Consider the following 57,671-nt stretch of genomic DNA (forward strand, 5'->3'; position numbering starts at 1 on the left):
CATCAATACCGGAAAGCATCCCCGTCATAAAGGCGGTGCTTGGGTTGATGGCATCGTAATCATCCGCAATTTTCTCGCACATACGAGCGCGAACAAGTATCTCTTGAATCAGTGCATTTGATGTGTGGGGGGCTTGGGTTGTGCTAATCAATAACACCCACTTTTTCAGTTCATCTACCCCTAATGCGATGATGGCCTCTGATATGCTGCTTATATTACGGGAGAGTGAAAAGCGAGCAGAATTTACAATTTTCAATAAGCGTAAGACGAGTTCCGGGTCTTTGCAGACTATCGCTTCAAGGGATTGAGCGGTTGCGTCCTCACTTTCTAACTCAGTAATGAGCTGGAGTGTTGTCAGGTCATTACAGGACAGTGTACGCCCTTCAATCAGCTGAGGACGACAGAAAAAATATCCCTGGAACAGCTTAAAGCCAAGCTTCTTACAGTACTCGAACTCATCATGGGTCTCGACCTTTTCAGCAAGCAGTGTAACTTGATGTTTTTTCAGCTCTGTGACGTGTGCAATGAGCTGTACGGGTGAGAGTTGTTGAATATCGATTTTGACTATTTTGGCAAGCGCCAGCGCAGGTTCCCAGCTTTTATCATAGAAAAAGTCATCCAGTGCGATTCGATAGCCTTTATCGGACAGTATGTGAAGTCGCTGGACGATTTTCTCTGTAATAGCCACATCTTCGAGCACCTCTAGAACTAGAGCGTCGGGTTTTAGGGCGGGTAGGTTGCCATTGTAGAGCCATTCTGCGTTGAAATTAATAAAGGCTGGAAGTGTGCGAATACGACTGTCTTGAAAGATGCTGCTATAGGCATTTAATAGCACCTCTGCTGTGGCTTGGGTTCCATCAAAAGGAAGTTGAGGTCCCATACCTTCCGCATCTCTATACAATAACTCATACGCAATGGTATTGAGTTCCTTATCAAGAATAGGCTGTCTTGCAAGTAGAATAGAGAAGGTCAAGGTGTTCACTCTTTCAGTTAATCATTATTATTATTATAGTATCCGTAAAAAATAATAACGATTGTCTGATAATAAAACGACCGTTCATTTATTCTGAATAGGGTATTTATATAAGGAATTGCTTGTTTAACACGTTATTCTTAATTGTTTAAAATTAAGATCCAGGTTGCTTTGTTGTCCATCTTTTTATTAGTATGACTATTTTAGTTATTTGAATTTAAAGGTTTTTTTGTTTTTTTTGTGAGGTGTTAATGGCTGCTATAAGGATGGTTATAGAGAGTCATCGGCTAGGGTTGTTTGAATTATAATTATTTTTTAAATAATTACGGTTACCGCTAAATAATATTTTTCTTATCTTTAACCTGCTATCTCGTATCTGTTTATGATGTGAAAACGGCGTGACGGGGATGCTTTTTGAGGGCGACAATGTTAACGAGAAGACAGTTTTTGATGGGTTCCTTACCGCTAAGTTTGGTTGGCTGTACCACGCATGATGCGTTTCGTATTGCTCAGAGTGTAGCGCGTGGCAGCTCAATCGAAGATGTTGTTGTCTCCCGTGCACAAAGTAAAGCGACGGGGTGGGTAGCGAACCCTGCGTCATTGGTTAATGATGTAAAGCGGGTTGAACGCTTTTTAACTAGCGTCTCCTCTGCCTGGGGAGGAGACGAGTCTATTAAGCCGTCGCCAAAGGCGTATGTGAAATATACCGATGGATATGCCAGTCGCGCGGTGGTCGACTTTGAAACGGGTGTGGTTAGGGTAGAAAGCCAGCATAAGCAGCATTTGAGACAGTCCATTATTAACACGCTTTTAACACCCTCCAACCCAGAGGGGGTTGACTTGTTCTCGGACCAAGAGGTTCCGCTTGGGGACGAGCCCTTTTTATTCAATCAAATAGTAGACCAAGACAGCAAACCGATTCGTTGGGCGTGGCGGGCCGGACGCTATGCCTCTTATTTGCTGAGTAAAGGGACTAAGACACGCCAGATTAGTATGCCTGATGGACAAAAAAAGAGGGTGTCTTATGTGGAATTCCCGTTGGTTCAGCAGCATAGCCTGACACGTAAACATAAATATGCCGTTTATGTAGAGCGTTATGCTGCGGCATACAAGCTATCGCCTGCACTGGTTTACGCCATTATTGAAACCGAAAGTAATTTCAATCCTTATGCGGTCAGTTGGGTGCCCGCTTATGGGCTTATGCAAATTGTACCGACAACCGCGGGGCGGGATGCATTTGAGTTGATTCATGGCTATGCAGGTACACCATCGGCGTCCTATTTATTTAATATTGAGAATAATATCCGTATGGGGTGTGCTTACCTACATATTTTACAGACCCGCTATCTAGCAAAGGTTAGAAATGCCGTGAGTAAAGAATATTGTATTATAGCGGCCTATAACGGCGGTGCGGGTAACGTATTAAGAAGCTTCTCCTCGCAACGGGATAAGGCATTTAATATCATTAATCGATCGTCGAGTGACGAGGTATGGTCTACCTTACGTACCAAAATGCCGGTAGAAAGTCAGGGGTACTTAGTGAAAGTGACCTCAGCTAAAAAACGATATTGATCTGTTATTTACACAGGGAGTGATTATGGACATTAGACGAAGGCTTAATGCTGCTATCTTACTGACTGCGTTTGTGTCTACTGCATCTTATGCTGGAGATGAAGCGTTGATACAGCGTTGTCAGTCAATACAGGACTCGATTAAGCAACTTACTTACCTTAAGCGCAAAGGGGGAGATAGTAAGCAGATGAACCGGCTGCATAAAAAACGAAATGAGTATAAAAAACAGTATAGTGAACATGACTGTAAGCGCATTCGACAGCATTTAAAATAAGCGTTCATCGTGGCCTAGCGGCCTAACTAACTCTGTGTGCTATTGGTATATATAAATCTCTAGAGATAAAAATGTACCTTCTTTTTTTAGATCGTTAAAATGCACACCTGATAACATCCTCACTTATTTGGAGTCTTTTTTGACACAATTTCGTCCATGTATCGACTTGCATCAGGGGCAGGTTAAACAGATTGTTGGTGGTAGCTTAAATGATAGCGGTGCGGAGACTAATTTTGTTAGTACGCATGATGCTGCATATTATGCAGAGCTGTATAAGACCCATCAACTTTTAGGTGGCCACGTGATTGCGTTGGGCCCAGGTAATCAAGAACAGGCATTGAAAGCGTTGGCCGCTTGGCCTGGTGGGTTACAGTTTGGTGGAGGGGTTAATAATCGCAATGCTGAGATGTTTTTACAGGCGGGTGCTTCTCATGTGATTGTAACCTCATATTTATTTGCGGATGGTCAGTTCAGCTGGGAAAAGTTAGAGGCGATTAAACAGGTCACCGGTGTTGATCGATTGATTTTAGACCTGAGCTGTCGCCGGACTGAATCAGGTTGGCAGATTGCGACAGATCGTTGGCAGACTATTACTGATACAGTCGTTAATGCAGAGACGTTGACTGAGTTGGCGTCACATTGTGCTGAGTTTTTGATTCATGCGGCTGATGTGGAAGGGCTACAAGGGGGGATTGATGAGGCGCTTGTTAAGCTGCTTGGAGACGCTTGTCCTATACCTGTGACGTATGCAGGCGGGGCCCGTTCTCTCGATGACCTTAAATTGGTTGATCAGCTCTCGGGGGGTAAAGTCGATCTGACCATCGGTAGCGCGTTAGATATTTTCGGTGGCTCTGGGGTGACACTGGATCAATGTATTCAGTGGAATAAACGATAAACAAAAGGGGTAGACCTATCATCTAACCCCTTTAATGGTATTGGCCTTAGTCTTATTTATTTAAATAAAGCGGTAAACTCCCCATAACCTTCGCTGACGAGTGATTCTTTGGGGATAAAGCGTAGTGATGCTGAATTAATACAGTATCGTAGTCCGGTAGGCGCGGGGCCATCGTTAAATATATGACCAAGGTGGGAGTTCGCTTGAGCGCTCCTTACTTCGACACGTTTCATGAAAAAGGAGTTATCCTCTTTTTCGACAATAGGTACATTCTTAATCGGTTGGGTAAAGCTTGGCCAGCCAGTGCCCGATTTGAACTTATCTTTGGATGAGAATAGAGGTTCTCCGCTCACAATATCTACATAGATTCCTTCGCGTTTCTCGTTCCAATACGCATTATCAAATGGGCGCTCCGTGCCGTCTTCTTGGGTTACGTTGAACTGCAATGGCGTGAGTACCGAACGTAAATAATGTTCTGACGGTGCGGCAAATTGAGTTGCTGCTACATCAGCGTCGGATGCTTGATTGCTGTATTTTGCATAATCAATTTTTAGTTCGTCTCCCCATCGGCTGGTGAGGTATTGATCTCGCCCTGACCCATTTCGGTAGTAACTATAGCGAATTGGATTTTTTAGGTAATAATCTTGGTGGTAGTCTTCAGCCTTATAAAACTGAGTATAAGGGCTAATTTCTGTTGCCATCGGTTTATCAAATACACCGGACTGTTCCAGTTTTGCAATTGATGCTTCGGCGGCCTGTTTTTGAGCATCGTTGTGATAGAACACGGCAGGGCGGTACTGTTGTCCGCGATCGACAAATTGGCCGCTGCCATCTGTAGGGTTCATTCCGCGCCACAAACGCTCTAGCAGGCCCTCATACGAGATGACATTAGGGTCATAGAAGACTTGAATGGCTTCAGTGTGTTTTGTTTGTCCTGATGATACTTCTTTATAGGTGGGGTCTTTTTTAACACCACCACTGTACCCCGAAATAACCTGTACAACGCCCTCTAACTTCTCAAAATCAGATTCCGTACACCAGAAACAACCGCCGGCGAATGTTGCAACCGCCAGACGAGTCGATGTTTTGACGGGATGGGCGCTCTCTGTAGCATCATTTTCCGTGCCGGTCACAAGGGTGCTAAGGCCGAATCCACTTAGGGCGATAATCGAGGCCACTATCATTTTATTCATAGCTGTTCCTAATCTTTACAAGGATGTCTTGCATGATTAGATGCACTAAGGCTCACTAGGTTCCTTAGTATTGAAAAAATGATCTGTTTTAAGAGATATCTGATTTCTTTGCTATGCTTAAGGCGTCGTTATAAGCGTGAGTTAAAACATTGCAGGATAAAATGTCAAAGACACCCTCAGGCGTTACCCATCAGCGATCACGTTCCCCTTGTGTCCGAAATTGTTGCTTGGATGACAATGATATCTGTATGGGGTGCTATCGGTCGATTCAAGAGATTATGCAATGGACGGCTATGTCGGATGATGAGCGATCAGTCATAATACTGCGGACGCAAACACGTAAGGGCTTGGCTGAGAAAAAGCTGGCTGATGTGATGAATAGTAGACGATCTTGATCTATAGGCTTAACGTGCTGGTAGTAAGCGGAACGGATACCTAGTGTCAGCGGTGGATGTTTTTCGACCTAGACACTTACGGGGTGGATTTTTTTGCTATTAATAAAAATTCTGTATTGCCATCACCGCCTTTAATTGGACTCTCAAAATAATCGCATAGGGTGAGGCCTAAATCGGCACAGCAGTCACTCATGTTGCTTTTTACTTGCGGGTATAAACGCTCGTCGCGAACGATTCCACCTCGGCCTACACCGGCTTTTCCAACTTCGAATTGGGGTTTCACTAAGCTAATTAAGTAGCCATTTTCTTTAATGAGTGGGGCCAGTGATGGCAATATTTTTAGCTGTGATATAAATGAAACATCCATTACCGCGATATCAAAGCCTTTTCCCTCTAGGGTGTGCTTTAACAGCATCTCCGAAGGCAGTTCTCTCGCGTTGATTCCCTCGTAGCATATCACGCGGCTATCATCGGCTAGCTTTTTGGCGAGTTGGCTATGGCCTACCTCAATTCCGACGACACAGCGTACACCGGCTTGGATAAGGCAGTCGCTAAAGCCTCCGGTTGATTGCCCAATATCAATGGCGATGGCATCCTTTACCGATACATGTTGTTTTTCTAACGCAGCCAAAAGCTTAAAGGCTCCGCGCGATACGAAACGGTCGGCCTCATCCGCTTCTATTTTAAATTCTGTATCATCTTCAAGTTTAAGGCCCGGTTTTGTAATAAGGTGCCAGCCACCTTTGTAAAAAGCGGTGACTTTACTATTCTTGATTAAACGCTGGGCATGGGTACGTGTGCTTGCTAAGGCGTTATTAACAAGAAGAAGGTCTACTCGTTGCATGCTTATTCCGGGTAAGATAAAACGCGTTATTATACGCATTCTACGATAGGTCAGTTAGAATTTTTGTAAACTAGGAAGCAACTTCGTGGCGGTGTAAACTGCTCAGTTAAAAGGGGTTGGAGTATGGAAGGGACTATGCGCAAGATTATTGGGATTTTATTTTTTTTACTGGCCTTACCCGTTTATGCGGTGAATGATGCTGAGCTTGAAAAGTGCCGTGAATACACTGATCCGAGTGTTAGAGGAAAATGTGTTCAGATGTATAAAAGAACAGATACACGGGCGGCCTCAGCTAGCTGTAAAAAGAATCTCGAATGCTGGAGCCAGCGTTATAGAGAGCAAGCGGAAAAGTATTGCGGTATCGCTTTTGAGCGACGGGCGGCAAGCTCCCGTTTATGGGCCCAGCATTGGGACGGGCAGGACTTTGATCAAGTACGCTGGTTGGACCGAGGTAAAGGTGTAATGGTGTATTTTGAGAGAGAATCGAACGTTGTTTTGCAGTGTATTTTCTTCCCTCATGCGCCCGCTAGAGTGCGGGTAAGTTTAGCGGCACCTTGATCGTTGGTTAAATAGGAGTGCATTACGTGTGATGGGGGGTTAAAAACCGTTGACGAGCATGACGCACTGATTCTTGATGATATAAAATAGATCGAATACATTATTTTGATAGGAATGATTATGAATAAAAGCATCATCAGCACTGAAAATGCACCTTCCGCCATAGGCACTTATTCTCAGGCGGTACGTGTGGGCAGTACCGTCTATTTATCAGGCCAAATTCCACTTGTCCCTGAAACTATGGCGTTGATTACGGAGTCTTTTTCAGCACAAGCTGAGCAGGTGTTTAAAAATTTACAAGCGGTTGCTGAAGCGGCGGGTGGTTCCCTGTCGGACATTGTGAAGGTCACTATCTTGTTATCCGATATGAAATACTTTGCTGAGGTAAATGAAATGATGGCTAAGTATTTCTCCGAGCCTTACCCTGCACGGGCTGCCTTTGCGGTTAAACAGATACCTAAAGATGCGGATATTGAGGTTGAAGCTATTATGGTGGTAGGCGAGTAGTAGAGTACGTTTGCCGAGCGATGTTCAAGGTTGATCTGAAAAAGTAAGCATCTTGCTTGCTTTTTTTATATGCGGGCTTTGTAATACCGAGGCAAAAATAAAAACACCAGATATTTTGCGAAGGGGATGCAAAATATCTGGTGTGTAAGGGCATTTCCTTATTGGTAAAGTCCTTGTTCAGCGAAAAGCTTTAAGCTAATGAGGTATTAGCGGAAAGAGGGGGTTAGCCCTCTTAGCTTTCTTTGCTTTTTCTTGTATCTTTCTTCGCACGACGAGGCGGACGGTTACGGCTATTGCTATTAGCGCCACCACCACTTCGCTTACCACGGCCACCACTTGGTGCGCCTGCAGAGTCGCTTGATAAGTCTTTAATGTTTAGACGTTGTCCGCACACAATCGCTTTACGAAGTTGCTGTACAACGGCTTTAGGCATACCTGCAGGTAGATCTACCGTAGAACAATCATCATAAATTTCGATTGAACCAATAAGGTTGGCATCTAAGTCAGCTTCGTTGGCGATAGCGCCGACGATGTTTTTAGGTGCAACCCCATGCTCATGACCCACAGCGAGCATATAACGCTGCATTTCAACGTTTGGGTTGTCTTTAAGCGGCTTCGCTTGAGTCGACATGCCTTGAGGCTGACGACGCGGTTTTCTGTCGTTACGTTCGTTGCGATCACCACGCTCTTCTCTTTCACGACGAGGTGCACGAACCTGGTCTTTCATTAGAAGTGGTGTTTCACCTTGTAATAGCTGGGCCAGTGCTGATGCAATAATAAGTGGATCAGCATCATGCTCTTGCTGGTATTCTGTAAGTAGGTTCTTATAGAATTCAAGGTCTTGGCTTTCAATCGTCTCTGTAATGCGCTCAACAAAACGTTTTACACGTTTTTCGTTGATGTCATTAGTCGATGGAAGCTGCATCTGCTCAATCTGCTGACGTGTAGCACGTTCAATTGATTTAAGCATACGTTGTTCGCGTGGAGAAACGAATAGGATCGCTTCACCTGAACGTCCCGCACGGCCTGTACGACCAATACGGTGAATATAGGATTCAGTATCGTATGGGATATCATAGTTTAATACATGGCTAATACGTTCAACGTCTAGCCCACGTGCTACAACATCGGTTGCGACAAGAATATCAATTTGACCGCGTTTTAGCTTTTCAACGGTACGTTCACGTAAGTTCTGTGAGATATCACCATTAAGCGCTTCAGAGGCATAACCGCGCGCGGCTAGTTTTTCTGATAACTCAACGGTAGCTGATTTTGTGCGAACAAATACAAGCATCGCATCAAAGGTTTGCATCTCTAAAATACGTGTCAAACCATCTAGCTTTTGATTGCCTGAAACACGTAAGTATTTCTGTGTAATCGTTGTCGCCGTTGCTGTTTTCGATTGAATACGAATCTCAGCAGGGTTGTTTAGATGTGTTTGAGCGACTTTTTTGATTTGAGCCGGCATTGTTGCAGAGAACAATGCGATCTGTCGGTCATTCGGTGTATGTTCAAGTACCCATTCAACATCATCGATAAAGCCCATACGAAGCATTTCATCGGCTTCGTCAAGTACAAGCGCTTGAAGGTTGTTGAGCTTAAGTGAACCGCGACGCATATGGTCCATAACTCGACCGGGTGTACCAACAACAACTTGTGCGCCGCGTTTTAGCTGACGTAGCTGGCTGTCATATGCCTGACCGCCGTATATCGGTAATACGTGGAAGTCGGGTAGGCTGCGCGCATAAGTTTGACATGCTTCGGCCACTTGGATAGCTAATTCACGAGTCGGCGCCAGAATCAGAAGCTGCGTATTACGGCTTTTTAAGTCAAGGCGAGATAGCAATGGCAATGCGAACGCGGCTGTTTTACCGGTACCTGTCTGAGCGACACCTAAAAGGTCACGACCTTCTAGCAAGTGTGGGATAGTGGCTGCCTGGATTGGGGACGGCGTTTCATAGCCAATTTCGTCTAGCGTTTTAAGCACGGGAGCCGCAAGGCCAAGCTCAGCAAAAGATAGCTGATCTTCTGAATTCATCTGTTTGTGTTACCTGTTTGGAATTAGGGCAGGACTGCATCATCAGTAGTTGATAACAGTATAAGCTGCTCTGGTGGGAAAGGGCGCATTATACACTGTAAGCAGTTTAGAGCAAGTTTGGAAGGGTTTTTATCATATTTATACCGTTATCTTATGGCGTTTACGATAAATAAAGGTTGTTTAATTAGTAAACAGTTGTTGGGGTGGGGAGCGGGCGTTTACTCATGCTCCCTTTTGTCGCTGACTATTGATGATGACCATATCTATCGAGGAGGCGACAGAGGTTATCTAGAGGAGCCATGTTTATCGCTACTCTTCTAAAATACGCGCTAATAGCTGTTTAATCATCGCGGGCTCAAAGGGCTTGTCCGCCATTGCATTAACGCCCGATTTAGCTACGTTACTCAAATGGGTATGGGTAGATTCACTGGTCACCATCAGAATAGGGAGGTGAGAATATTCTGAGCTGTTCCTTACATGCTCTGTTAACTCTAACCCATTGACGATCGGCATATTATAATCGGTAACAATAAGGTCAAAGCCTTGAGGTAGTAATGTAATGGCTTCTGATCCATCGATGGCTTGGGTGATTTGTGATATGCCTAGATTAGCCAAAACGTTGACGATAATTTTGCGCGCCATTTTGCTGTCATCTACAACCAGTACTCGCAACTCAGCGGGATCGTAATATTCGAGTTCTAACTCATCGTTTGAAAGTAGATCTAACGTAGAGTTAATCGCTGTGGTGAGATGGGCATGGGTAAAAGGCTTAGGTAAAATTGCGATAACGCCTGATTGTTTGAACTGATCTAATTCGTGGTGACGGGTTTCACTTGATATCAACATGAAGGGCAGGTCAGTTGTCTGGCTGTTTTGGCGTATATTCTGCAAGAGATCCATTGCGGAGCCATCCGGAAGGTGGAGGGCGCTGATGACTAAGTCGGGTTTAACCGTACCAATGCGCGTGATGGCCGCTTCTATGGTTTGAACTTCATCTATCGATTCAATAAGTGCTTTATTGAGCTCGTTTTTAATGATTTTTCGCTGTGTTGTTGAGGGTTCAACGAGCAGTATATTTAAGTCAGATGATGTAAGTTCTGTCATTTATATTCCATTATTATTGTATGAACATAGGGCATATATTATGCGGCTTAAACGTCTAAATCTTTAGTACTTGGGTCGTATGTTTGATGATAGTCTATTAATGTAGTTTAGTCTGTTGTTCGTTATAGACGGGTCTCATCTTTTTGTTTTATCTGTTATCACCGCATCGCCGCGGTTGTCTGCACAGAGGTCTCATGATGAAAACGCTTATTTTTATAATAACGTGCTTGTTTAGCTACAGTACATTCGCTGAAACATCGCTATGGCGTGTAAGTAAAGAGGGTAAGCAGCTGTTCTTAGGAGGGACGGTGCACCTCTTGGCGAAGGAGGACCTCCCTTTCCCCGTCGCATTTGATCAGGCTTATGAGCGGGCCGATACCGTTGTGTTTGAGACCGATATGGCGGCGCTCTCAGATCCCCAGATACAGATGCGGCTCATCTCTCTATTGTCGTATCAGGATGGGCGGCTGTTAAATCAATTAATATCACCCGGTCTTTATGCCGCGTTAAATAGCTATTTAACCGAGCGCAATATGATGCCTAATATGTTTATTGCGATGAAGCCTGCGGGTGTTATGTTGACGATGCTCGCGATTGAATTTAAGCGGTTAGGGATTTCGCAAGCTGGGGCTGATTCTTTTTATTATCAGCAAGCGATAGCTGATGGAAAGGCGGTATTAGCGCTTGAATCTATAGATACACACCTTCGTTTTATTAGTCATATGGGGGAGGGTAATGAGGAGCAGTTTTTACGCCAAACACTGGATGATATGAAAGAAACAGAAATGATGATGAAGGCGATTGTTCAGCATTGGAAGCGTGGGGATGTACATGGTTTGGAACTGGATGTGATTCAGGATATGAAGCTTAACTACCCACACATGTATCAGTCCTTGTTAGTGGAGAGAAATCAGCAATGGCTCCCTCAGATCAAACGTATGCTTGATGATGATGACGTTGAGCTGGTTTTGGTGGGCGCGGGCCATCTTATCGGCGCCGATGGCATTTTAAAAACCCTTGTTGATCAAGGCTATCGCATAGAACAACAGTAAGGGACACTTCATGTTAGGCACACGTATTATTTTACTCGGTATGGCGGGGGTTCCTAGTGGAGCAGGGGCGCAACCTAACGCAGAGATGATCTGTGCGGCCAACCACGCGATTCCACTTTTTTGGTTACTTCTCTTTTCCACTGATGAACTGGAACGCTTTGTGGTAGGGGAGAGTGATGAGGTATTCTTAACTCATGTTAAAGGGTCAACTTATCCTATATTGGTTGCTGAACGCTCATGCATTCAGGTCCGCTTGGAACTGCGTTATCAGCAGCTTAAAGGGCTTATTAGCCAAGAAGATGATGCGCTTTTACAGCGCTGGATCGCTTTTATTACGGCGCTTAACTATCCGGTTTTGGCGATTGATACGTATGAATTGTGGAGCAGCATGGCTGAGCCTGACTCATTGTATGATGAGATTGCAGCGGTGCTTCGTGGTTTTGAGGCTTTGACGATGGAGGATGCCGACGTTCAGCTGCAGCATTGGATCGATGATAAACGTTGGCCGGTTAATAATAGTATCGCGCTGGCGGGTTTTGGTTGGTAGAGCCCGCGCACGATGGCGTCCCCCAATCAGATTTAATCTGTATTACTTGGGGGGGTAAAGGCCCCCTTAGGCGGTAACCCAAATGACTTCAGCGTCTTCTTTACTGGTCGAAATTAATGCATGGCCCATTTCGCAGTCATAATACGCGGAGTCGCCAGTAAAGAGCTCTAATGGTTCATAGAGTTCGGTATACAGTAAAAGCGAGCCGCTCAGCACAAATAGAAATTCTTCACCGTCATGCCTAACCCAATCATTAAACTCGTCAAATGTGCGTGCCCTTACCGTTGTACGATAAGGAATCATTTTCTTTGTGCTTAGTTGAGTGGCGAGCAGTTCATGTTCGTAAGTCGGGGTCGGGTGTGGTTGGCCTTCGCCCCCTCGTGTAATATCCCGTCGCCCCCCTGTTCCCGCACCGCGTTTCGGTTGAGAAAAAAGTTGCGGAATATCGATGCCGAGTCCCTTAACGAGCTTGTTAACGGCGGTAAAGGTCGGGGAGATTTGTTCATTCTCTATTTTTGATAACGTAGATCGAGCTAACCCTGTGCGTTTGCTTGCTTCTTCTAATGTCAGGTTTTGGCTTAGGCGGATCTCTTTAACCCGTTTGCCTAACATCAGAGGCTCCAGTGTCGCTTCGGTCTGAGCATTCGCGCGTTGCAGTCCTAATTTTTCTTTCTCTTCTTTTAGGAAAAATGGCTCATCAGACATTAAGCTAGCTCCAATTTACGGTATATCATGTTGAGTGTGAGTCATCGTCACTTGACCCTGTGGGTGACGATGCTTATTCACCAATCATTGCGGACTTAGGTTAAAAATTCGGCCCGTGTTCGAGGGTTTGACTTGAAAATGCCACCCAGTGCCGTGGTTTCTGTTTCAGAATTGACATCCATGACCCCGCGCGACTTAACGCAGTAATGGGTTGCGTTAATCGATACCGCAACATTATCGGTATCGAGCAGGGTTTGTAAGGCGATCAATATCTGTTTAGTCAGGCGCTCTTGGACTTGTGGGCGCTGGCTAAAGAAACGTACAAGTCGGTTTATTTTAGATAAACCGATAATCTTTTCATTGGGTATGTAGGCCACTTTTGCGGTGCCATCAATCGTAACAAAATGATGTTCGCATGAGCTCAAGACGCTGATATTGCGAACCTTGACCATCTCTTCAAGGTCCATTTTATTTTCGATCATCGTGATCTTAGGGAAGTTCTCGTAATCTAAACCTGAGAAGATCTCATAAACATACATTTTGGCAATACGATGGGGGGTTTCGAGTAAGCTATCGTCTTCTAAGTTCATACCTAATGTGCTGACAACGTCTGACATTAACCCTTTGATTTTCTCATAGCGCTGTTCTTGGTTCATACCATTATCGATGGTGGGTGTTTCCAATCCCTTTTCTATAAGCTGGTCACGTACTGCAGATGCTTCTGCTGAAATCATAGTGTTACCTTTAAATCGGTTAATACAGTAAATGCCTTACATTATAACCAGAGAGTTGGATCACTTGGTTTGAACATAACGCCTTTTTATAAACTTTGCCCTAGAGCGCAAGTCCGTTAAAGTAGGCCAGGGAACGGGAAGTCGTCGCACATCATCCGTGGATGTTGTGTAACGTTAATCGCATGCTCTAAGTCGGAGCCTTCTCTCATGGCGTTAATAATAAGTGTTAGCACGAAAGTGATCGAGTAGTACTCAACGTGAGAGGTTAAAAATGGCAAGCTGATATCGTCATGTGCTTGCTTGCTTAAACGGGCGGCCAGTTGTGCGGCCTCACTATCATCAAACCCTTCGTCAATATTATGAATAAGCTCATAGATCTCATTCGGAAGGTGTTCATATAGATAGTTATCAATCTTAATAATGATCTTGACTAAAACTGCGTGCTCTTTTTGCTCACTTAAAAAAGGTAAGCTGACTTTTTCGTTCAACCGCTCGGCAATTTGTATCGATTCTGTTTTGTTTAAAAGCTTTCGCTGGGAACGCTTTGCAAAATAGGCTTTTGTTAACGCGTTATATTGATCATCTTTAAGCGATATTTTAGCCATGATAAATCCTTTAAATTACCGAGAGTCATAAAGCATAACAATTTTAAGTCAGTTTTATGGCTGGGGATAGGGGCGATAAGGATTGACGCTAAAAATAGGTATAGATATACGTGTATAAAGGGTCAGATCAAGAAATAATTACAATTTAAAACTAATCGATGAAACAGTGCATTAATCGATATATGATGCTAAATAAAAGTTGTCAGAGGGATTGTTGATGTTTTTCTCGGGAAAATTGAACCTTCAATTAAAGGATTTACAGGCAGAGGTCGAGCAGCTCCGCAAAGAAAATCAAAATTTGATGAATGAAAATCAATTATTGACGCGCCGCTGTTACGATCAAGAAAATACGCACGCCAACCAGGATGATGGTAAACAAGATATTTGTGCCGCTTGGGTTGAAGGGGGCGATTTAATTACTCATGTCAGAGGTACTATTTCTGAATCGGGTGAACGTTTAGAAAGTGAGAAAAACAACCTTAACAGTTCGTTTCATATATTTGATGAAACCCGTACCGCTGTAGAAACGATTTTGGAGCGTGTTCACGTTATCCAAAAGTGTGCTCAAGACGGTAATGAGCATGTACGGGGGTTAAAAACTGCGTCAGAAGAGATCGAAGTCTTTGTCGGTGTAACTCGCGACATCTCAGACCAAACAAATTTACTCGCGTTAAACGCAGCCATCGAGGCGGCGCGCGCAGGTGAGACCGGTCGAGGTTTTGCGGTTGTTGCAGATGAAGTTCGAAATCTCGCCCGCAAGGCCAGTGAAGCCAGCGATAAAATTGCAAACTTGGTGGGGCAGATTAGTGATCAAACCCTAACGGCATCAGAGTATATAGGCCAAGTCGATATGCTCAGTAGCGAGGTTGTTGCATCGGCGGAGCAGATTAAAGGAGGCGTGCGTGACGTCGTTGGCCTTTCAGAGCGTATGGGGCAAGTGATTGACCATAGTGCCGCAGATTCGTTTATTGAAAGTGTGAAGTTAGATCACGTGATTTGGAAAAATGATGTCTATCGTGGCATTGTGACCAATAAATTAGATAAGTTATCTGCGTTGGCTGATCATACATCGTGCCGATTGGGTAACTGGTACTTTAATGGGGTTGGTCGCGATAAATATAGCCACTTACCGAGTTTTAATAGCCTAGATGGGTCCCATGAACGAGTTCACTCTTCAGGGCTTGCCGCGGTTGAGGCTGCGCGTTCCGGTAATATTAAGTCGGCAGCATCTCATTTGGCGCAGATGGAAAAGGCAAGTTTAGAGGTTGCGACAACCTTAGACCGCTTGAATACGGAATTTAAAAACGCTTAGTTGTCGGTTGTTGCTAGCCTTGATCGTTTATTAACAATGCTCCGTTGATAAAGGCTAGCAATGGCTATACCTCCCTAGCCCCAAACCCTTTACTGTGATGGACGGATAGGCTTACATGAGTGCTCCACTTAATCGTATTGCTGTGTTTTGTGGGTCTAAAGGGGGTACTTCCCCTATTTATGTTGAGCAAGCGAAGGCGCTCGGCGTGTATTTGGCGCTTAATAATATTGAGTTGGTTTATGGTGGTGCCTGTTCGGGGTTGATGGGGGCGGTTGCCTCTGGGTGTTTATCTGAGGGAGGAACAGTGATCGGCGTCATGCCTGTTGCTTTAGAGTCTCAAGACGCTATACAGCCAGGCTTAACGCAGTTTTTTGACGTTGATTCAGTCCAAGAACGTAAAGCTAAAATGTTATCGCTGAGTGATGGGTTTATTGCGTTGCCTGGCGGCAGTGGCACCTTAGACGAGTTATTTGAGGTCATTACACTCTCCCAAATGGGAGCGCACAACAAACCCGTTGCCCTGCTTAATGTTAATCACTTCTATACACCGCTTATGCAATTTATGGCAGGAGCAAAAGACCAAGGCTTTATTCATCCTGACTATTTCGACATGTTGATTGTTGCATCTGATATTGCGGCGATTGTTCAACAGATGAAAGCCTTTATACATCCCCACGCACCTACTCAAACGCCTTAATGGCACAGGTTTACGTTACCTCCGCGCTATAATCAAAAAGTTGATTCGTTTAATTGAATTTAATGGTTTGCCCGTTCACACTGGTAAGTGACATTTTTGTCAGGCTGTTCTAACGCTGATAATTTAACCGAGATTGCCAATCTATATGAATGATTCTACGTTGTCCGATACCGAGTTAGCTGCAGTGCTTGATGCGTTTTCTGAGCCTGCCGCTGTGCTGTCGGCTGATTACTTAGTCATCGCCGCAAATCAGGCGTACCGAGATCATTATCTGCAATCGGACAGCGTTATTGGACAACACTGTTATCAAGTGTCTCATGGTTATCAACGCCCTTGTGACCAAGAGGGTGAATCCTGTCCTTTGCAGCGCTGCAGGCAAACCGGATTACGGCAAAGGGACCTTCACTTACACAACACCCGTCATGGGCAAGAACATGTGGATGTTGAGTTGGTACCTATTCCTGTCGGTGTTAAAGAGCCCTTGTACTTTCTTGAGGTGATGCACTTCGTTAAAGTTGCTAATGCGAAGCCCGAAGGGGAGGGGCTCGTGGGGAGCTCTAAAGTATTTAATCACATGGTTTCCCTGATTCAGCGCGCGGCACCTAGCATGATTTCTGTTTTGTTACTGGGAGAATCGGGTACAGGTAAAGAGCTGGTGGCTAAAGCGCTTCACTCCGCAAGTAAGCGATCGAAGCAACCTTTTGTCACCGTCGAATGCTCAGGTTTAAGTGAAAGCCTGTTTGAAAGTGAGATGTTTGGGCATGAAAAAGGTGCATTTACAGGAGCGATCAATCGTAAAGAGGGGTTAGTAACTGCCGCGCGAGGGGGAACGCTTTTTCTCGATGAGGTGGGCGATATTCCGCTTAGCTTGCAAGTGAAACTCTTACGGCTTATTGAAACCGGTACTTACCGTTCAGTGGGAGGCGTCGAATTAAAACATGCTGATTTTAGGTTGATCTGTGCAACCCATCGCGATTTAACTGAAAGTGTTAAAGAGGGGCGTTTTCGGCAAGATCTGTATTATCGAATCAGTCCCTTTCCGATAACCTTACCCTCATTAAGCGAGCGCGCTGAAGATATCCCGTTATTAGTGGAGATCTTACTTAAACGGCTTACTGACGAGGCCGATATACCTCATACTGAAGCGGTTAAGGTGAGCGCCGATGCGATGGCTTATCTTAAAGCTTACTCTTTCCCTGGTAATATCCGTGAGTTGAGAAATATTTTAGAGCGAGCGCTCCTTCTCGCTGATTATCAAATTATTACACCTGAGCATCTGCCTGAAAATATACGACTACCCCAGCAGGTGAGCACGTTCCTTAGTATAAACGCAGACAGTATTGATGGCCTGATTCCTTTAGCTGAGCTGGAATCTGTCTATTTAACACAGGTTAAACAAAACACCTCGCTTAAAAATAATGAGCTGGCGAGTAAGTTGGGTGTCAGTGAACGAACACTTTACCGAAAGCTACAAGGGTTGCCATAAGCGAGGTGTTTGCGTTGTGTTAAGGCATAGTTCTATTTCTTAATATAAGTTAATTCTATATAAGTAATTATTATATTAGCTATATACGATGGTCGAATTCTTATATATGCGCTACTGGCATATGGTTATACCTAAAAACAATATAAGAATAAAAAGTGTTTTAGGTACGCCAGTTGGAGGCATCAATGTCGAAGATCATCAAAGGGCCCAACACGCGTGAATTGATGGAGCAGATGGTTCAAGAATCAGAACATCTGTCGATTAATGATCGTCGTGACTTTCTACGGAAGGGGGTGGTCGCTGCAGCGGGTATAGCGGCAACTACATTTGCAGGGCGCTCAATTTCCGCAGAAATCAATCCCGCCAACCTACCTCCCAATGAACCTGCATGGGGTAAACAGTTAGGTCATGGTGTTGTCGAACAGCCTTATGGTTTACCGTCTACGTTTGAAAAGCAGGTCGTACGCCGAACCGTTCCATGGTTGACGGCGGACTCTATTGCATCTATCTCAATGACCCCCCTACAAGACCTGAAGGGAATCATCACCCCGAATGGGCTGGTTTTTGAGCGTTACCATGGTGGTGTGCCCCAGATTAATCCAGATGAACATCGTTTGATTCTTCATGGCTTAGTCGAGCGTCCTCTTATTTTTACCATGGAAGACCTTATGCGTTTTCCATCGGTATCAGAAATTAAATTCATCGAATGTCCTGCGAATGGTGGGATGGAGTGGAAAGGGGCGCAAATGGAAGCCCTGCAGTTTACCCACGGTATGCTGAGCTGTTGTGAATGGACCGGTGTTCCGCTTCGCGTTTTACTTGAGGAAGCGGGGGTTAAGCCTGAAGGTAAATGGATCTTAGCGGAAGGGGCTGATGGCGCACATATGAGTCGCTCTATCCCGTTAGAAAAAGCGTTAGAAGATACCCTTGTTGTTTATGCCCAAAATGGTGAAATGCTCCGTCCAGAACAGGGGTACCCTTTGCGCTTATTAAACCCAGGGTGGGAAGGTAATACATCCATTAAATGGCTGCGTCGTTTAGAGGTGGGAGATCAGCCTTGGTACCATCGGGAAGAGACCTCTAAATATACCGATTTAATGCCTGATGGCCGCGCCCGTAAATTTACCTTTGTGCAAGAAACGAATTCCGTTATCACCAGCCCGTGCCCTGAAAAACCACTGGTTAAGCCCGGTTTCGTTGAGATCGAAGGGTTAGCATGGTCTGGGCGAGGAAAGATTAAGCATGTGGATATATCGTTTGATGGTGGTGTGAGTTGGGTACCTGCTAAGTTAAAGGGGCTTGTACTGGATAAAGCGTTAACGCGTTTTAGCCTAGTAACTAAATGGACCGGACAGCCTTGGTTACTGCAATCGCGTTCAGTGGATGAAACCGGTTATGTGCAACCGACCTTAAGTCAGTTGCGTGAAGTACGTGGGGGCAACTCTATCTACCATAAAAACTCTATACACACGTGGAAAGTTGCACCAACAGGGGAGGTTACCAATGTTCAAATTACGTGATACGAGAACCTCCTTGATAGCACTTGGCGTTGGTGTAAGTGTTGCTATAATGGGCGCTTTTTCCCATGCGGAGCCATTAGGTCTGGGTGAAACAGCCACCGAAGAACAGATCGCAGGTTGGGATATTGATATTCGCCCTGATGGCAAAGGTCTTCCTGATGGCCGTGGAACGATTGAGGCCGGTGAAGCGCTGTATGAAGAGCGCTGTGCAACGTGTCATGGTCTGTTTGGTGAAGGTGAGGGCCGTTGGCCTGTGCTCGCGGGTGGACAGGGTACGCTAAAAGATGAGCGCCCGACTAAGACTGTAGGGTCATATTGGCCATATGCGTCTACACTGTATGACTATATTCGTCGGGCAATGCCATTTACGGCACCACGTTCGTTGTCTGATCAGCAAGTATATGATGTTACTGCTTATGTGCTCTATCTAAATGAGATCGTTGAAGAGGATTTTGTACTAACAAAAGAGTCTTTAGCCAGCATTGAGATGCCTAATAAGGATAACTTCTTCGTTGATCCTCGTCCTGATGTTAAAAATACACGCTGTATGGATAAATGTGCAGACCCTAAAAAACTGATGATCGCGGGAACACTCAAGGGGATTACCCCGGTGGGCCACTTTGTTGAAGGTGCTGATGCACCCGCTGCGTCCCACGATGCACAGATGGAGAAAGAGCGAGAGGAAGAGAAACTGCGAAAAGCACATATCACAGGTGAAGCACTCTCAACGCAACATAAGGTAAAGGCTGCGTCGTTATCTGAATTAGCGTTGGCAGGTAAAGCCACGTATGAAGGTGCTTGTAAGGTTTGTCACGGCTCTGGGTTAACCGGATCACCTAAAGTGGGTGATTCAGACGCGTGGTCTGCGCGTATTAAAAAAGGGATGCCCCAGTTGCTGGATCACGCCATACATGGCTTTTCGGGTGACACCGGCGTGATGCCGCCAAAAGGCGGAAGAGTAGACCTTAGTGATAAGCAGGTTGAACAGGCTGTCGCTTACATGGTTGAATCTAGCCAGTAATACTTAATTAGTAAATAAAGTGTGGTTCTAAACTAAGCTTTATCGCCCAACAGGGCATTTTATAACAATAAAAATACTGTCGTTAGACAGAACTCCGGAGGAGAAATAATGCGTAAGCTGAGCACCTCTCTTTGTGCTGCTGGGTTATTGGCGATGGTTACGGCGGGCTCCGCTATAGCTGATAACCATGATGACCAGATAGCATTGGGGAAAGCCGTTTATATGGATAAGTCACGGGGTAACTGTATCTCCTGTCATACCATCGCCGATCCCGATGCGAAATTGGCAGGAAATCAAGGACCACCGACCCTTTCAATGAAAACCCGTTTTCCAGATAAACATAAATTACGTGCCCAAATTTGGGATGCAACCAAAAATAATCCTCTGACAATTATGCCGCCGTTAGGTAAACACTGGATGTTGTCAGAAGAAGAAATTGATGCTGTCGTAGAGTATATCTACCAGTTCTGATCTCCCTAAATGGGTGAAAGAAAGAGGAAATTTAGAATGAGCATAAATCGTCGTTCAGTAATAAAAGCGATTGCTGCAAGCGGTGCTTTGGTAGGTGCTAGCGTACTAATGCCACGTATCGCTATGGCTGCATGGACAAAAAGTGCCTTTAAAGCGGAAGATCAAGCCACTGCAATGCAAGAGTTACTCGGTGGTACCGCAGAAGAAAGTGCAGATGTAACGTTAAAAGCGCCCGATATTGCAGAGAACGGTGCGGTTGTGCCGGTCACGGTACGTTCAAGCTTAGCGGGTGTTGAATCCATCAGTATTTTTGTGGAACACAACCCTAACCCGCTGGTTGTTGAGTTTATTATTCCTGCAGGAACAGATGCTGATGTATCTACGCGTTTACGTATGGGTAAAACCTCTAAGGTAACTGCAGTAGTTAAGGCTGAAGGTAAACTTTATAGCGCTTCAAAAGAAGTGAAAGTTACCATCGGTGGTTGTGGCGGTTAATCCAGTTAAGCGAATACAGAGGTATAGATCATGGCTAAGGGAATTTTAAAAGTTAAAGCGAAAGTTTCTGGTGAAAAAACCAAAGTTAAGTTGATGGCTAAACACATTATGGAAAGTGGCCTGCGTAAAGATAAAAAAACAGGCGAACTGATTCCAGCTAAGTTTTTACAAGAACTTAAAATAATGCATGCAGGTAAAGAGGTGTTTGTCGCGAACCTCGGCACTGCGGTCTCTAAAAACCCTTATTTTGCTTTTAACTTTGCGGGTGGCGCGTCAGGTGACGAGTTAACCATGACATGGGTTGAAAACACAGGTGAGACGGCTACAGAAACTGCCAAAGTAAAATAATTAGCAACTACCCGTTACTGGGTGGCGCTTTGGGGTGAATAATGAAAATAATAAGAAAATTAGCGTTGGGCTTTGCTGTTGCGGCAGCAACACACATAACCTACGCAGCAGATACTGGATTTGATATGCAAACTGTCGATCCAGAGGCGGACAGAATAGCACTGCAAAACTATTACAAATCGCGCTTTCCTAACACGGAATTTGCAGATTATGTTAATGGTATCTATTCAGTGGATGCGGATTCACGAGAGCAATGGGTCGAGCTAGAAGAGTTTCCTCCCTATGAGTTTGATGTGGAAAAGGGAGAGGAACTGTTCAATACAGCTTTTGCAAATGGCAAAGGTTATGCGGACTGTTTTGAAAATGGTGGCATAGGCATTCGCCATAAATACCCGTACTGGAACAAAGAAGAGGGGACCGTTAAAACCCTTGAGCAAGAGATTAATGAGTGTCGAGTAAAAAATGGTGAAGAAGCTTTTAAATGGGGTAAAGGACCGATTGCTCAGGTATCCGCTTACATGGCATGGACCTCGCGTGACAAGGTTTTTGATATTCAAATTCCAGCGGATGACCCGCGAGCAAAAGCGGCCTATTTAGAAGGTAAAAAGTTTTTCTACTCTAAGCGTGGTCAGTTGAATTTGTCGTGTGCAAACTGTCACCTTCAAGGCTCGAATATTCGTATTCGTGCTGACTTGCCTAGCCCGCAGTTAGGGCATGTGACGCATTTTCCTGTTTTTCGCTCGAAGTGGGGTGAGTTAGGAACCTTGCACCGTCGTTACAGTGGTTGTCATAAAGACTCCCGTTCTAATCCATTAAAACCACAAGCTGAAGAGTTTCGTAACTTGGAGTATTTCCAAAGTTATATGTCTAATGGCTTAGTGGCCAATGGTCCCGGTGCACGCAAGTAATTGGAGGGTGGCAACATGAATAAAGGTTTAATTATTGCTGCTGTTCTGGCGCTTGCGCCAACATTTGCGGCGGCTGAAAGCTTTAAGGATGCGTTTGAGATGAACCGTGCGATGTATGGTAAAAATCATACATTTACATGGCAGGGTAAGCAGTACACAACGATGCACGAAGAGGAAGCCGAGGCGGCTGTCAAAGCGACTAAGGCTAATGCTGAGGCGTTGTTGGCGAAAGCTAAGGCCAAAAATGCTGAGGTCGCTAAATTAGGTTACGAGTGGAAGCTGACCCGAGGTATTTTAACCAATGCTCAAACTGCGATTGATAAGGGTGAGTACCGTAAAGCGCTTAATCTAGCGGCACAAGCTAAATATCACGCGCGTATGGGTATCCAACAGTATCATTATGCGCAGGCCAATTGGTACCTTGCCGTTCCTCAATAGGGGAAAACCGGACTAGGTTTGAGAGTACATACAACCTGTATGCTCTTTCATAATGTGCTTTTAAAAATACCTGCTGACGTTTAACGCAGCGGGTTTTTTTTCCTCAAAAAGAGGTGATTATCTATGTCGATGACACGCCGTGAATTTGCTCGTTTGTTAGGTATGGCTGGGGCTGCAGGAGTGCTACCCGCCGCAGGCTTTGCCGCACAAAAGCAGCCTTCTGACCTTTATGAAATTCCTAAAAGTGGCAATGTTCGCCTTCTACATATGACTGACTGTCATGCCCAGTTACTGCCTGTCTATTTTCGTGAGCCGAATGTTAATTTAGGTATTGGTAAAGCATATGGCCAAGCCCCGCACCTTGTTGGTGATAAATTACTACGTCATTTTGGTATTCGATCAGACTCCCTTGAAGCACATGCGTTCACCTATTTAAATTTTGGTGATGCGGCGAGTCGTTACGGTAAAGTGGGTGGTTTTGCCCACCTTAAAACCTTAGTTGACCGCTTACGCCAAGATTACGGCTCAGAAAGTACACTGCTGTTAGATGGGGGAGATACTTGGCAGGGCTCAGGTACCGCTTTTAAAACGCGGGGTATGGATATGGTGAACGCAACTAATGAGCTGGGTGTTGATTTTATGACCGGTCATTGGGAATTTACCTATCACCAAGAGGAGATTCTGAATAACATCAAAGCGTTTAACGGTGAGTTTCTAGCGAACAATGTGTTTGTGACGGAAGATGCACTTTTTGACGGCGCCGATGAGTATATTTTTGATGAAGATAGTGGGCATGTATTTAAACCTTACTCAATAAAAGAGATGGGGGGCGCACGTGTTGCTATTATCGGCCAGGCCTTCCCTAGAACGAAGATTGCGAACCCCGCACGTTTTATTCCTGACTGGACGTTCGATATTTATGATAACGAGATGCAGGCCCTCGTAGATAAGATTCGGACGGAAGAGCGTGTCGATGCGGTTATTGTGCTGTCACATAACGGTATGGATGTGGACGTGGCGATGGCAAGTCGGGTGTCGGGTATCGATGTCATTCTAGGTGGGCATACCCATGATGGTATGCCGCAGCCGACAACCGTAAAAAATGCTACGGGACAAACGCTGGTATGCAATGTGGGCTCAAATGGTAAGTTCCTCGGCGTTATGGACCTCGATCTTCGCAACGGCAAAGTACATAGCTATAACTACCGATTGATGCCGATCTTCTCTGAAGTTTTACCCGCAGACCCGAGCATGGCTAAATTAATCGAGGATATTCGGGCGCCTCACCTAGGCTGGTTGACTGAGGAATTAGCTTTAGCGGATGAAGTGATGTTCCGTCGAGGTAATTTTAACGGGACATTTGATCAATTGATCTGTAATGCTTTAATGGATGTGAATAACGCACAAATCTCATTATCTCCAGGCTTCCGATGGGGAACCTCTGTGCTCGAAGGGCAGAAGATTACTATGGAGCATGTATTGGACCAGACCTGTCTGACCTACCCAGAGACCTATGTAAGGCCGATGAAAGGGTCTGAACTTAAGTTAATTCTGGAAGATGTTGCAGATAATATCTTTAACCCCGAGCCATACCTACAGTCAGGTGGTGATATGGTACGTGTTGGTGGATTTGACTATATCTGTGATCCTATGCAGCCTATAGGTAAACGTATTAGTGAAATGACGTTGGATAATGGTGAGCGGATTGATGCCAATAAAACCTACACGGTGTCTGGCTGGGCAACCGTAGGGGCCCAATCTGAAGGCCCGATAATTTGGGATGTGGTGGCTGATCATTTACGTGATAAGCAAGTTGCACGGATTGATAAATTAAACACGCCTATCTTGAAAAATGTTGGTGGTAACCCGGGCATTGCGGATTACGCTAAAATAGAATCTTAAGCTCTGACCGGTAAGGTAAGATGAAGCCCCTTTTTAAATGTTAAAAAGGGGCTTTTTTATGTTGGGCGTTGTCATTGAAAAATAGCAGAATCTCTCCATTTTTGTTTAAATAGCCGCCAAGTGAAATAATTCAGATCTGCTTCAGGGGATAGTCCGTGAAACCATTTAAGAGCATGCTTAGAACATCTGTATTATCTCTAGTTGTCATGGGGCTTACCGCGTGTAATGCCGCGGGCGTAAAAACGGATCCCGCTAATGAGACAGCCGTGGATAGTACACAGTCTTCCGATACGGCCAAGCCCAATAGTAAAAAACCAGCCGAGTCGTCCGTGTTAGGTGCTAATGCGAGCGAGAAGATTGATGTTGTCGGTAATCGTTTAACTGCAGTGCAAGATCATTTACTGCAAATTAAGTCTCAAGCGGCTCAGCTACAACAGCAGAACCAAGCGTTGTCGTTGCAATTACAAAGCTTGAAAACCGACCTTCAAGGCGCTTTTACTGCGCAGCCTGAACAGGCGGCGGTACAACAAGCGACCCCCGATTCATTTAATGGGGTGTTAGATCAGATTACGATGATGGCCAATGAGCTGAGTAGTCAGGTACAAGACGGTTCATTTCGGATTACCTCAGCCTATACGGGTAAGGAAGAGTGGATTCTCATTCGTTACCATCGCTATACAGGCGAAGCGTGGTTGGCAGATCAAGGTAAATGGAATTTATTAGAAGAGAGTAGTGCCACGGGAACCGCTGAGTACGAGGTTGTTTTACTGCGGGCCGATGGTGATGCTAAGGGCTATGTTGCTGCTCGAATTAACCGTATTACCGGTGAGGCATGGTGGTTAAAAGAGAATATGTGGCAGCCCTATGTGGTTGAGTATTAAGGTAAAGTGTTAGTGCAAGCATATTGCGAACAAGAACCGAGTATAGACGCGTTAATTGGCCTATTTAATCAATTGTTTCAAGGGCCCTTCAATACGGTTTTAATTAAAGGGGACGATGAACCTATCTATCTCCCTGCAGATCAAGAACATCCCCATCACCGTGTTATTTTTGCCCATGGTTTTTATGCCAGTGCGCTGCATGAAATTTCACACTGGTGTGTGGCAGGTGAAAAGCGTCGACAGTTGGTGGATTTTGGTTACTGGTATAAACCTGATGGGCGTAGTGCAGAAGAGCAGGCCGAGTTTGAAAAGGTTGAAGTACGTCCCCAGGCGTTTGAATGGATTCTTTCTGTTGCTGCGGGGCACCGCTTTCATTTTAGTGCAGATAATATCGCCTCTAATATGAGCGCCAGTGATCTTTTTCAAAACAATGTATTGATGACCGTGCATGAACTGCTGGATCAGGGGTTGCCTGAGCGTATGGCTATGTTAGTAGATGCGCTGCTCAAGCAGACGGGGCGAGGGGCCTTATCTAAAGCAGAGTTTAAGCTTACGCCTTAGCCGTGTTAATGGTTAGATGAAGAGATATGGCAGCTATTGGACGTGCCGTTTTCTCTACCATTATTTTTTTGTAATACCCGTTTATCAAGCACACCTTTCTCTATTAATTGCTTTAATAACGCAGCACACTTCTCTCTCATCTTATCCCGTAGTAGACGTACTGCAGGGGTTATTGACTGGCGGGTTGGACACACTAACCATAACTCAGTCTCTCTAGGTTTAAAGCTAGGCATGACATTAACAACACGGTCATTGAGTAAATCATCTGATATATCTAGGCACGATTTAACGGCGATCCCTTTCCCAGCTAAACACCAGCGGCGGACAAGTTCACCATCATTGGACGCTCGGTTTCCACTCATCTTAATTTTGTAATTATTTTTGTGGTCATGGAATGTCCAAACGTTATGAATGACATCGTTTAATTGGTAAAAAAGTCCATTATGAGACACTAAGTCATGGGGATGGGTAGGCTCGCCATACTCCTTTAAATAAGCTGTAGTGGCACATAATAATCCGGGTACATTACAAATTTTGAACCCATAGAGGTTACTATCTTCCGGTGATCCGTAGCGCAGCGCCATATCAACCGAGTCGCGGTAAAAATCAACATTACTGTCACTGATATTGGTACGGATGCTTAGGTCGGGATAAGTATCCATAAACTCATCCAGCCATGGGGTTATGAGGTTGCGGCCTAGATCTGATGGAATCGCGATGCGTAGCTCCCCATCAATAATATCAAGATCACCTTTTACATTTTGTCGTGCGAGTTCAAGTAGTCCCATCGCCTGTTCGCACTGAGGTAGATATTTCTCCCCCGCGTTGGATAGACGCAAACTGCGGGTGGTGCGTACAAAAAGCTCTACGCCCAGTGATGCTTCTACCCGCTTTAACGCTGCGCTGGCTGTTGCTATGCGCATATCGAGGTGTGTGGCAGCGGCAGTAATACTGCCAAACTCAGCGACTTTAAGGACAACATTCAGATCTTGTAAAAGCATATTCTCAAATACTATTTGATAATGATTAAATTATTATGCTGTTTAATGGTGATTAATCAAGGCCTACACTTGTTTCCAGTGATTTCAATCTAACGGCGTCTTTTGATGTGCCGGTAGATTTAACCGAATGATATCCCCTAAGGGGTGACGTGGAGAAACAACAGATGAAAGCTATTGGCTATATTAAAAACTTACCGATTACTGATGCGGCATCCTTAACCGATATTGAGTTGGCGCAACCGATTGCAACGGGTAAAGACCTTCTTGTTAAAATCAAAGCGATCGCGGTCAATCCTGTTGATTGTAAAATTCGTGCTAATGTCCCTTCCGCGGATGATAGCTACAAAGTGATTGGCTGGGATGCGGTCGGTGAAGTTGTTGCCACAGGTGAGTTAGTAACTGAGTTTAAAGCGGGTGACGTTGTATATTATGCTGGTGATTTAAACTGCCAAGGCAGTAATGCTGAATATCAATTAGTGGATGAGCGTTTAGTGGGTCATAAGCCTAAAAGCTTATCCGATGCTGAAGCAGCCGCATTACCTCTTACCACCATTACCGCATGGGAATTGTTATTTGAGCACCTTAATATCGTTCAACTACCTGTGGGCTCTACAGATACGTCTAACGATGTGATTCTGGTGATTGGTGCAGCGGGTGGTGTTGGCTCTATCCTCATTCAGTTAGCAAAAACATTAACGGGTGCGACAGTAATAGGTACAGCATCCCGTGAAAGCTCTCAAGCATGGGTTAAAACCTTAGGTGCGGATTATGTTATTGATCATACGCAGCCGTTAGGCCCGCAGATTGAAGCGCTGGGCGTGGGTCAGGTGTCCCATGTGGCGAGCTTGAATAGCACGGGATCTTATTTTGAGACTTATATCGAGCTACTTAAACCGTTTGGTAAAATAGCGATGATAGATGATCCAGCCACACCGCTTGATGTGATGAAAATGAAACCTAAAAGCTTATCTTTGCACATTGAGTTTATGTACGCTCGCTCGATGTTCCAAGCAGATGATATGTTTGAGCAGGGCCGTTTATTGACGGCGGTTGCCAATCTGGTTGATCAAGGAAACATTAAAACGACCATAGGTAAGCACTTAGGTAAGATTAATGCGACTAACTTAAAGCTTGCACATGAAACCTTAGAGTCGGGCCGCTCAATCGGTAAGATTGTATTAGAAGGCTTTTAAACAACAACGACTGTGGGGTGGCTACTGCGAGTCAAGCTCATCCCTAGTACTCGCTTCTTTACTGGAAGGCTCTTATTATGCAAAAAACGATTCTTATCACGGGTTCTACTGACGGGATTGGCCTTGAAACGGCGCGGATGTTGTTGGCTCAAGGGCACCATGTCTTACTGCATGGCCGTAATTCGGCGAAATTAGATGCGACAAAACAGAGCCTTTTAGCAGAGGTCGGACCTGACTGTCATCTCGGTAGTTATGTTGCCGACCTGTCGAGTATTGAGTGTGTTGATGCTTTGGCTGATGCCGTACAAGCGGACCATCAAGCCTTGGATGTATTGATCAATAATGCAGGTGTCTTTCGGGCGCCGAACGCCATGACCGATGATGGGCTAGATATACGCTTTGCGGTGAATACTATAGCACCCTATCGACTGACCCAACGCTTGCTACCTTTACTGGGGCCTAATAGCAGGGTTATTAACCTCTCATCGGCCGCTCAATCGCCGGTAGACTTAGATGCATTGGCCGGTAACACCAAGCTAGCAGAAGACTTTGCTGCCTACGCACAAAGCAAACTAGGTATTACCATGTGGTCGCGTGCGTTGGCTAAAGATCTAGGAATGCCCGTTATTATCGCCGTTAATCCGGGGTCAATGTTGGGCAGTAAAATGGTTAAAGATAATTTTGGTGTGCCAGGCCATGATATTGGAATAGGCGCTAAAATTCTTACCGATTTAGCCTTGAATGCAGGGTTTGAAGCGCATTCCGGTGATTATTATGATAACGATATAGGTCAATTCTCGTCGCCACACCCTGATGGGCTCGATGAGGCTAAAAATAATGTACTGGTCCAAGCGATAGAGCAGGTGCTCACTCAACATGTAAGTTGAGCGGCAACCTTTAAGCCCTGTGCACAAAAAAAGCCCTGTATTTTCAGGGCTTTTTTACATGTGTCAGTATTGGATAGCTGATTAATTGTGGTGCATATGCTCATGTTCGTTTTTAGGCATGTTTTCAGACGCGTGGTGCATCATACCGCTCATGACTTTTTTCACGGGGAGTGTCAACACGTGTGAGCTGCCATCGGAAAAGTCCAAGGTTAGGTCAACCTCTTGCCCTTCGATTAGGTCTTTATTTAAACCAATCAGCATTATATGAAAACCACCGGGCTGAAGCGTTGCGGTGCCGTTAGCGGGGATATCCACTTTATCCACTTGGCGCATCTGCATCACACCGTCATTATTTGTATGGGTGTGCAGCTCCACGCTTTTTGCTATCGATGAACGACCCGCAATAAGCGAAACCGATTCTGGTGCATCGTTTTTAAGGATCATAAATGAAGCGCTCATCATCTGGCCGGGCGGGATAGCACGGACATAAGCATTTTCAACCGTCACCTCTGCAGCGGCACTCATTGCCGTTAGGCCTAATAGGGCGGTTAAGCCTAGTTGTTTAATTCGCGTATTCATTATGAATGGGTTCCTTTACAGTAAATTACGAATTTCGGACGTGAGCTTATTAGGATTGGTTGCATGGGCGAGGACTTTTGCAAGCTTGCCATCAGGGCCAATGAGATACAGTTTTGATGAATGATCTACAGCATAACCCATGACTGAGTTTTCTAAATCAACCATGCGGTAAAAGGCACCATACTGTTTTACCACGTGGTCTATTGTGGCTCTATCTGCCGTCGCGCCGTAGAAATTATCATGGAAATAATGGGTATATTTGGCAAGTTTTTCCGTTGAATCCCGGTCGGGATCAACGCTCATAAAAATACCCACCACCTGTTTTTGTTCATCTTCAGACAGGTTATTTAAACCTTGGGCAGCGACGGACAGAGCGGTAGGGCATATATCGGGGCAGGAGGCGTAACCGATAAAAAACAGAACCACTTTGCCTTTGAAGTCTTCAAGTTTTATTTCGCCTTTAGCCGATTGCAGTGTGAAGTTACCACCAAGCTGCTCGCCTAGGGCGACTCTATCTTCAATGGGTTGAGGACGGAAATAAAACGCTATTACAACACCCGCTAGCATAACGGCGGTGAGTAAAAGAAGGTTACGGAGGGTTTTCACTATGGGTTACCTATACTTAACATCATTTAAACGCGTATTTTATTGGGCGTCGAAGAAAAAATCGGCTTGGGTTAATCTACCTTGATGCTCGGTAATAACCGATGTTACCCACGTCATTTTACCGGTAGTACACACGCCTAGGACCACTTCACCTTGCCATAGGTCATCCTGTCCCGCGACTTTACTCAGCATAACTTGATTGAGCCCCATGAACATGTCTCGCCCTTTTAAATCTAACATCACTTGATCCGCCGCAATATTTTCAAGCTTCACCTCAAAGGTTAAAGGGGTGGCTGCGCTAATCGCCTGATTGTTAATTTTAAGACTAATTGCGCTCAGGTTATCACGGGCTTCACAGAATGATTGGGTTAGTTCGCATTCGGGTGTTGACTGTAAAATACGCGTTTGTGGGGGTGTATTTTGCAGTAACTTGGGTACATATATGATGGAACCTAAGCCGAGGATGATTGCGAGTATAATCACCACTTGAAGGAGATGAGGGCGCTTACCCTTGGTTTGATTCATTATATAACCTGTCCCGAGTGCTGCTATATTTTACTGAGTGAATGGAGTGTAAGAGAAGTGACAAATTGTCGCATAAAGGGTTCAACTTTACTGCGTAGAAATATGCAGGCAGTTAATTAGCTTTTGTTGGATCTCATCTTTTTCAAATGCACGGGTTGTGATTATCTCTACACGGGAGTCGCGACGGTAAGTGATAGGGGATACCGTGGTCTCATGGATCGCCTGATTATATAGCACCCATCCCTCTTGAGTATGAAAAACCCCTTTAATTCGCTGAATGTTAGGTAGGCTTTGTAAGTAGGGGATGAGTTTGTCGGCGATGAAAATATCGCTTTTATTAAACACCCAGCCGCAACTATAAAGGCCGTGGTTACTCCCTTCTTTAGATAAAGGGAGACCCGCTTTAGGTTGAAGCTGGAACAGCGGTTGAGCTTGGGGCGCGGTTGGGTGTTCGGCTTGATCAGGGATTGTATGCGCGTCTGGAAACAGGGCCTGACACTCATCTTTTCGAATAAGATCAAGCAGACTAAGTGATATCTGCCCAGCGATGCTTTTGACCACCGCTTGTTTCGGTGGGAATAAGCTGTTCGATCGTTCCTCCGCGAATGAGGTTTGTGCCTCGCTGGCTAAATCAATTTTATTGAGCACGATAACATCGGCTAAATTAATCTGGTCTTGGAAGGTTGGGTTACTGATCACTTCAGGGTTATCTAAGGCCCTAGGGTCAAGTAAGCAAATAACCGAACGCAGATCTAAAACCTCTTTGAAATTGTCATTTTGCAACGTATCAATAATGCCCGCTGGATGACCAATTCCTGTAGGTTCAATCAGTAAACGGTCCGGTTTTGATCGGCGCAGTAAGAGCGCAAGAGTGGATGTTAACGCTGGGCCTAACGCGCAGCAGATACATCCGCCCGCCAGCTCTTTAATAGCGACCCCTTCAGTCTGGTTCTCCATGACCGCTTGATCAATACCAATCTGCCCAAACTCGTTCACTAAGATCGCCCATGTTTCATCGGCAGGTTTTTGGGCTAACAGTGAGTTGATTGCTGTTGTTTTTCCTACACCAAGGAAGCCGGTAATGATATTCGTAGGGATATTGGCTAATTTAGACATGGTGTTTATCTCTTTTATATAACGAGGGTAGTTGTGATAACAGCATACCCAACAGCATTAAACTGCAGCCTAACAGGCCAAACAGGGTAAAGCCTTCATTGAGGATTAGCCAACCGCCAAAGGCGGCGGCGACCGCTTCTAAACTCATAATAATTGCGGCGTGCGCCGGTGGCGAATGCTTCTGCGCTACAATTTGTAGGGTATAAGCAATCCCAACAGAAATGAGGCCAGCATAAGCGATTGGTGCCCATGAGTTAAGAGCATTGTGTAGCGTTAATTGTTCAGTTTCTAAAATAAGTGCAACAAGAGCGCTCAGTGCAGCACAGACTAAAAACTGGGTAATGGCTAAGCGTAGGTTATCAACCTTGGGAGCGAGTTTAGCAATTAATAGTACATGGGCAGCCCAGCAAAGTGCTCCACAGATTTCCAACACATCCCCTTGGTTGACCTGAGTGAGTTGGTGAAAACTTAATAGATAGAGTCCAATCACCGCTAGGCTACCACCGATCCACGTATTTATATTGGTTTGCTGGCCGAACCACAACCCAAGCAATGGGACAAAAATAATATAAAGGCCTGTAATAAAACCCGCATTGCCTGCGGTGGTATAAACGAGCCCCGCTTGTTGAAACGAGGCACCGGCAAAAAGTACGCCCCCCGCCATTAATCCACTGACGAATAAACGTTTATGGCAATGATCTGCTGGGGCTTTAAAGAAAAAAAGTAAAGGTAGGAGGGAGAGTGCGCCGAGCAAAAAACGTAAGGTATTAAAACCAAAAGGCCCAAGCAGTTCGAGGCCTAAACGCTGCGCAACAAAAGCAAACCCCCAAATAATGGCGACAAGTAATAAAAGAACGTCAGCTTGTAGTTTTTTAGCGTGCATAAGGTCTGCTGTGCTCGTTAAAGCCTTTAAGGTTATGTGGGGTTGTACCGTATTGGAGTAGCGAGTGTACAGATTGTATGGATAAGGTTGAATGCTTAATAGGTAAGGGAATAAATTTATTGTAAATAGTGTTGCAAATCATTCTCAATTGCAATAATATCGAACTCGCTCATAAGTGATAAGCAGTGGACGACCTCACCTCACAACACTGCTTTAGCTTGCTGAATTAACTATCGCTCACATGGTTAATTTAGCGAACATTGATACTCCCCCTCGATTATCAATGTCTTAAACTGAAAAGTGCTCACCAATTCAGTTTAAACCGATAAGCCGGACCTTTAGGTCCGGCTTTTTTTATGGGCGGGGTTTAAGGTAAGGGATATTCATGGATAGAGACGCTTATAAATAATTATTGCAAATAGTGTTGCAAATCATTCTCATTCGTATATTATCTATCTTAACACGTCAGACGGCAGGCTCCCCTCACAAGTTGTGCCGTCGTGCTTTAGTAATATTGCATACGCGTGTGTGCATTCCACGTTAGCGTTGTGTTCAGGCCTCAACGCTATACGTTGGAAGCGGAGAATCGATTTGGATGCTCCAAGCACAAGGCTCTTGTCATTAAAGCAAATTGCTTAACCGGACCCCTAAGGGGCTCCGGTTTTTTTTTGCTAAAAATTGTTAATAGGCTACGTTTTGCGCGTTAATAGGGTGGGGCCATTTCAGCATCTTTGTGGCAGTTTCTTATAACATTTAAAAAGAGTTCCCGTGCCCGATTGGGTTGTGTCGAAATTTTACTGATGACAGCCATGCCTAAACGGAAATGTCGGCAGGATGTGGCAACGGGTTTGAGTTCCCCTTTTTTTACATAGGGCAGTGCAACCGCTTCAGGCAGAAAACCGATGTAGCATCCTGATAATAGAAGCGAAACCCTAGCCTCGTAATGATAGGAGCTTGCACTGAGGTTCATCTGCGCTAACTGGTGGTAAACCTCATCATGGGGGGTTAAACCCGCATGGATCAATTTGTATTGGTTGATCACCTGTTCAGTGATCTCTTTCTCTTCCATTGTAAATAATGGGTGTTGGTTGCCACAGTAAATGTAATGTTGATCACTAAATAGGTGGATATAGTTGAGGCTGGCAAACTTTCGGTGGTAGGGGATAATCGCTATATCAATTTGGTTGTTCATCACCATCTGTTCCATTACTTTCATGTGTTGTACTTCTACATGAAGTTGCACTTCCGGCGCTTGCATATGAAATTCACGATAAATTTCAGGCAGCTTACAACGATCATCCGTACTTAATGTGTCACTTAGTGCAATCTTTAAGTTGCCCGCAGGATGTTCCCCTAAATTATTGAGGGTATTTCTGAATAGCTCCATACGTTCTAATAATTGAACGGTTTGGTCGTAAACAACATGTCCCTCTTCGGTCAGAGAAAAGCCTGCGCGTCCACGTTTACATAAACTAATATTAAGGCGGTTTTCTAAGGCGGCAATATGGTTGCTGATGGTGGGGCGGCTTATATTCAGCTCGGCTTCGGCAGCGGAAAACCCGCCACATTCAACAACGGCTTTGAATATTTTAAGCTGCTTAATTTCAATGTCGCCAAGTTGGCCTAACGCGAATTTAACCATAATGATGTACCTAAGCGTGCTATTACCGAGCTAGATAGCGTTGTTTTGTGTACTAATGATAGGCGGTAGAGCCTATTTGGACTATGTAATCTAACCATAGGGTTTGTTTATTTGCTATTAATTGTCAGTGTTACGTAAAGTTTTCCAAACCTTTAAGTGGACTTTTGTCGATTTAACATACAGTTCACATCTGTAAATATAAAAGTTCAGAGCTTGTAACTAATAAATATGATTAATAATACAAGGACGAGTTATGTTTAAAAATATTAAGAAAAAGTTCACCACTTCCGCGCTTGCGGTAACGTTGGGGTTATCCGCTGTAGCAACTGATTTATCAGCTGCTGAGCACAATTGGCGTTTTAGTAATCTTTATGCTCGAGGCACCGCTTTTGGTGCAGTTTATGAGGGCTTAGCTAAAGATATTGAAACGAGTTCTGAAGGACGTATCAAAGTACAGGTTCTATATTCGGGTGAGGGTGTTGGCGCTGCGGGTCTACTGGGTGCCGTTAAGTCGGGTCTGGTTACTATGGGCGCGCCTTTTCAGTCGATGCATGCAGGTGAGCTACCCGCCGGTATTGTAGAGATTGGTTTGCCTGGTGGTACAGATGATCCCGCTGAGCTTCAAGCACTGTTCCATGATAAAGGGTGGGATAAGGTACTGACTAAAGCGTATGGGTCCCAGGGTTTAGTATGGTTAGAACCTTATATTCAGCCGCCTGTCTATGTTTTGACTAAAAAGCCGATCAACTCGATTGCTGACTTTGAAGGTCTAAAAATTAGAGCACCCGGTGCATACGGTAAATTTCTTCGCCACTTAGGGGCGTCTCCGGTTTCTTTAGCTTGGAGTGAGATCTATACCAGCTTGGCAACAGGCGTTATCGACGGTTCGATCGGTAGTAATATGATTGACCACCGTGATGGTAACCATGTGGAAGTGGCCAAGTACATGTATAAATTACCGCTGGCGGGTGCACAAGTATTACCGATTATTGTTAATCGCAGTGCTTGGAAAAAGCTACCTGAAGATCTTCAAGTCGTGGTGCGAAAAGCGACCGAACGTCATGCTGCAGAGCAATTACGCTTATCGCGTCAATGGGAATCTGAAGCGGTCGCTGAAATGGAAGCGAAAGGTCTTTTATGGAGCCCAGAGCCAAGTGAGGCCGATCGTGCCGCATGGAAAGAAGCCGGTGCCGGTTTATGGGAAGAGTATGCTTCTCAGGACAAATTCAGCAAACAGCTAATCGATATTCTTCGTGATAGCCAAGCCAGTAAATAGCACGGATTAAACAAAGGGGTCTTTCATCAAGTAAACGATGGGAGCCCCTTGTTTGTTGAAGGTATCCTTATGTTTGAGATAATCCTCATAAAACTCTGCTCGTTCATCGATGTTATTGTGATGATAGCGGGCCGACTGGCTTCGTTACTTATGCCTTTGTTGGCGTTTGTTGTTGCATACGAAGTTTTTTCACGTTACGCGCTGGGTAGCCCAACTGTTTGGGCGTTCGATCTATCTTTATTTATGTTTGGTTATATGGCTGCGTTAGGTGGTGCTTATGCACAGCAAAAACGCGCTCATATCAATGTAGATATTTTGTACCTTAAGGTTTCACACAAAACCCGTTCAGTGTTCAATCTGATCTCCTTTTCGCTCGGTATTTTCTTTCTTGTCATTATTATCATGGTCAGTGTTGGAAAGTATGAAGAGGCTATCGAGTTTGACTATCGTCGTCAGACAGAGTGGGCACCCCCAATGTTCCATTTTTGGGTCATGATGATCATTGCTGCTGGCCTTTTTATTGCTCAACTGTCTCGTGATTTACTCAATGAACTTTTCTATATCGTGACAAGCCGAGTGTTAATTGAAGAGGAGAACCGTGATGGGAATTGAACTCTTAACACTGGTGTTGCTGTTTTGTATTTTAGTATTTTTCGCCTTAGGTGCGCCGGTTGGTTTAGCCCTAGGTGGTATCGCGATGATGATCGGTTATATGACGTGGGGGGATGGCATTTATAATGTGATACCTACGACGTTAGAGGCGACCTATTTCAGTTTTATTCTGCTGGCTATACCGTTGTATATCTATATGGGGCAGTTACTGACCAAGTCAGGGATTGGCGACGCCATGTTCAATTTCAGCCAAATGTTGATTGGTCGTGTTCGCGGCTCGCTAGCGGTTAGTGTCATCGGCGTCTGCTCTATGATTGGTGCTATGGTGGGTATTATTGGCGCGGGTATTATGACCTCCGGCAGTATTGCTTTAAGGCCAATGCTTGAGCGTGGCTATAATCAGCGGTTGGCGCTAGGCGTTATTATGGCCGGCGGTGGTTTAGGTATCCTTATTCCGCCCAGTATCCCTATGATTATGTTCGCTGCATCGACTCAGAACTCGGTCGGTCGCATGTTTTTAGGGGCGATGATGCCGGCATTACTGACGGTGGTAATGATGGTTCTATACGTTGTCATTAGTTGCCGTATCTACCCAGACCGTGCACCAAGGGATATGGATAACGCTGATTTTCCTACACTAAAAGGCGCTGAAAAATTCAGGGTTGCCCGTGATGGTTTATTTTCGATGCTACTTATTGTGGTGGTATTGGGCAGTATTGTTACAGGGATCGCAACGCCGACAGAGTCAGGTGCTATCGGCGTGGTCGGTGCTATTGTGTTGGCGATATTGTTTAAACGTTTCAAAGTTGAGATGTTTATGACCGCCGGCTTCCAGACAGCTACCTTAGTCAGTGTTGCGATGTGGATTATTTTTGGTGCATCGGTATTCAGTAATTTCCATCTCTTGATGGGGGTTCAGAGTATGGTGGCAGGCTTTACCGCTGAGTTAGACCTCCCTCCGATTATGATTATCATCATGTTTCAGCTCATTATGCTGTTACTGGGATTTATCATTGATGAGTTCATTATCGTACTGATGTGCGCACCTTTATTTACACCGATCGCGGTTTCACTGGGTTATGACCCGATCTGGTTTGGTGTCTTAATGATACTTAATATTTTGATTGCTGTTCAAACACCTCCTTATGGTTTTGCGCTCTTTTACCTGAAAGGCATTGCGCCGCCAGGCATCGGTATGTCTGAGATCTATAAATCGGTGACACCGTTTATTGTACTCAACCTTACCGTTTTGATTCTGTGCATGGTTTTTCCAGAAATTGTGTTGTGGCTACCTAATAAAGTGATGAGCTAAGGAGGGATACATGTACCAAAATATTCTGATACCCCTGGATTTATCCCATAAAAGTCAGGCTGTTGAACTCGCTAATGTGGCAATAGCCTTGACGGCAGGGCAGCCTGCGACGGTTCATCTACTTTATGTTGATCAAAGCTTTGTTCATCGCGCGGCCTATCCTAACTTTGAACAGAGCAATTTAGCGCTGCACAAAGAGGAAGCCTTGAGTGAAATGTCACAACTACTGGTGGATGTGCCTGACAACGTGGTGGTTAAAACGCACTGCCGAAGAGGGACCGCCCATGATCAGATTCTTGAGGTGGCATTAGAACTAAAAAACGACGCCATCGTGATGATGGCAAAGAAGCCGGGGATTAGTAGCTACTTTATTGGCTCTAATGCGGAGCGGGTGGTACGCCATGCCGCGTGTTCTGTTTTTGTCGTACGTGACAACGAATCACATCAGTGATTCGTTAAGGCACTGCCGGAAGAGCTTAATAATAATCTGCTTACTTTGGCTGCTTCGCCATAAGGCTTTAAAGGTGTTGCTATAACCATAACGATCAGCCAACAACGGTTTGAGTTGTTTATCTAAGTTCCAGCTTGTTACTAAATGGCTGGGGAGAAAGCCAAGATAATGACCGCTGAGAATCAGGGACGCACGGGCTTCCTGATGGTGAGCTTTTGCTTGAGTATTCCATTGTTGACTATCAGGGTGCACTTCACGGCCAGGTAGTAGGCGAGGTGATTCGACAAAGCGGTAGTGACGTAGTTGGTCATAACTTACGGTTTCGGCCTGTTCATACAAGGGGTGGCTTTCTGCGCAATAGAGAAGCATCTCCTCGTCGAAGAGTTTCAGGCTAGATAGCTCAGAGTAGGTCTGACTCATTACGGTGATACCAATATCAACCTTATGGTCAAGTAAGGATGAGATAACCTCATCTGCACCCATCGTGCTGATGCGGATATTAACCTCAGGCGCCTGTGTTGAAAACAGCGCGAGTGCTTTAACGATGCACGATTTATGGGCGCCCAGCATATGCTCGGCAAAACCCAGATGTAGATCACCCATAATCCGGTTATGAGAGCGGTTAATACTGTTCTTAAATTGCTCGACAGCATTAAGCAGTTCCAAGGTTGCACGGTAAACCGACTGTCCATGTTCTGTTAATGAAAAGCCCGCGCGGCCCCGCTCGCAAAGGCGCATATCAAGGCGCTTTTCAAGATCGGAGATGTAATTGGATATGGTTGAGTTAGCAAGATTGAGTTGGATCTCAGCAGGGGTAAACCCACCCGCTTCAACGACGGCTTTAAAAACCCTCAGAAGCTTTAGATCCATATCAGCGAGTTGCCCAGAGAGCGCTGCTTTTTTACGTCCCATAATAACCTTTTATACATTTATAAATACAAATATAAGCTTTTATAAATAATTATATAAGCAAAAGTATATGCAATCTATAAATAGCTATGTACGACGACATAACGCATAGAGCGTATGCAGGAGAATAAGAAATGACACTGAATTTAAAGGATCCATCCCTGTTAAAAAACAAAGCCTATATCGATGGCGCTTGGGTTGATGCTGATCAAGGGCAGACGTTTTCCGTTATTAACCCAGCGACAGGTGACGTGATCTCCGACGTGGCGAGTGTTGGTGTTCACGAAACAAAAAGAGCCATTGCCGCGGCAGACAAAGCGATGCAGACATGGAAGCAAGTACCCGCTAAAACGCGTTCAGAGGTGTTAGAGCGTTGGTATCAGTTGATTCTGGATCATCAAGAAGACCTCGCTGTGATTATGACTGCGGAGCAGGGAAAACCGCTTTTTGAATCGCGTGGAGAGGTGCTTTATGGCGCTTCATTTTTGAAGTGGTTTGCAGAAGAGGGTAAACGTGTTTATGGCGATGTGTTGCCATCGACTGCGGATCGCAGAAGTATTGTGATCAAACAACCGGTAGGTGTTGTTGCTGCAATTACGCCGTGGAACTTCCCTAACGCCATGATTACACGAAAAGTTGCACCAGCGTTAGCGGTGGGCTGTGCCATGGTGTTGAAACCCGCTGCGGAGACACCTTTATCTGCCTTGGCGTTAGTCGAACTGGCAGAACGTGCAGGTGTACCTGCTGGCTTATTTAGTGTACTGCCTACGCTTGATGCTCCGGCTGTCGGTGGAGAGATGACCTCAAATCCCGTTGTTAAAAAAGTAACATTCACCGGCTCCACTGGGGTGGGTAAATTGTTAATGAAACAATGTGCCGACACAGTAAAACGCACCTCAATGGAATTGGGCGGCAATGCCCCCGTTATTATTTTTGATGATGCCGACCTTGAAAAGGCGGTCGCAGGTGCCTTGGTTTCTAAATACCGTAACTCAGGGCAAACCTGTATCTGTGCTAATCGTTTTTTAGTGCAGGCAGGGGTTTACGATGCGTTTGTTGAGCGGTTCTCTGCCGCCGTCAATCAGTTTCAACTGGGGAATGGATTGGATGAAGCATCAACCCACGGTCCTGTTATTACTGAAAAAGCGGCCACTGAAATTCACGCCAAAGTTTTAGCGGCTGTGGCGGAAGGGGCTCATGTTGTTACCGGCGGAAAGGTCAGTAATCAGGGTTCACACTTCTACGAGCCAACGGTATTAACCCATGTCACACAGGCCATGCGCTTATTTAAGGAAGAGATCTTTGGTCCTGTGGCGCCGATCTTCAAGTTTGATACTGAGGAGGAGGCGATAGCGATGGCTAATGATACAGAGTTTGGTTTGGCATCTTATGTTTATACCAACGACCTTGGGCGGATCTGGCGAGTATCTGAAGGTATTGAGTACGGCATGGTGGGTGTGAATGAAACCATGATCAGCTCCGAGATTATTCCATTCGGTGGCGTTAAAGAGTCTGGCCAAGGGCGTGAAGGTTCAAAATATGGCTTAGATGATTATCTAGAAACTAAATATATCTGCATGGGCGGTCTATAAGGGGCATTTTATGAGCACAATTATTTATCCTACAACAAACCTCAAAGCGACAGAAACTCTGACACTAGAGCGTGGTGACGGTGCTTACGTTTATGATAATCAGGGTAAGCAGTATTTCGAGGCGCTAGCTGGTTTGTGGTGTACCTCTTTAGGCTACAACAACCGTGAGTTAATTGAGACGGTTAATGAGCAGGTGGGGAAACTCTCATTCTCCCATATGTTTGGTGGTAAAACGCATCAGGTGGGTATGGACTTAGCTGATAAGTTAACTTCCATGGTGCCAGTTGAAAACGCAAAAGTGTTCTTTGGCAACTCAGGTAGTGATGCGAATGATAGCCATATAAAAATGCTGCGTTACTATTTTAATGCCATCGGTAAACCTGAAAAGTTTAAGATTATTGCCCGTGATCGTGCCTATCATGGAGTGACGGTAGCTTCAGCCTCTTTGACAGGTTTAGTACCTAACCATACCCACTTTGACCTTCCATTTGAGGCATTAGGTATTTTGCGTACGGATGCACCCCATTACTACCGTGGTGCCTTGGCGGGTGAATCCGAAGCGGAGTTTGTTGATCGCATTACCCATAATCTAGAGCAGCTTATTTTAAAAGAGGGGGCAGATACCATTGCAGCCTTTATCGCTGAACCGATTACGGGTGCCAGTGGTGTTATCGTGCCGCCCGCAGGTTATTACGAAAAAATTCAGGCGATTCTTAATAAGTACGATATTTTATTTTGGGCGGACGAGGTGATAACGGGCTTTGGTCGTACGGGTAACGATTTCGGCTGTACCACCATGAATATTGAAAAGCCCGATATGATGACATTAGCTAAACAGCTATCGTCTGCTTACATGCCCATTAGTGCGGCGGTCATTAAGGGTGATATGTATGAAGCGATGATTGAACCGAGCGCCCAAGTGGGCGTGTTTGGACATGGCTATACCTATTCAGGCCATCCAGTCTCATGTGCTGTTGCGCTGAAAACATTAGAGATCTACGAGCGTGATAACATTTTTACGCATGCTGCTGAAATCGGTGATTACATGCAAAAACGACTCCGTGAATTCCAAGATCACCCATTAGTTGGTGAGATTCGGGGTAAAGGGATGATCGCAGCGGTTGAGTTAGTCGCGAATAAGCAAAGCGGTGAAGCGTTTAACGGAGGGGCTGTAGGTGGCTTTGCTATGCAAGCGTGTCAAAACCACGGCATGATTACCCGTGCGGTTGCGGGATCGTCATTAGCCTTCTGTCCGCCACTCATTATTGACCGAGCACAAGTAGATGAGATGATTGAGAAGTTCTCATTAGGCTTAAACGACACGTTAGATTTTGTGACACGTGAAAACTTATTGAAAAACTAAGGGTTAAGCGCGTGGGTGTTTTGAGGGAGATGCCCGCGTAGATGGGGTTACTCATTTGAGTGATTTGTAAGTTATCCCTCGATTGACCCCTGAGCGTGATGTTTACGTTTTATTGCTTCCATCCTCATGTTAATTGAGGACCTGCATTTAGGGGGGGCGTTGTCCCCCCTTTTTTTCTAGGCGCTTAACTAACGGTGAAGCGTTTCATTTTATTAAACAGATCTTCAGCCATATTCTTAAAGCTAGTGGCAATGCCTAATGAGTTTTGTGATAGCTCTTTAGCTATTTGGTTTTGATCATTAAGGTGGGTTAAGTTCTGATTGATCTCATCGGTGACTTGGCTTTGTTGCTCGGTTGCGGTGGCAATCTGTGTCGCCATATCATTCACTTGGTTCGCTGAGCCCCCAATGTTATTTAAAATATCTTGTGTGCTTTCTACTAACTCCACAGACGTCGAGACTTGTGAAGATCCATCTCTAATGGATGACACCGCCTGACTGACACCCGATTGAAGTCGCTCAATCATTGATTGGATCTCTTCAGTGGAGGCTTGGGTTTTACTGGCAAGTGATCTCACCTCATCGGATACCACCGCAAAGCCACGTCCATGGTCTCCCGCGCGCGCTGCTTCAATAGCTGCGTTTAGGGCAAGCAGGTTTGTTTGATCGGCTATTCCCCTAATCACGTCCAACACCGAGGCGATGTTTTCAGATTCTAATGCAAGTTTTGAAATGACCTCTTCGGCATTGGATACTGAGCGTGACAAGTGTTGAATTTGGATGACGGAGTCATCAATAATGCTCCGGCCTTGACGGCTGATCTCAACCGTTTTAGCTGATTCTGACGACGTTTGCTGTGCATGCTCCGCAACTTCTCGTATCGCTGTATTGAACTCGTATACAGCAGAGGCGATCATCTCAACACCATGGCTTTGTTTATTGACGATATCCATGCTGCTGTTGGCCGAGTCTTGTAGGGACTTCGAGTCGGCATTCATAAGTGATGCTCGCTGACGAATATCTGTGATCAGTGTTTCTAAATTGGCAATAAAATTATCAAACGCATTGGCGAGTTCACCTAACTCATCCTTACGTTCGGAGTTTATGCGTAGTGTCAGGTCACCATTACCTTGGCTGATCTCTTTAATATTGGCGGTTAATCTTGTGATGCTATTAACCAACAGCTTAGGTGTGAAATAAGTGAGGGCGCCTGCAATCACTAAAATAACTAGAATAAAGAGGCTTAAGCCAAGCGTGACCTCCTCAATTTTTTCGGCCAATTCCACGCGTTTATTATGTGATTTGGTATCGAGCTCTTCCCCTGCCAGGTTATAGAGATCACGGAGGTGTTGAAATGCAGGGTTGGTTTCTTCACTGCTCAAACGCTGAGCTGCGTCTAGGCGTCCACTATCAACTAAGTCGAATACTTTATCTGCTTTTACCTTCCAATCATTAAATGCGGTATCAAATGTATTTAACTGACCCATAATATCAGGGTATGCCCGCATCAACTCTCTGTATTGGTTCATACGGTCAAATGCTTGCTGCGCATTCTCTTCAAAACTATCTTTTACCGACTTATCGCGTGTGCCCAGTAGGTAGTTTAATTCTGCTTCTTTTGCTTGATAGAGATCCCTATCGGCATTAAGTATGGCGGACATCGCGGGTAAGTAGTTTGTACCAAAGCGATTGATCCCTGCTTTTAGTTCATCGGTGAGTAATTTTGCTGAACAGGTAATCAATACTATGGCTACCATGAGGACGACCATAGCGGTCGATAATTTAAACCTAATGCTATGGAATAGACTTGTTTTCATTATTTTATTGTCCCTAAAACTATAATTACAACTTCAATATAGAGCATAAGCTGTGAAAGCGAAATGTATAAAGATTTAGGGAGATCGCACAGAAGTGTCTGATTGTGTTGCTGTTTAATTGTGCAGTTTTAAGGCGCTACGCCTTTGTCCATTAATGCCTGACCTGGTTATTCCGTCTATATAGATTATTTTTATTGGCCCGAAAAATGATCTGGTCTAAACCAATATGAACTTAAATGATAAAGTGGACCAAGCGGCATTTATTCGTGCACGTAATCGCCGTGATAAAACCTTAGAGGCGCCGCAACTCCTGTTTCCCTCTGTTCAAGTGAATATCCGAGCAGGGGAGCTCCCTAAAGCTGAAAGTAACGGGATGCAATATTTAAAAATCCCCCTTAACTTTTTATAGGCCGTTTATTTTTAATCTTTAAAAGAGGGGGCGGTTGTATTTATCCGCCCATGCCTATAACCATGATAATGGCACTGCATCGCCTAGTGGGCGCAGTGGGTTATCTTTACTCAGGCAAAATCCATTGTGAGCACGACGCGTTTCTCACCTTGCTTTACCGCAGGAGATCGATGAACGGCTCCTAACCCTTCATTGCCATACCAACCTTCGCCCTTTAGAAGAACAATATCACCTGTGTTTACTTGTTGAATGTCAACTGCTTGGGAGTATAGACCTGAGGCATCATCGCTTAATCCCATGTTACCTGCTCCGAGTTTGCTACGATCCACATCACTATTGCGCAGCCATTCGGTGCCCGGTCCTTGATAAGTGCTAACGAGGCGACAGCCTAATTTATCTATATGAAAGCGAGGGCACATAGCACGATCTAACACCTGTAATCTTAGGCCTACCTCATCAAGCTCGAACAGGCAGCTATACATCTCTACTAATAAAACGAGATCGTCTAAAAATGCTGTGTGGCCCGACACGTTCGGTAGTGAGGATTTGAGTGATGCTTCTGCGGTCTTAGGGTTTATTACTGAGCGCAGATTAAAATGAGGCTGGCACTCGATGAGCGCTTGGCAATAGCGCGCGATCTCATCAGGTAGTGACCGTTGTACGACAACTATATTGATCTGTTCTTGGTAAATTGCTGTCATCGCTTCAGGCGTGTCTCCTGTCACATGATTATGTTCACACAGGTCATGGCTTAAATAAGTTGTATTGTTGACTGGCTCTGCGGCACCCACTGAAATCACCTGTTCTCATTAAATAAATCATTATAATATAACATAACTTATAATTTTGTAGGCATCGCACTAAAAGAGTGATGGATTATTGTTTTTTCTGATGTTGGCTTTTGTCGCTGGGGTATGTGGTCGCTGATTCTCAATAAGGGGTTACACGGAATGGAATAACTGCGGGCACCGCTTAGTCTGTATGATAAATAGGGGTTTGAATCTTAAATTTGGCTATGCTAATTTAGTTTTTACTGTCCGTTCTGGATTAATGGGTGTGGAGCCTGCTTACATAGCGGCGAATCGGATACTTCCCTTACTGTGTTTTACCCACGCTGTGGCTGAATATGCCATCTGCTGTGTCGCAGGGTTTAGCTGTTAGATTTTCAGGTGATTGAAATCAAGGAAATGCCAGCCCGTTCGTTTGATACTACTTTTAGGTTAATTTTTCGATAAAACGTTTCAATGAAGCTTTTTTCGATGACACGACATGTGAAATCACTACGCACTCAATGTAACGATTGATGAGTTTGCGTATTCCTTCCTGATGATCAAATATGCCGATTATAGAAAATAGCGGTACTGAAATGATTGGTAATTGACGCACACAACGATTCAACAATAATCAGTTGACGAATTTTGGATAATGGAGAAAAGCGTGAAGCGAATAATAATTGTCGTGGCTCTTATACTGGTCGCTGCTGGCGGTGGGCTTTTGTGGCAGTATTTTCAAGCACCTGCGCTACCGGCAGATATTGCCTCGGGTAATGGTCGGATCGAAGCTGTACAAGTGGATATCGCAACAAAGATCGCTGGACGAGTGGAATCAGTGGTGGCACAAGAGGGGGATCTTGTGACCGAAGGTCAGGTTGTGGCAACCATTGATACCGCGCAATTAAAGGCCCAGTTACTACGTGCCGAGGCGGTGATTGCGAGTGCTGAAAGTCAAGTTGCAGCAGCGGAGGCTTCTATTGCCCAAGCTAAGGCTAAGCTCATTTTAGCCGAACAGGAGTTAAGCCGCGCACGGGAACTTGTTAAGAAAGGCCATACCAGTAAAGAGGCTTATGATACCCATGTGAGTGACGTTGCCGTTGCTAAGGCTAATTTAAAAGCTGCTGAGGCGACACTGATATCCCAGCAACGCAATGTTGATGCTGCACGTGCGGATGCCCAAGGTATTCAGACACAGATTGATGATGCCACGTTAGTGTCTCCTAGTTTAGGACGGGTGTTATATCGCCTTTCTGAACCCGGCGAGGTGTTAGGCAGTGGGGGTAAAGTTTTAACGCTGGTGAATCTGTCGGATGTTTACATGGAAACATTCTTGCCATCATCCCAAGCCCATCGTGTATCGATCGGTGCTGAAGCACGGGTGAAACTTGATATTCTTGATGTTGCTATTCCTGCCACTGTGAGCTTTGTGTCGCCGGAATCTCAATTCACACCAAAAGAGGTTGAGACTGCGAGCGAACGGGAAAAATTGATGTTCCGAGTTAAGGTGCGCGTACCCGAAACCTTAGTGCAGGCGTATATCGACCGTGTTAAAACGGGGGTCCGAGGTGTCGCTTATATTCGTCTTGCTCCATTGCCAGGTGATGAACTATCAGCGTGGCCAGAATTTCTCCAGAAACTGCCAACAAAAATGAATCCAGCCAACACCAGTACGCATTAACGGGAGCCTATCATGGCTGAACAAGGTTGCCCGATCGCCCGTATTCAGGGTGTTACACATGTTTATAAAAAGACCCATGCGGTTGATAATATAACGCTGGATATCCCAGCGGGCCTTATGGTTGGGCTGTTAGGGCCCGATGGTGTTGGTAAGTCAACGCTGATGGGGCTCATCTCTGGGGCGCGAAAACTGCAAAAAGGCCAGCTTGAAGTCCTCGGTGGCGATATGGCGTCAGCAGCCCACCGTAAAGCGGTGGGGCCGGGGATTGCCTATATGCCGCAAGGGCTAGGTAAAAACCTCTATGCGGAGCTGAGCGTTGAGGAAAACCTCGACTTTTTCGGTAAGCTTTTTGGGCAGACGTTATCTGAGCGTAAAGCGCGGATTGAGCGGTTAACGAAAGCAACAGGGCTACACCCCTTTTTATCGCGACAGGCGGGTAAATTATCTGGGGGGATGAAACAGAAGCTAGGCCTTTGCTGCTCCCTGATACATGATCCTGACCTATTGATATTAGATGAGCCAACAACCGGTGTAGACCCTCTGTCACGCCGCCAGTTCTGGGCATTAATCGCTACGATCCGTAAAGAACGTCCTACGATGAGCGTGCTGGTGTCTACGGCTTACATGGATGAAGCGGAAGGGTTTGACTGGCTCGTTGCGATGGATGCGGGCCAAGTGCTTGATACTGGTACGCCAGAGGCGCTCAAAGCGAAAACCGATGCCGCTGATCTGGAAACGGCTTTTGTACGTTTGTTGCCTGAAAGTAAACGGGGCGACATGAATGAATTAGTGATTCCTCCTTTGGAGGCGCGGGAGGGCAAACCTGCCATTGTTGCTAAGGGGCTCACTCGACGGTTTGGGGATTTTACGGCCGTTAATAATGTTAGTTTTGAGATACAAGCAGGGGAGATCTTTGGTTTTTTAGGATCGAATGGCTGTGGCAAAACAACAACCATGAAGATGCTGACTGGTCTGCTGCCGGTCTCTGAAGGCGAAGCCTTTCTATTTGGTCAGCCCGTCAATGCCGGTGATTTGGAAACGCGTAAACGTGTTGGATTTATGACTCAGGCGTTTTCTCTGTATGGTGAGTTGACGGTGGCACAAAACCTGACGTTACATGCGCGCTTATTCCATTTAACAGCGGAAAAAACTGTTGAGCGTATTGACGCCTTGGTCGAGCGTTTTAGCTTAGGTGAGTATATGGATGCCCTTGCGTCCTCTCTTCCTTTAGGTATGCGCCAGCGGTTGTCGTTAGCGGTTGCGGTTATTCATGAGCCGGAAATGCTGATTCTTGATGAGCCTACATCGGGTGTTGACCCCGTTGCACGTGATGGCTTTTGGGAGCTTTTAGTACAGCTGTCACGGGAAGACAACGTGACCATCTTCATCTCCACCCACTTTATGAACGAAGCGCTGCGCTGTGATCGTATCTCACTGATGCATGCCGGTCAGGTGCTGGTCTACGATAAACCTCAACACTTAGTTGAGGCTAAAGGAGCAGCGTCATTGGAAGAAGCCTTTATCGGCTACCTTGAAGATGCGATTGGCGAAAAGGATAAGGACGATAAAGGCGTTGAGGCCGCCGAGCCTGCGGACGTAGTGAGCACTGATAGCGCGTTAACCGAGGAATCGGCTGTTATCACGGGTGCAGCGGACCATGTTAGGGTTAATAAAAAGTCCCAAGGGTTTAGTCTGAATCGACTACTGGCATACAGTTATCGAGAGATCATGGAGGTGATGCGTGACCCCGTGCGTATGGCCTTTGCCTTTCTGGGTAGCTCACTGTTATTAATCGTGATTGCCTATGGTATCTCGCTTGATGTGGAGAACCTGACCTATGCTGCACTTGATAACGACCGTACACCGGAAAGTCGTGAGTATTTAAGTAATTTTGAGGGCTCCCGTTATTTTAGTGAACAGCCCGCATTAACGAGTAAAGATGAGCTTGAACGGCGCTTGAAGTCGAACGACATTACGTTGGCGATTGAGATCCCATCGGGCTTTGGCCGTAACCTTAAAAAAGGTGAAACACCGAGTGTATCCGCGTGGATTGATGGTGCAAATACCACCCGTGCAGGAACCATTGCCGGTTATGTAAGCGGTGCACATATCCATTACTTAACACAGTTGGCGACTAATGCGGGTGTGGATGCGAGTGCAGTATCAAAGGTCACACTTGAGCCACGTTACCGTTATAACCCATCATTTGAGACGATTTACTCTATTGGCCCTAAAACGCCGGCCATGCTGCTATTACTGTTCCCCGCGATATTAATGGCGGTCAGTATGGCGCGTGAAAAAGAGATCGGCACAATTACCAATTTTTATGTAACGCCAACAAACCGGATTGAATTTCTGATCGGTAAACAGCTGCCCTATATCGGAATAGGTATGGTTAACTTTGTTATCCTCACGTTGCTGGTGGTGTTTCTATTAGGGGTGCCGCTAAAAGGGAGCTTACTCGGGTTGGGATTAGGGGCGTTGCTCTATGTTTTTGCGGCGACCAGTTTTGGTTTGCTGATCTCTACTGTGACTAAATCACAAGTGGCGGCTGTTTTTGCCACTGCGATTCTGTCTATTATGCCCACCATTAACTTCTCGGGATTAGTCCAGCCAACATCAACTATGGAGGGGGGCGGATACCTGATTGGTCTGCTCTGGCCGGCGACATACTACATGCACCTGAGTGTTGCTGCCTTTACTAAAGGGTTAGGCCTTTCCGAGCTCATGGGGGATGTTGTTGTACTCGCCTTCTTTGGACCTGTTCTGGTTGCCATTGCAGCTGTGTTCCTGAAAAAGCAGGAGGCCTGATCGATGAAAACGTGGATCAATATCGTCTGGTTAGGCACTAAAGAGCTACGCAGTGTTTTTAGCGACGTGGTGATGGTCATGCTGATCATCTATTCGTTTAGCTTAGCGATCTATTCGCAGGCCACCGCGACCAGTGAGTCCGTCAATAACGCCTCTATTGCCATCGTGGATGAGGATCATTCGACACTCTCGCGGGCGATCGCAAACGCGCTCTATCCTCCGTATTTTAAAACGCCGGTGCTTATTTTAGCTGACGAAGTGGATGCATCAATGGACCTGGACCGCTTTATGTTTGTGGTTGAGATTCCCCCAATGTTTGAAGAGGATGTACGTCGAGGCCGTCAGCCAAGTGTGCAGATCAATATCGATGCGACAGCGGTTACACAAGCCAGTCTGGGTAACAGCTATATTCAAAATATTATCGTGGATGAGGTAAACCATTTTATAAACCGCTCGGATGAAACAACCGCTTATCCGGTGACCTTAGTGCAGCGTCGCGCGTTTAATCCGAATGGCACCGGCATGTGGTTTGGTGCCATGAATGCCCTGATTAATCAAATCTCGATGATTACGATTATCTTGACGGGGGCTGCACTACTGCGCGAACGTGAACATGGCACCATAGAGCATCTGTTGGTTATGCCGCTTAGCTCATTTCAGATTGTGATGTCTAAGGTGTGGGCCAATGGGCTGATTATTCTGGTCGCGTTCTCATTGTCCATGCTCTTTGTGGTCGAAACGATTTTGGACGTGCCGATCAGTGGTTCTCGCTTATTGTTAGTAGGGGGGACAACACTTTATCTGTTTGCGGCCGCGGCTATCGGTATTTTCTTGGGTACGATTGCACGCACAATGGCGCAATTCGCCCTGTTGATGATCATGGTCATCATACCCATTACGATGCTTTCCGGTGGTTTGACGCCGATTGAAAGCCAGCCTGAAATTATTCAGCCAGTGACATGGTTTTTACCGTCGCGTCACTATATGTCATTTGCTCAGGCAGTGGTGTTTAGGGGGGCTGATATCACGATTATATGGCCGCAGTTGCTCACAATTATTGCACTCGGTGGGATCTTCTTCAGTGCTAGCCTAGCACTGTTTCGCCGTTCTATCGCGGTGAGCCGCTAGAGATTTCCGGCCACCTTAATGATGGGGGGCGGCGGTACTCACCGCTTAACAGCCTCCCTTCCGTGTCGTTGCCTCCATCACTATGTTTATAGCTATTTCTATAACCTCTCCCCACCCATAAGCGCCTCCATCAGAACCACCGATAATGCGCGTTACGCTAAATACTTTACATGTTAAGTAATAAAGCTTATAAACTTAACTTATCTCAATGTTGCGATGCAGCATTTCTACTACAATGAAGATAGATAGAGAACAGAATATTCCATAAAAGAAGAGGAATTTAGGATGGACTCGCACTCGTTAAAATCGGTTGGCGCTACTGATACTCACTCAACAGAGGATAATCATAAAGTGAGTGAAGAGGGGGCGGTGACGGATATTACCCGTCACGCCAATGCTGCTCATCAGTCTCCCGTGAACAGCAGGCGTCATTTAACGCCGCTGTTAGGTAAAGAGACATATTCCCCGCTTTCGTTTCAGGAAACCATGGATAAAAGTGTCAACGCAGCTATGTCCCATATAACGGGAGGCCTGTCACCGAGTGGTTTGTCAGCGGCGTATACGGATTGGGCTGCACATCTGATGACAGCGCCGGGTAAGCAGATTCAGTTGGTCGAAAAGGCCGCTAAAAAAGCGATACGTCTAGCTAATTATGCTGGTTTTTGTGCACCGGGTGTTAATCCTGAAACCGCGTCTCCTTGCCCTTGTATCGATCCATTACCGCAAGATAAGAGGTTTAGCGGAGAGGCGTGGCAGAAATGGCCATACAATCTTTTTTATCAATCCTTTCTGTTAAACCAACAGTGGTGGTACAACGCAACGACCGGTGTGCGAGGGGTTACTAAGCAGCATGAGAATGTGGTGGAGTTCGCAACACGCCAGATCCTAGATCTTTTCTCGCCCTCTAATTATCTGTTCACCAACCCTGAATTGTTAGAACAAACACAAAAAGAGAGCGGGCAGAATTTACAGCGCGGAATGCAAAACTTCCTAGATGACTTGCAGCGCACGCTTAATGATCAAAAACCTGCGGGGACTGAAGGGTTTCAAGTCGGTAAAAACCTCGCGGTCACACCGGGCAAGGTGGTTTATCGCAACCGTTTAATCGAGCTTATTCAGTATGACGCGGTTACGGAAACGGTGCACCCTGAGCCTATTTTCATCGTGCCGGCGTGGATTATGAAATACTATATTCTTGACCTATCGCCAGAAAACTCACTGGTTAAATACCTGACGGAGCAGGGCTTTACCGTGTTCATGGTGTCATGGAAAAACCCCGATTCTGATGATCGTGACCTAGGCATGGATGACTACCGAAACCTCGGTATTATGGACGCACTGGATCAGATCGACAGGATTACGGGAGGGCAGCGGGTTCATGGCGTTGGTTACTGCTTAGGCGGAACACTCCTTTCTATCGCGGCGGCAGCCATGGCGCGTGACGCTGATGAGCGTTTTAAAACCCTCTCATTATTTGCGGCTCAAACTGATTTCACCGAAGCGGGTGAATTGATGCTCTTTATCAATGAAAGTCAGGTCACTTTCCTTGAAGACATGATGTGGGAACAGGGCTACTTAGATACAAAACAGATGGCCGGAGCCTTCCAGCTACTACGTTCCAATGACTTGATTTGGTCACGTATGGTGCATGATTACCTTATGGGGGAGCGGGCGAAAATGAACGACCTCATGGCATGGAACAGCGATGCGACCCGTATGCCTTACCAGATGCACTCGCAGTATCTACGTCAACTCTTCTTGAATAATGCACTGGCTGAAGGCCGATACATTGTCGATAACCGGCCGATTGCGGTCTCGGATATTCGGGTGCCTGTTTTTGCCGTGGGTACAGAGCGAGACCATGTCGCGCCTTGGCGTTCGGTTTACAAATTACACCTACTTGCTGATACCGATGTGACGTTCCTATTGACCAGCGGTGGACACAATGCCGGTATCGTTTCCGAGCCAGGCCATCCCCGTCGCCGTTATCGAATGGCCACCCGTAAACATGATGATCGTTATCAAGATCCTGATACGTGGTTTGCTGAACATGAAGCACAAGAAGGATCGTGGTGGCCTGAGTTGGCCGGTTGGTTGAAGGATCGCTCTGGCGACTTAATCGAGCCGTCTTTTAGCGGAGACGAGGCGTTGCAACCTATTTGTGATGCACCAGGTACCTACGTGTTGCAAGACTAAGGGGAAGAATCATGCTTAATGATCTGCATACGGCTTCCGAATCGGCTCCAGTTAACGGCGGGCTCTCATCAGACGAGGCGAATCGCCTGTTGACGGAGCATGGCCCAAACGAAATTATCGAACAGAAAGAGAGTCCGCTGCGGAAAATCCTCTCTTACTTCTGGGGGCCTATCCCTTGGATGATTGAAGCGGCGGCCGTACTCTCTGCACTGGCTCAGGACTGGCCTGACTTTTTGATTATTCTTACCATGCTTGCTGTGAACGCCGGGGTCGCCTTTTGGCAGGAGCGTAAAGCAGATAATGCAGTTGAACTGTTAAAGAAAAAACTTGCTACGTCAGCGCGGGTGCTGCGTGATGGTCGTTGGCATGATCTACCTGCGCGCGAGCTTGTTCCCGGTGACCTCATCCATCTAAAACTGGGTGATGTGGTTCCCGCCGATGTTGAGTTACTGAAAGGTGCAGGGCTTTCCATTGACCAATCCGCCTTGACGGGTGAATCACTGCCTGTTGATAAAGCGGCCAAAGATGTAGCGTATTCTGGCTCCATTGTACGTTTAGGTGAGATGACAGCGGTGGTCACCGCGACAGGGATGAGAACCTATTTTGGTAAAACGGCCGCACTGGTCGAACAGGCGGGCGCACCATCACATTTTCAGCAGGCGGTTTTAAAGATCGGTAATGCCTTAATTGTGGCGACACTTGTGCTGGTAGCCGTGATCTTGATCTATGGCTGGTTCCGGGGTGATCCGCTGCTTGAGACTCTGCAGTTCTCGCTTATTTTAACGATAGCCGCGATTCCTGTGGCACTGCCTGCTGTGCTGTCGGTGACTTTAGCCGTTGGTGCGATGACATTAAGCCGCTTAGGCTCCATCGTTTCTCATCTTGCTGCGATTGAAGAGTTGGCTGGGATTGATGTGCTCTGTTCAGATAAAACAGGGACATTAACCCAAAATCGATTAGTTGTGGGAACGCCCGCATTGGTTGAGGCTGAACAGGCCGAGCGGGTGTTATTTGCCGCCGCGCTAGCCTGTGAGCCAGAGAGTAATGATCCAATCGATAGCTCTATTCTTAGCGCCCTAGATCATGCCGAAAATTTAGATCAGGCTCGGATTGATCTCTTCACGCCGTTTAACCCCGTGAGCAAAATTGCGGAGGTCGAGGTAACACTGGAGGGGGAAAAACGTTATATCGCTAAAGGGGCACCCCAATCTATTTTGGCGTGGGCGCAGGCATCGGCCGAGACGCAATCCGCAGTAGAAAAGCAGATTGATACACTGGCCACAGAGGGGTATCGCGCTCTGGCGGTTGCCGAACGTATAGGTGATGCACCCGCGCAGGTACTGGGTTTGCTGCCACTCTATGACCCACCCCGTGAGGATAGCGCGACAACCATTTCTGCCCTTAAGAAACTCGGTGTAGCGGTTAAAATGGTCACCGGTGATCATATTGCTATTGCCCGGCAGATTGCAGGTAAGTTGGGGATCGGTAGCCACTTTATTACGGCTGACAAGGCCTTTTCTAAAGAACACAAAATGACAGCAAGCGAGATCCTTGAGCGTGATGGCTATGCTCAGGTTTTTCCCGAACATAAATTTGAGATAGTGCAAACCTTGCAGTCCAGCGACCACTTAGTGGGCATGACGGGCGACGGTGTAAACGATGCCCCAGCACTGCGTCAGGCGGATGTAGGGATTGCGGTCAGTGGTGCCACGGATGCAGCACGCGCCGCAGCTGACTTAGTGTTAACGGAACCGGGCTTAGGTGTGATTCGCAGTGCGGTAGAGGAGGCGAGACGTATCTTTGAGCGTATGACCGCCTACGCTATTTTTCGTATCAGTGAAACTGTGCGTGTATTGCTGTTTATGACACTCTCCATCCTTGTGTTTGATTTTTATCCTGTGACCGCCGCGATGATTGTATTGCTGGCGCTATTAAATGACTTCCCGATCATGATGATCGCTTACGATAATGCTAAACCGGCACCGCACCCCGTACGCTGGGATATGCATCGGGTTTTAGTACTCTCTAGCGTCCTCGGTATCTTGGGGGTTATCTCTAGTTTTGGTCTGTTTTGGATTGCTGAGTCAATCTGGGAGTTACCGCGTCCGACCATTCAAACATTGATCTTTCTTAAATTACTGGTTGCTGGCCATTTGACCATCTACCTGACCCGTAACAGCGGTCATTTTTGGGATCGTCCTTTTCCTAGCCTTAAACTCTTTATCACGACAGAACTAACCCAAGTCGTTGGAACACTTGCTGCCGTTTACGGTTGGTTTGTTGAACCTATAGGTTGGTCGTTGGCACTATTGGTTTGGGGTTATGCGCTGGTGTGGTTCCTCATTAATAATATGGTGAAACGCTTAGTGTTGCGTAACTTTATAAAGCCTCATAAGGCTTAACTCAGTCGGTTCATATTAACGCTAGATCGCGTTCTATAGATAAAAAACCACCGTAGTACTGCGGTGGTTTTTTTATGGATCAGCTGAGGGTTTAATTAGTGACGAATCAGGTAATCAAATGCACCTAAGGCAGCGGTTGCACCCGCACCCATGGAGATGATGATCTGTTTAAACGGTACCGTTGTGACATCGCCTGCAGCAAAGACACCGGCTAGGCTGGTTTGACCACGGCTATCAATCACGATCTCACCTCGATCACTTAACTCAAGGGTGTCCTTCAAAAAGTCGCTGTTTGGTACTAGGCCAATTTGGACAAAGATACCTGCAACATCCACCACATGATTCTGATCTGTTTTACGATCTTGGTAGCTCAGTCCTACCACCTTGTTACCATCACCGAGAACCTCAGTGGTCATCGCATTTTTAATGATCGTAATGTTGGCTAGGGATTCCGCTTTTCTCACTAATACCGCGTCAGCACGTAAAGTATCAGCGAACTCCAAAACAGTGACATGCTCAACAATCCCCGCCAGATCTATCGCTGCTTCTATACCGGAGTTACCGCCGCCAATTACTGCTACAGGTTTTCCTTTAAAGAGTGGGCCATCACAGTGAGGGCAGAAAGCAACGCCTTTCGTTTTGTACTGTTCTTCGCCAGGTACGTTCATCTCGCGCCAGCGCGCACCGGTCGCTAGAATGATTGATTTAGCGGTGAGAACAGCACCGTTTGCCAATTCAACTTGCTTGATCTTTTTTCCGTGTTCATCGTCTATATCACGGATATCTACAGCACGCTGGTTCGTCATCACATCGATATCATATTCTTTAACCTGTTCTTCTAGACCCGCAACCAGCTTAGGGCCATCAGTGGCTTTAACCGAAATAAAGTTTTCAATCGCCATCGTGTCCATCACCTGACCACCAAAGCGGTCAGCAACAATACCGGTGCGAATGCCTTTACGCGCTGTGTAAATTGCGGCTGATGCACCTGCAGGACCCCCACCAACAACCAATACGTCAAACGGTGCTTTGGCGCTTAGTTCTGCGGCTTGTTTCTCCTCGGCACTGTCATCAACCTTATTCAGAATCTCTTCTAAGGTCATGCGGCCATTACCAAAGGGTTGGCCGTTTAATAGCAGGGTCGGTACGGCCATAATCCCCAGCTCGTCTACTTCGTCAGGGAAGACGCCGCCGTCAATCATTGTTGCGCTGATGTTTGGATTAAGCACCGCCATCAAGTTTATGGCTTGAACCACGTCCGGACAGTTATGGCAGGACAGCGAGATGTAGACCTCAAAGTTTAACGGCTTAGATAGGTGTTTTGCTTGCGTTTGTAACGCAGGGTCTTCCTTACTTGGGTAACCGCCGGCTTGTAGTAACGCCAATATTAATGAGGTGAACTCATGGCCCATCGGCACGCCAGCAAAGGTAACGCGGGCCATTTCACCCTGTGGAGCAACGGTCATACGAGGCACGCGGCCTACGTCATCGGTTTTGATCGTTAGGCTAATTTTGTCTGAAATCTCAGCGATTTCTCGTGCGAGGTTTTCCAGTTCTTTTGACTTTGGCGTTTCATTAATAGACACCGTCAACTCAATCGGATTATCGATCTTCTGAAGGTAGGTGCCCAGTTGTTGTTTCATGTTGCTATCTAACATAAATCACCACCCGGATTGAATTGAGTTAAAAATGTGTGAATTGCGGGGTAAATCCCACCACCAACGGGGTTACTCACGTTGATGGTGGGTGTTTCTTTTGGGTTATGGCACGTCTTAGGTAAAGGCGCCCGTTACCGGTGTCGGATTAGATTTTGCCAACAAGGTCTAGGGAAGGGGCCAGTGTTGCTTCACCCTCTTTCCATTTCGCGGGGCAGACTTCACCTGGGTGAGCCGCAACATATTGGGCCGCCTTGATTTTGCGCATTAGGTCATCAGCATCACGACCAATACCTTCAGCGGTGATCTCCATCGCCTGAATTACACCTTCTGGATCGATCAAGAAAGTCGCACGATCCGCAAGGCCTTGACCTTCACGTAGCACGCCAAAGTTGTTCGTGATTGTCGCTGTCTGATCGCCCACCATGTAGTAGTTGATGGTGCCGATGGCTTCAGACGTGTCGTGCCATGCTTTGTGGCAGAAGTGTGTATCAGTAGAGACAGAAAACACTTCAACGCCCATTTTTTGTAGCTCTTTATACTTGCTAGCAAGGTCTTCTAGCTCAGTTGGACATACAAATGTGAAGTCTGCAGGGTAGAAAAAGAAAACAGCCCATTTACCGATAACATCCGCCTCAGTGATTTCGACGAATTCGCCTTGTTTAAAGGCAGTGGCTGAGAAAGGTTTAATTGTTGTGTTAATCATTGTGGTAACTCCAGTCGTTAATATGTGGGCAAGCTCATCTGCTTGGGAACGAGATCTATGATGCATGACTGGATCTGATAGGTTAAATTGATTGTTTTTAATTATGTGATAGTA

At 45.8% G+C, this 57,671-nt stretch carries 55 protein-coding genes (1 of these 55 only partly in view); 35 read left to right on the top strand and 20 right to left on the bottom strand.

The features are described 5' to 3' along the window. On the bottom strand, positions 1 to 973 hold the 5' portion of the coding sequence (locus tag A3773_RS09375) for an EAL and HDOD domain-containing protein (protein ID WP_075109538.1). Its footprint begins 239 nt before the window's first position; 973 of the gene's 1,212 nt are visible here — the first part of the coding sequence; it begins with the start codon at positions 971 to 973; the stop codon falls past the left edge of the window. A 450-nt stretch (positions 974 to 1,423) separates the two neighbouring features. On the opposite strand from A3773_RS09375, the gene A3773_RS09380 reads away from it, so the two are divergent. The 3 genes from A3773_RS09380 (at position 1,424) to hisA (ending at position 3,714) form a co-directional block, all read left to right on the top strand. Further along, positions 1,424 to 2,545 (top strand): murein transglycosylase domain-containing protein, encoded by a 1,122-nt coding sequence (locus A3773_RS09380; protein WP_197462756.1) that lies wholly within the window; start codon positions 1,424 to 1,426, stop codon positions 2,543 to 2,545. Between the two features lie 25 nt (positions 2,546 to 2,570). Next, positions 2,571 to 2,819 carry a hypothetical protein gene (locus A3773_RS09385; RefSeq protein WP_067985358.1) on the top strand — a complete coding sequence of 83 codons (249 nt, stop codon included), beginning with the start codon at positions 2,571 to 2,573 and terminating at the stop codon, positions 2,817 to 2,819. Between the two features lie 139 nt (positions 2,820 to 2,958). Then, entirely contained in the window at positions 2,959 to 3,714 is a 756-nt protein-coding gene (gene hisA, locus A3773_RS09390; protein ID WP_067985360.1) for a phosphoribosylformimino-5-aminoimidazole carboxamide ribotide isomerase, read from the top strand. Between the two features lie 56 nt (positions 3,715 to 3,770). On the opposite strand, the gene msrB is transcribed toward hisA, so the two are convergent. Next, positions 3,771 to 4,907, bottom strand: coding sequence for a peptide-methionine (R)-S-oxide reductase MsrB (msrB, locus tag A3773_RS18880; RefSeq protein ID WP_067985362.1), 1,137 nt, complete (start codon positions 4,905 to 4,907; stop codon positions 3,771 to 3,773). A 161-nt stretch (positions 4,908 to 5,068) separates the two neighbouring features. Between msrB and A3773_RS17575 the strand changes: the two genes are divergently transcribed. Further along, positions 5,069 to 5,302 carry a DUF1289 domain-containing protein gene (locus A3773_RS17575; RefSeq protein ID WP_075109527.1) on the top strand — a complete coding sequence of 78 codons (234 nt, stop codon included), beginning with the start codon at positions 5,069 to 5,071 and terminating at the stop codon, positions 5,300 to 5,302. Between the two features lie 76 nt (positions 5,303 to 5,378). On the opposite strand, the gene A3773_RS09400 is transcribed toward A3773_RS17575, so the two are convergent. Continuing rightward, a complete protein-coding gene (locus A3773_RS09400) occupies positions 5,379 to 6,146 on the bottom strand; it encodes a TlyA family RNA methyltransferase (protein ID WP_067985365.1) in 768 nt (255 codons plus the stop codon). A 135-nt stretch (positions 6,147 to 6,281) separates the two neighbouring features. Between A3773_RS09400 and A3773_RS09405 the strand changes: the two genes are divergently transcribed. Continuing rightward, positions 6,282 to 6,704, top strand: coding sequence for a hypothetical protein (locus A3773_RS09405; RefSeq protein ID WP_156473490.1), 423 nt, complete (start codon positions 6,282 to 6,284; stop codon positions 6,702 to 6,704). 120 nt (positions 6,705 to 6,824) lie between these two features. After that, entirely contained in the window at positions 6,825 to 7,211 is a 387-nt protein-coding gene (locus A3773_RS09410) for a RidA family protein (RefSeq protein WP_067985370.1), read from the top strand. A 232-nt stretch (positions 7,212 to 7,443) separates the two neighbouring features. On the opposite strand, the gene A3773_RS09415 is transcribed toward A3773_RS09410, so the two are convergent. Then, positions 7,444 to 9,249 (bottom strand): DEAD/DEAH box helicase, encoded by a 1,806-nt coding sequence (locus tag A3773_RS09415; protein WP_067985372.1) that lies wholly within the window; start codon positions 9,247 to 9,249, stop codon positions 7,444 to 7,446. 309 nt (positions 9,250 to 9,558) lie between these two features. Further along, complete coding sequence (locus A3773_RS09420) at positions 9,559 to 10,353, bottom strand: response regulator (RefSeq protein WP_067985374.1); 795 nt, start codon at positions 10,351 to 10,353, stop codon at positions 9,559 to 9,561. Between the two features lie 194 nt (positions 10,354 to 10,547). Between A3773_RS09420 and A3773_RS09425 the strand changes: the two genes are divergently transcribed. Both A3773_RS09425 and A3773_RS09430 read left to right on the top strand, forming a co-directional pair. After that, the gene (locus tag A3773_RS09425; RefSeq protein ID WP_082800592.1) at positions 10,548 to 11,405 is read left to right on the top strand and encodes a TraB/GumN family protein; all 858 of its coding nucleotides are present in this window, start codon (positions 10,548 to 10,550) and stop codon (positions 11,403 to 11,405) included. Positions 11,406 to 11,415: 10 nt separating this feature from the next. Further along, on the top strand, positions 11,416 to 11,952 hold the full coding sequence (locus A3773_RS09430) for a hypothetical protein (protein ID WP_067985378.1): 537 nt from the start codon (positions 11,416 to 11,418) through the stop codon (positions 11,950 to 11,952). A gap of 66 nt (positions 11,953 to 12,018) precedes the next feature. Here A3773_RS09430 and A3773_RS09435 read toward each other — a convergent pair whose 3' ends face one another. The 3 genes from A3773_RS09435 to A3773_RS09445 all read right to left on the bottom strand — a co-directional run bounded on the left by A3773_RS09435 (position 12,019) and on the right by A3773_RS09445 (position 13,996). Then, positions 12,019 to 12,657, bottom strand: coding sequence for a helix-turn-helix domain-containing protein (locus A3773_RS09435; RefSeq protein ID WP_197462757.1), 639 nt, complete (start codon positions 12,655 to 12,657; stop codon positions 12,019 to 12,021). Between the two features lie 95 nt (positions 12,658 to 12,752). Next, positions 12,753 to 13,391, bottom strand: a complete 639-nt coding sequence (gene folE, locus A3773_RS09440; RefSeq protein ID WP_067985380.1) for a GTP cyclohydrolase I FolE — start codon at positions 13,389 to 13,391, stop codon at positions 12,753 to 12,755. Positions 13,392 to 13,507: 116 nt separating this feature from the next. Further along, positions 13,508 to 13,996, bottom strand: a complete 489-nt coding sequence (locus A3773_RS09445; RefSeq protein WP_067985382.1) for a hypothetical protein — start codon at positions 13,994 to 13,996, stop codon at positions 13,508 to 13,510. A gap of 301 nt (positions 13,997 to 14,297) precedes the next feature. Between A3773_RS09445 and A3773_RS18565 the strand changes: the two genes are divergently transcribed. From A3773_RS18565 to A3773_RS09510, 13 genes are all read left to right on the top strand, one after another. Then, on the top strand, positions 14,298 to 15,308 hold the full coding sequence (locus tag A3773_RS18565) for a methyl-accepting chemotaxis protein (RefSeq protein ID WP_156473491.1): 1,011 nt from the start codon (positions 14,298 to 14,300) through the stop codon (positions 15,306 to 15,308). A gap of 115 nt (positions 15,309 to 15,423) precedes the next feature. Further along, on the top strand, positions 15,424 to 16,005 hold the full coding sequence (locus A3773_RS09455; protein WP_067985386.1) for an LOG family protein: 582 nt from the start codon (positions 15,424 to 15,426) through the stop codon (positions 16,003 to 16,005). Positions 16,006 to 16,150: 145 nt separating this feature from the next. Further along, on the top strand, positions 16,151 to 17,491 hold the full coding sequence (locus tag A3773_RS09460) for a sigma-54 interaction domain-containing protein (RefSeq protein ID WP_067985388.1): 1,341 nt from the start codon (positions 16,151 to 16,153) through the stop codon (positions 17,489 to 17,491). Positions 17,492 to 17,676: 185 nt separating this feature from the next. Beyond that, the gene (soxC, locus tag A3773_RS09465) at positions 17,677 to 19,011 is read left to right on the top strand and encodes a sulfite dehydrogenase (RefSeq protein WP_067985390.1); all 1,335 of its coding nucleotides are present in this window, start codon (positions 17,677 to 17,679) and stop codon (positions 19,009 to 19,011) included. After that, positions 18,995 to 20,032: a c-type cytochrome gene (locus A3773_RS09470; RefSeq protein WP_067985392.1), complete on the top strand. Its 1,038-nt coding sequence runs from the start codon at positions 18,995 to 18,997 to the stop codon at positions 20,030 to 20,032. The genes soxC and A3773_RS09470 overlap by 17 nt, the downstream gene beginning before the upstream one ends. Before the next feature lie 108 nt (positions 20,033 to 20,140). Next, complete coding sequence (soxX, locus tag A3773_RS09475; RefSeq protein ID WP_067985394.1) at positions 20,141 to 20,503, top strand: sulfur oxidation c-type cytochrome SoxX; 363 nt, start codon at positions 20,141 to 20,143, stop codon at positions 20,501 to 20,503. 36 nt (positions 20,504 to 20,539) lie between these two features. Further along, positions 20,540 to 20,998, top strand: a complete 459-nt coding sequence (gene soxY / locus A3773_RS09480; protein ID WP_067985396.1) for a thiosulfate oxidation carrier protein SoxY — start codon at positions 20,540 to 20,542, stop codon at positions 20,996 to 20,998. A gap of 30 nt (positions 20,999 to 21,028) precedes the next feature. Then, positions 21,029 to 21,346, top strand: a complete 318-nt coding sequence (gene soxZ, locus A3773_RS09485; protein WP_067985398.1) for a thiosulfate oxidation carrier complex protein SoxZ — start codon at positions 21,029 to 21,031, stop codon at positions 21,344 to 21,346. A gap of 41 nt (positions 21,347 to 21,387) precedes the next feature. After that, positions 21,388 to 22,254: a sulfur oxidation c-type cytochrome SoxA gene (gene soxA / locus A3773_RS09490; protein WP_067985400.1), complete on the top strand. Its 867-nt coding sequence runs from the start codon at positions 21,388 to 21,390 to the stop codon at positions 22,252 to 22,254. A gap of 15 nt (positions 22,255 to 22,269) precedes the next feature. Continuing rightward, on the top strand, positions 22,270 to 22,692 hold the full coding sequence (locus A3773_RS09495) for a SoxAX-binding protein (protein ID WP_067985401.1): 423 nt from the start codon (positions 22,270 to 22,272) through the stop codon (positions 22,690 to 22,692). Between the two features lie 123 nt (positions 22,693 to 22,815). After that, positions 22,816 to 24,594, top strand: coding sequence for a thiosulfohydrolase SoxB (soxB, locus tag A3773_RS09500; RefSeq protein WP_067985403.1), 1,779 nt, complete (start codon positions 22,816 to 22,818; stop codon positions 24,592 to 24,594). Between the two features lie 155 nt (positions 24,595 to 24,749). Continuing rightward, on the top strand, positions 24,750 to 25,475 hold the full coding sequence (locus A3773_RS09505; RefSeq protein ID WP_156473492.1) for a hypothetical protein: 726 nt from the start codon (positions 24,750 to 24,752) through the stop codon (positions 25,473 to 25,475). Positions 25,476 to 25,487: 12 nt separating this feature from the next. Beyond that, positions 25,488 to 26,036, top strand: a complete 549-nt coding sequence (locus A3773_RS09510; RefSeq protein WP_082800593.1) for an elongation factor P hydroxylase — start codon at positions 25,488 to 25,490, stop codon at positions 26,034 to 26,036. Between the two features lie 5 nt (positions 26,037 to 26,041). Here A3773_RS09510 and A3773_RS09515 read toward each other — a convergent pair whose 3' ends face one another. Further along, positions 26,042 to 27,037 carry a LysR family transcriptional regulator gene (locus tag A3773_RS09515; protein ID WP_082800594.1) on the bottom strand — a complete coding sequence of 332 codons (996 nt, stop codon included), beginning with the start codon at positions 27,035 to 27,037 and terminating at the stop codon, positions 26,042 to 26,044. Positions 27,038 to 27,201: 164 nt separating this feature from the next. On the opposite strand from A3773_RS09515, the gene A3773_RS09520 reads away from it, so the two are divergent. After that, on the top strand, positions 27,202 to 28,230 hold the full coding sequence (locus A3773_RS09520) for a zinc-binding alcohol dehydrogenase family protein (protein WP_067985647.1): 1,029 nt from the start codon (positions 27,202 to 27,204) through the stop codon (positions 28,228 to 28,230). A gap of 77 nt (positions 28,231 to 28,307) precedes the next feature. Next, positions 28,308 to 29,117 carry an SDR family NAD(P)-dependent oxidoreductase gene (locus A3773_RS09525; protein WP_067985408.1) on the top strand — a complete coding sequence of 270 codons (810 nt, stop codon included), beginning with the start codon at positions 28,308 to 28,310 and terminating at the stop codon, positions 29,115 to 29,117. Between the two features lie 81 nt (positions 29,118 to 29,198). On the opposite strand, the gene A3773_RS09530 is transcribed toward A3773_RS09525, so the two are convergent. The 6 genes from A3773_RS09530 to A3773_RS09555 form a co-directional block, all read right to left on the bottom strand. Next, complete coding sequence (locus tag A3773_RS09530) at positions 29,199 to 29,696, bottom strand: copper chaperone PCu(A)C (RefSeq protein ID WP_067985410.1); 498 nt, start codon at positions 29,694 to 29,696, stop codon at positions 29,199 to 29,201. 15 nt (positions 29,697 to 29,711) lie between these two features. After that, positions 29,712 to 30,302: an SCO family protein gene (locus A3773_RS09535; protein ID WP_067985412.1), complete on the bottom strand. Its 591-nt coding sequence runs from the start codon at positions 30,300 to 30,302 to the stop codon at positions 29,712 to 29,714. A gap of 39 nt (positions 30,303 to 30,341) precedes the next feature. Beyond that, positions 30,342 to 30,827 (bottom strand): hypothetical protein, encoded by a 486-nt coding sequence (locus A3773_RS09540; protein ID WP_067985414.1) that lies wholly within the window; start codon positions 30,825 to 30,827, stop codon positions 30,342 to 30,344. Positions 30,828 to 30,914: 87 nt separating this feature from the next. Continuing rightward, positions 30,915 to 31,943, bottom strand: a complete 1,029-nt coding sequence (locus A3773_RS09545; protein ID WP_067985416.1) for a CobW family GTP-binding protein — start codon at positions 31,941 to 31,943, stop codon at positions 30,915 to 30,917. Continuing rightward, positions 31,936 to 32,826, bottom strand: coding sequence for a DMT family transporter (locus A3773_RS09550; RefSeq protein WP_067985418.1), 891 nt, complete (start codon positions 32,824 to 32,826; stop codon positions 31,936 to 31,938). Before A3773_RS09550 ends, A3773_RS09545 begins: the two co-directional genes overlap by 8 nt. A gap of 703 nt (positions 32,827 to 33,529) precedes the next feature. Continuing rightward, positions 33,530 to 34,468, bottom strand: a complete 939-nt coding sequence (locus A3773_RS09555) for a LysR family transcriptional regulator (protein ID WP_067985420.1) — start codon at positions 34,466 to 34,468, stop codon at positions 33,530 to 33,532. A gap of 253 nt (positions 34,469 to 34,721) precedes the next feature. Between A3773_RS09555 and A3773_RS09560 the strand changes: the two genes are divergently transcribed. The 4 genes from A3773_RS09560 (at position 34,722) to A3773_RS09575 (ending at position 38,119) form a co-directional block, all read left to right on the top strand. After that, positions 34,722 to 35,744 carry a TRAP transporter substrate-binding protein gene (locus tag A3773_RS09560; RefSeq protein WP_067985423.1) on the top strand — a complete coding sequence of 341 codons (1,023 nt, stop codon included), beginning with the start codon at positions 34,722 to 34,724 and terminating at the stop codon, positions 35,742 to 35,744. A gap of 69 nt (positions 35,745 to 35,813) precedes the next feature. Beyond that, positions 35,814 to 36,356 (top strand): TRAP transporter small permease subunit, encoded by a 543-nt coding sequence (locus A3773_RS09565; RefSeq protein WP_067985648.1) that lies wholly within the window; start codon positions 35,814 to 35,816, stop codon positions 36,354 to 36,356. After that, positions 36,346 to 37,668, top strand: coding sequence for a TRAP transporter large permease (locus A3773_RS09570; RefSeq protein WP_067985425.1), 1,323 nt, complete (start codon positions 36,346 to 36,348; stop codon positions 37,666 to 37,668). The genes A3773_RS09565 and A3773_RS09570 overlap by 11 nt, the downstream gene beginning before the upstream one ends. A 10-nt stretch (positions 37,669 to 37,678) precedes the next feature. Continuing rightward, positions 37,679 to 38,119 (top strand): universal stress protein, encoded by a 441-nt coding sequence (locus tag A3773_RS09575; protein WP_067985428.1) that lies wholly within the window; start codon positions 37,679 to 37,681, stop codon positions 38,117 to 38,119. Here A3773_RS09575 and A3773_RS09580 read toward each other — a convergent pair. Next, on the bottom strand, positions 38,108 to 39,031 hold the full coding sequence (locus tag A3773_RS09580; RefSeq protein ID WP_067985429.1) for a LysR family transcriptional regulator: 924 nt from the start codon (positions 39,029 to 39,031) through the stop codon (positions 38,108 to 38,110). The genes A3773_RS09575 and A3773_RS09580 overlap by 12 nt on opposite strands. 131 nt (positions 39,032 to 39,162) lie before the next feature. On the opposite strand from A3773_RS09580, the gene A3773_RS09585 reads away from it, so the two are divergent. Next, positions 39,163 to 40,620, top strand: coding sequence for an NAD-dependent succinate-semialdehyde dehydrogenase (locus A3773_RS09585; protein ID WP_067985431.1), 1,458 nt, complete (start codon positions 39,163 to 39,165; stop codon positions 40,618 to 40,620). 10 nt (positions 40,621 to 40,630) lie between these two features. After that, positions 40,631 to 41,983, top strand: a complete 1,353-nt coding sequence (locus tag A3773_RS09590; protein WP_067985433.1) for an aminotransferase — start codon at positions 40,631 to 40,633, stop codon at positions 41,981 to 41,983. A 184-nt stretch (positions 41,984 to 42,167) separates the two neighbouring features. Here the strand turns inward: A3773_RS09590 and A3773_RS09595 are convergent, their stop codons facing one another. Continuing rightward, positions 42,168 to 43,799: a methyl-accepting chemotaxis protein gene (locus A3773_RS09595; protein WP_075109528.1), complete on the bottom strand. Its 1,632-nt coding sequence runs from the start codon at positions 43,797 to 43,799 to the stop codon at positions 42,168 to 42,170. Positions 43,800 to 44,025: 226 nt separating this feature from the next. On the opposite strand from A3773_RS09595, the gene A3773_RS09600 reads away from it, so the two are divergent. Next, positions 44,026 to 44,208: a hypothetical protein gene (locus A3773_RS09600; RefSeq protein WP_067985437.1), complete on the top strand. Its 183-nt coding sequence runs from the start codon at positions 44,026 to 44,028 to the stop codon at positions 44,206 to 44,208. 110 nt (positions 44,209 to 44,318) lie between these two features. Here A3773_RS09600 and A3773_RS09605 read toward each other — a convergent pair whose 3' ends face one another. Then, complete coding sequence (locus tag A3773_RS09605; protein ID WP_231902179.1) at positions 44,319 to 45,008, bottom strand: DUF1826 domain-containing protein; 690 nt, start codon at positions 45,006 to 45,008, stop codon at positions 44,319 to 44,321. A 637-nt stretch (positions 45,009 to 45,645) separates the two neighbouring features. Between A3773_RS09605 and A3773_RS09610 the strand changes: the two genes are divergently transcribed. The 5 genes from A3773_RS09610 (at position 45,646) to A3773_RS09630 (ending at position 55,196) form a co-directional block, all read left to right on the top strand. Next, positions 45,646 to 46,659 (top strand): HlyD family secretion protein, encoded by a 1,014-nt coding sequence (locus A3773_RS09610; RefSeq protein WP_197462758.1) that lies wholly within the window; start codon positions 45,646 to 45,648, stop codon positions 46,657 to 46,659. Between the two features lie 12 nt (positions 46,660 to 46,671). Next, positions 46,672 to 49,470 carry a ribosome-associated ATPase/putative transporter RbbA gene (gene rbbA, locus A3773_RS09615; RefSeq protein WP_067985444.1) on the top strand — a complete coding sequence of 933 codons (2,799 nt, stop codon included), beginning with the start codon at positions 46,672 to 46,674 and terminating at the stop codon, positions 49,468 to 49,470. A 3-nt stretch (positions 49,471 to 49,473) separates the two neighbouring features. Then, positions 49,474 to 50,598, top strand: coding sequence for an ABC transporter permease (locus A3773_RS09620; protein WP_067985446.1), 1,125 nt, complete (start codon positions 49,474 to 49,476; stop codon positions 50,596 to 50,598). A 285-nt stretch (positions 50,599 to 50,883) separates the two neighbouring features. Next, a complete protein-coding gene (locus A3773_RS09625) occupies positions 50,884 to 52,794 on the top strand; it encodes a PHA/PHB synthase family protein (protein WP_082800595.1) in 1,911 nt (636 codons plus the stop codon). Positions 52,795 to 52,805: 11 nt separating this feature from the next. Then, on the top strand, positions 52,806 to 55,196 hold the full coding sequence (locus A3773_RS09630) for a plasma-membrane proton-efflux P-type ATPase (protein WP_075109529.1): 2,391 nt from the start codon (positions 52,806 to 52,808) through the stop codon (positions 55,194 to 55,196). Between the two features lie 95 nt (positions 55,197 to 55,291). On the opposite strand, the gene ahpF is transcribed toward A3773_RS09630, so the two are convergent. Both ahpF and ahpC read right to left on the bottom strand, forming a co-directional pair. Beyond that, complete coding sequence (gene ahpF, locus A3773_RS09635; protein ID WP_067985448.1) at positions 55,292 to 56,854, bottom strand: alkyl hydroperoxide reductase subunit F; 1,563 nt, start codon at positions 56,852 to 56,854, stop codon at positions 55,292 to 55,294. Between the two features lie 145 nt (positions 56,855 to 56,999). Beyond that, entirely contained in the window at positions 57,000 to 57,557 is a 558-nt protein-coding gene (gene ahpC / locus A3773_RS09640) for an alkyl hydroperoxide reductase subunit C (RefSeq protein WP_067985450.1), read from the bottom strand. Between the last annotated feature and the right edge of the window lie 114 nt (positions 57,558 to 57,671).

The sequence above is a fragment of the Neptuniibacter pectenicola genome, assembly GCF_001597735.1.
Classification (GTDB): domain Bacteria; phylum Pseudomonadota; class Gammaproteobacteria; order Pseudomonadales; family Balneatricaceae; genus Neptuniibacter; species Neptuniibacter pectenicola.

Bases quoted from the DNA above. Each gene is read 5' to 3' on its own strand.
- A3773_RS09455 (WP_067985386.1), top strand. From the start codon at position 15,424: ATGAGTGCTCCACTTAATCGTATTGCTGTGTTTTGTGGGTCTAAAGGG.
- A3773_RS18565 (WP_156473491.1), top strand. From the start codon at position 14,298: ATGAATGAAAATCAATTATTGACGCGCCGCTGTTACGATCAAGAAAAT.
- A3773_RS09420 (WP_067985374.1), bottom strand. From the start codon at position 10,353: ATGACAGAACTTACATCATCTGACTTAAATATACTGCTCGTTGAACCC.
- A3773_RS09445 (WP_067985382.1), bottom strand. From the start codon at position 13,996: ATGGCTAAAATATCGCTTAAAGATGATCAATATAACGCGTTAACAAAA.
- A3773_RS09565 (WP_067985648.1), top strand. From the start codon at position 35,814: ATGTTTGAGATAATCCTCATAAAACTCTGCTCGTTCATCGATGTTATT.
- A3773_RS09470 (WP_067985392.1), top strand. From the start codon at position 18,995: ATGTTCAAATTACGTGATACGAGAACCTCCTTGATAGCACTTGGCGTT.
- A3773_RS09630 (WP_075109529.1), top strand. From the start codon at position 52,806: ATGCTTAATGATCTGCATACGGCTTCCGAATCGGCTCCAGTTAACGGC.
- A3773_RS09520 (WP_067985647.1), top strand. From the start codon at position 27,202: ATGAAAGCTATTGGCTATATTAAAAACTTACCGATTACTGATGCGGCA.
- A3773_RS09495 (WP_067985401.1), top strand. From the start codon at position 22,270: ATGAATAAAGGTTTAATTATTGCTGCTGTTCTGGCGCTTGCGCCAACA.
- A3773_RS09570 (WP_067985425.1), top strand. From the start codon at position 36,346: ATGGGAATTGAACTCTTAACACTGGTGTTGCTGTTTTGTATTTTAGTA.
- A3773_RS09415 (WP_067985372.1), bottom strand. From the start codon at position 9,249: ATGAATTCAGAAGATCAGCTATCTTTTGCTGAGCTTGGCCTTGCGGCT.
- A3773_RS09515 (WP_082800594.1), bottom strand. From the start codon at position 27,037: ATGCTTTTACAAGATCTGAATGTTGTCCTTAAAGTCGCTGAGTTTGGC.
- A3773_RS09435 (WP_197462757.1), bottom strand. From the start codon at position 12,657: ATGTCTGATGAGCCATTTTTCCTAAAAGAAGAGAAAGAAAAATTAGGA.
- A3773_RS09550 (WP_067985418.1), bottom strand. From the start codon at position 32,826: ATGCACGCTAAAAAACTACAAGCTGACGTTCTTTTATTACTTGTCGCC.
- A3773_RS09525 (WP_067985408.1), top strand. From the start codon at position 28,308: ATGCAAAAAACGATTCTTATCACGGGTTCTACTGACGGGATTGGCCTT.
- A3773_RS09590 (WP_067985433.1), top strand. From the start codon at position 40,631: ATGAGCACAATTATTTATCCTACAACAAACCTCAAAGCGACAGAAACT.
- A3773_RS09580 (WP_067985429.1), bottom strand. From the start codon at position 39,031: ATGGGACGTAAAAAAGCAGCGCTCTCTGGGCAACTCGCTGATATGGAT.
- rbbA (WP_067985444.1), top strand. From the start codon at position 46,672: ATGGCTGAACAAGGTTGCCCGATCGCCCGTATTCAGGGTGTTACACAT.
- A3773_RS17575 (WP_075109527.1), top strand. From the start codon at position 5,069: ATGTCAAAGACACCCTCAGGCGTTACCCATCAGCGATCACGTTCCCCT.
- A3773_RS09625 (WP_082800595.1), top strand. From the start codon at position 50,884: ATGGACTCGCACTCGTTAAAATCGGTTGGCGCTACTGATACTCACTCA.
- A3773_RS09600 (WP_067985437.1), top strand. From the start codon at position 44,026: ATGAACTTAAATGATAAAGTGGACCAAGCGGCATTTATTCGTGCACGT.
- soxZ (WP_067985398.1), top strand. From the start codon at position 21,029: ATGGCTAAGGGAATTTTAAAAGTTAAAGCGAAAGTTTCTGGTGAAAAA.
- soxY (WP_067985396.1), top strand. From the start codon at position 20,540: ATGAGCATAAATCGTCGTTCAGTAATAAAAGCGATTGCTGCAAGCGGT.
- msrB (WP_067985362.1), bottom strand. From the start codon at position 4,907: ATGAATAAAATGATAGTGGCCTCGATTATCGCCCTAAGTGGATTCGGC.
- A3773_RS09380 (WP_197462756.1), top strand. From the start codon at position 1,424: ATGGGTTCCTTACCGCTAAGTTTGGTTGGCTGTACCACGCATGATGCG.
- ahpF (WP_067985448.1), bottom strand. From the start codon at position 56,854: ATGTTAGATAGCAACATGAAACAACAACTGGGCACCTACCTTCAGAAG.
- A3773_RS09595 (WP_075109528.1), bottom strand. From the start codon at position 43,799: ATGAAAACAAGTCTATTCCATAGCATTAGGTTTAAATTATCGACCGCT.
- folE (WP_067985380.1), bottom strand. From the start codon at position 13,391: ATGATTTCAGCAGAAGCATCTGCAGTACGTGACCAGCTTATAGAAAAG.
- soxC (WP_067985390.1), top strand. From the start codon at position 17,677: ATGTCGAAGATCATCAAAGGGCCCAACACGCGTGAATTGATGGAGCAG.
- A3773_RS09540 (WP_067985414.1), bottom strand. From the start codon at position 30,827: ATGAATCAAACCAAGGGTAAGCGCCCTCATCTCCTTCAAGTGGTGATT.
- A3773_RS09425 (WP_082800592.1), top strand. From the start codon at position 10,548: ATGATGAAAACGCTTATTTTTATAATAACGTGCTTGTTTAGCTACAGT.
- A3773_RS09400 (WP_067985365.1), bottom strand. From the start codon at position 6,146: ATGCAACGAGTAGACCTTCTTCTTGTTAATAACGCCTTAGCAAGCACA.
- A3773_RS09530 (WP_067985410.1), bottom strand. From the start codon at position 29,696: ATGAATACGCGAATTAAACAACTAGGCTTAACCGCCCTATTAGGCCTA.
- A3773_RS09410 (WP_067985370.1), top strand. From the start codon at position 6,825: ATGAATAAAAGCATCATCAGCACTGAAAATGCACCTTCCGCCATAGGC.
- soxB (WP_067985403.1), top strand. From the start codon at position 22,816: ATGTCGATGACACGCCGTGAATTTGCTCGTTTGTTAGGTATGGCTGGG.
- A3773_RS09460 (WP_067985388.1), top strand. From the start codon at position 16,151: ATGAATGATTCTACGTTGTCCGATACCGAGTTAGCTGCAGTGCTTGAT.
- A3773_RS09585 (WP_067985431.1), top strand. From the start codon at position 39,163: ATGACACTGAATTTAAAGGATCCATCCCTGTTAAAAAACAAAGCCTAT.
- A3773_RS09385 (WP_067985358.1), top strand. From the start codon at position 2,571: ATGGACATTAGACGAAGGCTTAATGCTGCTATCTTACTGACTGCGTTT.
- A3773_RS09575 (WP_067985428.1), top strand. From the start codon at position 37,679: ATGTACCAAAATATTCTGATACCCCTGGATTTATCCCATAAAAGTCAG.
- A3773_RS09545 (WP_067985416.1), bottom strand. From the start codon at position 31,943: ATGTCTAAATTAGCCAATATCCCTACGAATATCATTACCGGCTTCCTT.
- A3773_RS09560 (WP_067985423.1), top strand. From the start codon at position 34,722: ATGTTTAAAAATATTAAGAAAAAGTTCACCACTTCCGCGCTTGCGGTA.
- A3773_RS09430 (WP_067985378.1), top strand. From the start codon at position 11,416: ATGTTAGGCACACGTATTATTTTACTCGGTATGGCGGGGGTTCCTAGT.
- A3773_RS09405 (WP_156473490.1), top strand. From the start codon at position 6,282: ATGCGCAAGATTATTGGGATTTTATTTTTTTTACTGGCCTTACCCGTT.
- soxX (WP_067985394.1), top strand. From the start codon at position 20,141: ATGCGTAAGCTGAGCACCTCTCTTTGTGCTGCTGGGTTATTGGCGATG.
- A3773_RS09555 (WP_067985420.1), bottom strand. From the start codon at position 34,468: ATGGTTAAATTCGCGTTAGGCCAACTTGGCGACATTGAAATTAAGCAG.
- soxA (WP_067985400.1), top strand. From the start codon at position 21,388: ATGAAAATAATAAGAAAATTAGCGTTGGGCTTTGCTGTTGCGGCAGCA.
- A3773_RS09620 (WP_067985446.1), top strand. From the start codon at position 49,474: ATGAAAACGTGGATCAATATCGTCTGGTTAGGCACTAAAGAGCTACGC.
- ahpC (WP_067985450.1), bottom strand. From the start codon at position 57,557: ATGATTAACACAACAATTAAACCTTTCTCAGCCACTGCCTTTAAACAA.